The sequence below is a fragment of the Pseudomonas sessilinigenes genome (assembly GCF_003850565.1).
Taxonomy (GTDB): Bacteria; Pseudomonadota; Gammaproteobacteria; order Pseudomonadales; family Pseudomonadaceae; genus Aquipseudomonas; species Aquipseudomonas sessilinigenes.
In genome coordinates this window covers 4,090,514-4,146,603 of sequence record NZ_CP027706.1, presented here as the reverse complement: position 1 = coordinate 4,146,603, position 56,090 = coordinate 4,090,514, and the positions used below count along the sequence as shown (strand labels likewise).

52 protein-coding genes, 1 pseudogene and 1 riboswitch (1 of these 54 cut by a window edge) are annotated in these 56,090 nt (G+C 64.1%); of the genes and pseudogenes, 19 read left to right on the top strand and 34 right to left on the bottom strand.

The genetic code is table 11. The features are described from left to right. Window positions 1-226: 226 nt before the first annotated feature. Window positions 227-679: a GNAT family N-acetyltransferase gene (locus tag C4K39_RS19185; protein ID WP_124347190.1), complete on the top strand. Its 453-nt coding sequence runs from the start codon at window positions 227-229 to the stop codon at window positions 677-679. 4 nt (window positions 680-683) lie between these two features. Here C4K39_RS19185 and C4K39_RS19180 read toward each other — a convergent pair whose 3' ends face one another. The 3 genes from C4K39_RS19180 to C4K39_RS19170 are packed head-to-tail and all read right to left on the bottom strand — an operon-like array spanning window position 684 to window position 3,672. Next, entirely contained in the window at window positions 684-980 is a 297-nt protein-coding gene (locus tag C4K39_RS19180) for a winged helix-turn-helix domain-containing protein (RefSeq protein ID WP_068576761.1), read from the bottom strand. Window positions 981-993: 13 nt separating this feature from the next. Continuing rightward, the gene (locus C4K39_RS19175) at window positions 994-1,506 is read right to left on the bottom strand and encodes a M48 metallopeptidase family protein (protein ID WP_068576759.1); all 513 of its coding nucleotides are present in this window, start codon (window positions 1,504-1,506) and stop codon (window positions 994-996) included. 42 nt (window positions 1,507-1,548) lie between these two features. Beyond that, window positions 1,549-3,672 carry a putative bifunctional diguanylate cyclase/phosphodiesterase gene (locus C4K39_RS19170; RefSeq protein WP_124347189.1) on the bottom strand — a complete coding sequence of 708 codons (2,124 nt, stop codon included), beginning with the start codon at window positions 3,670-3,672 and terminating at the stop codon, window positions 1,549-1,551. Between the two features lie 317 nt (window positions 3,673-3,989). Here C4K39_RS19170 and C4K39_RS19165 point away from each other — a divergent pair, with 317 nt between their 5' ends. Beyond that, window positions 3,990-4,661, top strand: a complete 672-nt coding sequence (locus C4K39_RS19165; RefSeq protein WP_068576754.1) for a polysaccharide lyase family 7 protein — start codon at window positions 3,990-3,992, stop codon at window positions 4,659-4,661. Window positions 4,662-4,722: 61 nt separating this feature from the next. Here the strand turns inward: C4K39_RS19165 and fba are convergent, their stop codons facing one another. The 6 genes and pseudogenes from fba to tkt form a co-directional block, all read right to left on the bottom strand. Continuing rightward, on the bottom strand, window positions 4,723-5,787 hold the full coding sequence (fba, locus tag C4K39_RS19160; protein ID WP_068576753.1) for a class II fructose-bisphosphate aldolase: 1,065 nt from the start codon (window positions 5,785-5,787) through the stop codon (window positions 4,723-4,725). Between the two features lie 252 nt (window positions 5,788-6,039). Next, window positions 6,040-6,369 carry an MliC family protein gene (locus tag C4K39_RS19155; RefSeq protein WP_068576751.1) on the bottom strand — a complete coding sequence of 110 codons (330 nt, stop codon included), beginning with the start codon at window positions 6,367-6,369 and terminating at the stop codon, window positions 6,040-6,042. A gap of 60 nt (window positions 6,370-6,429) precedes the next feature. Further along, window positions 6,430-6,651 carry a hypothetical protein gene (locus C4K39_RS19150; RefSeq protein WP_068576749.1) on the bottom strand — a complete coding sequence of 74 codons (222 nt, stop codon included), beginning with the start codon at window positions 6,649-6,651 and terminating at the stop codon, window positions 6,430-6,432. Between the two features lie 32 nt (window positions 6,652-6,683). Beyond that, window positions 6,684-7,846, bottom strand: a pseudogene (locus C4K39_RS19145) (phosphoglycerate kinase). A 17-nt stretch (window positions 7,847-7,863) separates the two neighbouring features. Continuing rightward, entirely contained in the window at window positions 7,864-8,928 is a 1,065-nt protein-coding gene (gene epd, locus C4K39_RS19140; RefSeq protein ID WP_068576746.1) for an erythrose-4-phosphate dehydrogenase, read from the bottom strand. Between the two features lie 147 nt (window positions 8,929-9,075). Beyond that, on the bottom strand, window positions 9,076-11,073 hold the full coding sequence (gene tkt / locus C4K39_RS19135) for a transketolase (RefSeq protein WP_124347188.1): 1,998 nt from the start codon (window positions 11,071-11,073) through the stop codon (window positions 9,076-9,078). A 260-nt stretch (window positions 11,074-11,333) separates the two neighbouring features. On the opposite strand from tkt, the gene C4K39_RS19130 reads away from it, so the two are divergent. From C4K39_RS19130 to C4K39_RS19115, 4 genes are all read left to right on the top strand, one after another. Then, window positions 11,334-12,329, top strand: coding sequence for an ArsR/SmtB family transcription factor (locus C4K39_RS19130; RefSeq protein ID WP_124347187.1), 996 nt, complete (start codon window positions 11,334-11,336; stop codon window positions 12,327-12,329). Window positions 12,330-12,347: 18 nt separating this feature from the next. Then, on the top strand, window positions 12,348-13,538 hold the full coding sequence (gene metK, locus C4K39_RS19125) for a methionine adenosyltransferase (RefSeq protein ID WP_068576739.1): 1,191 nt from the start codon (window positions 12,348-12,350) through the stop codon (window positions 13,536-13,538). Between the two features lie 220 nt (window positions 13,539-13,758). After that, complete coding sequence (ligB, locus tag C4K39_RS19120; RefSeq protein ID WP_124347186.1) at window positions 13,759-15,426, top strand: NAD-dependent DNA ligase LigB; 1,668 nt, start codon at window positions 13,759-13,761, stop codon at window positions 15,424-15,426. 118 nt (window positions 15,427-15,544) lie between these two features. Continuing rightward, complete coding sequence (locus tag C4K39_RS19115) at window positions 15,545-15,940, top strand: DUF1090 domain-containing protein (protein ID WP_068576736.1); 396 nt, start codon at window positions 15,545-15,547, stop codon at window positions 15,938-15,940. A gap of 70 nt (window positions 15,941-16,010) precedes the next feature. Here C4K39_RS19115 and C4K39_RS19110 read toward each other — a convergent pair whose 3' ends face one another. Further along, window positions 16,011-16,460: a c-type cytochrome gene (locus tag C4K39_RS19110; protein ID WP_068576734.1), complete on the bottom strand. Its 450-nt coding sequence runs from the start codon at window positions 16,458-16,460 to the stop codon at window positions 16,011-16,013. Between the two features lie 130 nt (window positions 16,461-16,590). Between C4K39_RS19110 and mltA the strand changes: the two genes are divergently transcribed. Further along, the gene (gene mltA, locus C4K39_RS19105; protein WP_124347185.1) at window positions 16,591-17,775 is read left to right on the top strand and encodes a murein transglycosylase A; all 1,185 of its coding nucleotides are present in this window, start codon (window positions 16,591-16,593) and stop codon (window positions 17,773-17,775) included. Between the two features lie 50 nt (window positions 17,776-17,825). Here the strand turns inward: mltA and C4K39_RS19100 are convergent, their stop codons facing one another. Both C4K39_RS19100 and C4K39_RS19095 read right to left on the bottom strand, forming a co-directional pair. Further along, window positions 17,826-18,209 (bottom strand): MAPEG family protein, encoded by a 384-nt coding sequence (locus tag C4K39_RS19100; protein ID WP_068576730.1) that lies wholly within the window; start codon window positions 18,207-18,209, stop codon window positions 17,826-17,828. A gap of 35 nt (window positions 18,210-18,244) precedes the next feature. Beyond that, window positions 18,245-19,078, bottom strand: a complete 834-nt coding sequence (locus tag C4K39_RS19095; RefSeq protein WP_068576728.1) for an EamA family transporter — start codon at window positions 19,076-19,078, stop codon at window positions 18,245-18,247. Window positions 19,079-19,394: 316 nt separating this feature from the next. Here C4K39_RS19095 and C4K39_RS19090 point away from each other — a divergent pair, with 316 nt between their 5' ends. Continuing rightward, window positions 19,395-20,654 carry a cation:proton antiporter gene (locus tag C4K39_RS19090; protein WP_068576723.1) on the top strand — a complete coding sequence of 420 codons (1,260 nt, stop codon included), beginning with the start codon at window positions 19,395-19,397 and terminating at the stop codon, window positions 20,652-20,654. Window positions 20,655-20,708: 54 nt separating this feature from the next. On the opposite strand, the gene C4K39_RS19085 is transcribed toward C4K39_RS19090, so the two are convergent. After that, complete coding sequence (locus tag C4K39_RS19085) at window positions 20,709-21,113, bottom strand: acyl-CoA thioesterase (RefSeq protein WP_068576722.1); 405 nt, start codon at window positions 21,111-21,113, stop codon at window positions 20,709-20,711. Between the two features lie 199 nt (window positions 21,114-21,312). Beyond that, a riboswitch (S-adenosyl-L-homocysteine riboswitch) is annotated at window positions 21,313-21,419 on the top strand. A 21-nt stretch (window positions 21,420-21,440) separates the two neighbouring features. On the opposite strand from C4K39_RS19085, the gene ahcY reads away from it, so the two are divergent. From ahcY to rhlE2, 4 genes are all read left to right on the top strand, one after another. Further along, a complete protein-coding gene (ahcY, locus tag C4K39_RS19080) occupies window positions 21,441-22,850 on the top strand; it encodes an adenosylhomocysteinase (protein WP_068576721.1) in 1,410 nt (469 codons plus the stop codon). Window positions 22,851-23,039: 189 nt separating this feature from the next. Next, window positions 23,040-23,885, top strand: coding sequence for a methylenetetrahydrofolate reductase [NAD(P)H] (metF, locus tag C4K39_RS19075; protein ID WP_068576719.1), 846 nt, complete (start codon window positions 23,040-23,042; stop codon window positions 23,883-23,885). Window positions 23,886-24,005: 120 nt separating this feature from the next. Next, window positions 24,006-24,821: a substrate-binding periplasmic protein gene (locus tag C4K39_RS19070; protein ID WP_124347184.1), complete on the top strand. Its 816-nt coding sequence runs from the start codon at window positions 24,006-24,008 to the stop codon at window positions 24,819-24,821. A gap of 224 nt (window positions 24,822-25,045) precedes the next feature. Continuing rightward, window positions 25,046-26,914: an RNA helicase RhlE2 gene (gene rhlE2, locus C4K39_RS19065; RefSeq protein WP_068576716.1), complete on the top strand. Its 1,869-nt coding sequence runs from the start codon at window positions 25,046-25,048 to the stop codon at window positions 26,912-26,914. A gap of 182 nt (window positions 26,915-27,096) precedes the next feature. Here rhlE2 and C4K39_RS19060 read toward each other — a convergent pair whose 3' ends face one another. Next, window positions 27,097-27,693, bottom strand: a complete 597-nt coding sequence (locus tag C4K39_RS19060) for a YceI family protein (RefSeq protein WP_031320659.1) — start codon at window positions 27,691-27,693, stop codon at window positions 27,097-27,099. A gap of 32 nt (window positions 27,694-27,725) precedes the next feature. Then, window positions 27,726-28,277: a cytochrome b gene (locus C4K39_RS19055; protein ID WP_068576713.1), complete on the bottom strand. Its 552-nt coding sequence runs from the start codon at window positions 28,275-28,277 to the stop codon at window positions 27,726-27,728. Window positions 28,278-28,580: 303 nt separating this feature from the next. On the opposite strand from C4K39_RS19055, the gene C4K39_RS19050 reads away from it, so the two are divergent. Continuing rightward, on the top strand, window positions 28,581-29,987 hold the full coding sequence (locus tag C4K39_RS19050) for an adenosylmethionine--8-amino-7-oxononanoate transaminase (protein WP_068576712.1): 1,407 nt from the start codon (window positions 28,581-28,583) through the stop codon (window positions 29,985-29,987). A gap of 73 nt (window positions 29,988-30,060) precedes the next feature. Continuing rightward, window positions 30,061-30,780 (top strand): 16S rRNA (uracil(1498)-N(3))-methyltransferase, encoded by a 720-nt coding sequence (locus tag C4K39_RS19045; protein WP_068576710.1) that lies wholly within the window; start codon window positions 30,061-30,063, stop codon window positions 30,778-30,780. 84 nt (window positions 30,781-30,864) lie between these two features. Here the strand turns inward: C4K39_RS19045 and C4K39_RS19040 are convergent, their stop codons facing one another. From C4K39_RS19040 to C4K39_RS19030, 3 genes are read right to left on the bottom strand one after another with little or no spacing between them, the layout of a single operon-like run. After that, window positions 30,865-31,767, bottom strand: coding sequence for a transporter substrate-binding domain-containing protein (locus C4K39_RS19040; RefSeq protein WP_103325372.1), 903 nt, complete (start codon window positions 31,765-31,767; stop codon window positions 30,865-30,867). Between the two features lie 29 nt (window positions 31,768-31,796). Beyond that, on the bottom strand, window positions 31,797-32,147 hold the full coding sequence (locus C4K39_RS19035; RefSeq protein WP_124347183.1) for a RidA family protein: 351 nt from the start codon (window positions 32,145-32,147) through the stop codon (window positions 31,797-31,799). A gap of 22 nt (window positions 32,148-32,169) precedes the next feature. Continuing rightward, window positions 32,170-33,411, bottom strand: coding sequence for a D-amino acid dehydrogenase (locus tag C4K39_RS19030; protein WP_124347182.1), 1,242 nt, complete (start codon window positions 33,409-33,411; stop codon window positions 32,170-32,172). Window positions 33,412-33,517: 106 nt separating this feature from the next. Between C4K39_RS19030 and C4K39_RS19025 the strand changes: the two genes are divergently transcribed. Further along, on the top strand, window positions 33,518-34,432 hold the full coding sequence (locus C4K39_RS19025; RefSeq protein WP_068576701.1) for a LysR family transcriptional regulator: 915 nt from the start codon (window positions 33,518-33,520) through the stop codon (window positions 34,430-34,432). Window positions 34,433-34,537: 105 nt separating this feature from the next. On the opposite strand, the gene trhA is transcribed toward C4K39_RS19025, so the two are convergent. After that, a complete protein-coding gene (gene trhA / locus C4K39_RS19020) occupies window positions 34,538-35,155 on the bottom strand; it encodes a PAQR family membrane homeostasis protein TrhA (protein WP_031320660.1) in 618 nt (205 codons plus the stop codon). 150 nt (window positions 35,156-35,305) lie between these two features. Here trhA and C4K39_RS19015 point away from each other — a divergent pair, with 150 nt between their 5' ends. Then, window positions 35,306-36,217, top strand: a complete 912-nt coding sequence (locus C4K39_RS19015; RefSeq protein WP_068576699.1) for a LysR family transcriptional regulator — start codon at window positions 35,306-35,308, stop codon at window positions 36,215-36,217. 55 nt (window positions 36,218-36,272) lie between these two features. On the opposite strand, the gene madM is transcribed toward C4K39_RS19015, so the two are convergent. The 9 genes from madM to mdcA all read right to left on the bottom strand — a co-directional run bounded on the left by madM (window position 36,273) and on the right by mdcA (window position 43,557). Then, window positions 36,273-37,037 carry a malonate transporter subunit MadM gene (gene madM / locus C4K39_RS19010; RefSeq protein ID WP_022641596.1) on the bottom strand — a complete coding sequence of 255 codons (765 nt, stop codon included), beginning with the start codon at window positions 37,035-37,037 and terminating at the stop codon, window positions 36,273-36,275. 1 nt (window position 37,038) lies between these two features. Continuing rightward, the gene (gene madL, locus C4K39_RS19005) at window positions 37,039-37,446 is read right to left on the bottom strand and encodes a malonate transporter subunit MadL (RefSeq protein ID WP_022641597.1); all 408 of its coding nucleotides are present in this window, start codon (window positions 37,444-37,446) and stop codon (window positions 37,039-37,041) included. Window positions 37,447-37,513: 67 nt separating this feature from the next. Next, window positions 37,514-38,449, bottom strand: coding sequence for a malonate decarboxylase subunit epsilon (gene mdcH / locus C4K39_RS19000; RefSeq protein WP_124347181.1), 936 nt, complete (start codon window positions 38,447-38,449; stop codon window positions 37,514-37,516). Further along, window positions 38,446-39,072, bottom strand: coding sequence for a malonate decarboxylase holo-ACP synthase (locus C4K39_RS18995; RefSeq protein ID WP_124347180.1), 627 nt, complete (start codon window positions 39,070-39,072; stop codon window positions 38,446-38,448). Before C4K39_RS18995 ends, mdcH begins: the two co-directional genes overlap by 4 nt. Further along, window positions 39,069-39,872, bottom strand: a complete 804-nt coding sequence (gene mdcE / locus C4K39_RS18990; RefSeq protein ID WP_124347179.1) for a biotin-independent malonate decarboxylase subunit gamma — start codon at window positions 39,870-39,872, stop codon at window positions 39,069-39,071. Before mdcE ends, C4K39_RS18995 begins: the two co-directional genes overlap by 4 nt. Then, entirely contained in the window at window positions 39,869-40,720 is an 852-nt protein-coding gene (locus C4K39_RS18985; RefSeq protein WP_068576690.1) for a biotin-independent malonate decarboxylase subunit beta, read from the bottom strand. Before C4K39_RS18985 ends, mdcE begins: the two co-directional genes overlap by 4 nt. Continuing rightward, on the bottom strand, window positions 40,713-41,012 hold the full coding sequence (locus C4K39_RS18980) for a malonate decarboxylase subunit delta (RefSeq protein WP_022641603.1): 300 nt from the start codon (window positions 41,010-41,012) through the stop codon (window positions 40,713-40,715). Before C4K39_RS18980 ends, C4K39_RS18985 begins: the two co-directional genes overlap by 8 nt. Continuing rightward, window positions 41,012-41,881 carry a triphosphoribosyl-dephospho-CoA synthase gene (locus C4K39_RS18975; RefSeq protein ID WP_124347178.1) on the bottom strand — a complete coding sequence of 290 codons (870 nt, stop codon included), beginning with the start codon at window positions 41,879-41,881 and terminating at the stop codon, window positions 41,012-41,014. The genes C4K39_RS18980 and C4K39_RS18975 overlap by 1 nt, the downstream gene beginning before the upstream one ends. After that, window positions 41,881-43,557 (bottom strand): malonate decarboxylase subunit alpha, encoded by a 1,677-nt coding sequence (gene mdcA / locus C4K39_RS18970; protein WP_124347177.1) that lies wholly within the window; start codon window positions 43,555-43,557, stop codon window positions 41,881-41,883. Before mdcA ends, C4K39_RS18975 begins: the two co-directional genes overlap by 1 nt. A 229-nt stretch (window positions 43,558-43,786) precedes the next feature. On the opposite strand from mdcA, the gene ybiA reads away from it, so the two are divergent. Further along, window positions 43,787-44,347, top strand: coding sequence for a riboflavin biosynthesis intermediates N-glycosidase (gene ybiA / locus C4K39_RS18965; RefSeq protein ID WP_124347176.1), 561 nt, complete (start codon window positions 43,787-43,789; stop codon window positions 44,345-44,347). A gap of 3 nt (window positions 44,348-44,350) precedes the next feature. Here ybiA and C4K39_RS18960 read toward each other — a convergent pair whose 3' ends face one another. The 6 genes from C4K39_RS18960 to pilG all read right to left on the bottom strand — a co-directional run bounded on the left by C4K39_RS18960 (window position 44,351) and on the right by pilG (window position 54,303). Further along, a complete protein-coding gene (locus C4K39_RS18960; RefSeq protein ID WP_068576682.1) occupies window positions 44,351-44,809 on the bottom strand; it encodes a chemotaxis protein CheW in 459 nt (152 codons plus the stop codon). Beyond that, window positions 44,802-50,702, bottom strand: a complete 5,901-nt coding sequence (locus C4K39_RS18955) for a hybrid sensor histidine kinase/response regulator (protein ID WP_124347175.1) — start codon at window positions 50,700-50,702, stop codon at window positions 44,802-44,804. Before C4K39_RS18955 ends, C4K39_RS18960 begins: the two co-directional genes overlap by 8 nt. A gap of 28 nt (window positions 50,703-50,730) precedes the next feature. Further along, window positions 50,731-52,794 (bottom strand): methyl-accepting chemotaxis protein, encoded by a 2,064-nt coding sequence (locus tag C4K39_RS18950; RefSeq protein ID WP_068576679.1) that lies wholly within the window; start codon window positions 52,792-52,794, stop codon window positions 50,731-50,733. Window positions 52,795-52,924: 130 nt separating this feature from the next. Beyond that, window positions 52,925-53,464 (bottom strand): chemotaxis protein CheW, encoded by a 540-nt coding sequence (locus C4K39_RS18945; protein ID WP_068576678.1) that lies wholly within the window; start codon window positions 53,462-53,464, stop codon window positions 52,925-52,927. 11 nt (window positions 53,465-53,475) lie between these two features. Further along, the gene (gene pilH / locus C4K39_RS18940) at window positions 53,476-53,841 is read right to left on the bottom strand and encodes a twitching motility response regulator PilH (protein ID WP_068576792.1); all 366 of its coding nucleotides are present in this window, start codon (window positions 53,839-53,841) and stop codon (window positions 53,476-53,478) included. Between the two features lie 57 nt (window positions 53,842-53,898). Next, entirely contained in the window at window positions 53,899-54,303 is a 405-nt protein-coding gene (gene pilG, locus C4K39_RS18935) for a twitching motility response regulator PilG (protein WP_068576676.1), read from the bottom strand. A 237-nt stretch (window positions 54,304-54,540) separates the two neighbouring features. Between pilG and gshB the strand changes: the two genes are divergently transcribed. Beyond that, window positions 54,541-55,512: a glutathione synthase gene (gshB, locus tag C4K39_RS18930; RefSeq protein ID WP_068576674.1), complete on the top strand. Its 972-nt coding sequence runs from the start codon at window positions 54,541-54,543 to the stop codon at window positions 55,510-55,512. A 129-nt stretch (window positions 55,513-55,641) separates the two neighbouring features. Then, on the top strand, window positions 55,642-56,090 hold the start of the coding sequence (locus C4K39_RS18925; RefSeq protein ID WP_068576672.1) for an energy transducer TonB. It continues 451 nt past the right edge of the window; the window shows 449 of its 900 coding nt (coding positions 1-449); it begins with the start codon at window positions 55,642-55,644; the stop codon falls past the right edge of the window.

Below are 56,090 nucleotides of genomic sequence, written 5' to 3'. Positions count from 1 at the left end.
CCTACACTCGAGGGCCCATGCAGCGACCGCCCAGGTCCTAACATTAGCTCATCGCAGCCAATGCACAGGACTTGCAAAACAGATTACACAAAGAAGGGAAAAGCCAGTGAACGGAGTGATGGCATTTTGACCCATCTCACAGAAACAAACTCCATACATCTGCCAGCAAGACATCCGCTGGCGATCTGCTTAGTATTTCGCGCAGCTCTTTTCACAGGATAAGAAAATGACCGTCGAATGGGTCTGCAAACACCACACCGATCTGGGCAAGGAACAGCTCTACGCCATCTTGCAGCTGCGCACCGAGGTCTTCGTCGTGGAACAGAAGTGCCCCTATCAGGAGGTCGATGGCCGTGACCTGGAAGGCGACACCTGCCACCTGATGGCCTGGGACGGCGACCGCCTGGTGGCATACCTGCGCCTGCTGGACCCCATCTCCCAGGGCGGCGACGTGGTCATCGGCCGGGTAGTGATCGCCGAGCAGGCCCGGGGCCAGGGCCTGGGCCACGTACTGATGGAGCAGGCCCTGAAACAGGCGCAACGGCACTGGCCCGAGACACCGATCTACCTCTCGGCCCAGGCCCACCTGCAGGCCTACTATGGTCGTTACGGGTTCAGCGTGGTGGGCGAGCAATACCTGGAAGACGACATCCCGCACATTGGCATGCGCCGCAACTGAAGCCTCAGGGATAGCCCAGCACGGCCTTGATCTGCCGCAAGTTGGGCTCGATCCAGCCCTTGTCGATGGCACCCCAGCTGTGGATCCGATAATGCCCGGCGTGATTGCGCGCACCGTCCTCTTGCTCGAACTGGCAGACGATGTCCAGGTCGGCCAGGGCGGCGATGGTGTCCTGGGCGGTACGTCGAGGCATGCCCGTGAGTTCGGTCAGCGCCGGCACGCTGCTGGCCTGGCCGCTGTCGATCAGGTACGCCACGTACAAGCGGCGGTAGAAACTGCTCTTGGTCTTGCTCACATCCATCGCCCACTCCTTTCTAGGCCGTTGCGCCCGCCTTCGCCTGCAGGTCGCGCCAGGTGAGGTAGACCCGCAGGTCGAATTCCAGTTGGTGATAGCCCGGCAGCATGTGCTCGCAGAGCTTGTAGAACGCCTTGTTGTGGTCCGATTCCTTGAAGTGCGCCAACTCATGGACCACGATCATGCGCAGGAACTCCGGCGCCGCCTCCTTGAACAGCGAGGCGATGCGGATCTCTTTCTTGGCCTTGAGCTTGCCCCCCTGTACCCGCGACACCGTGGTGTGCAGGCCGAGGGCACGATGGGTCAGGTCCAGGCGATTATCGAACAGCACCTTGTCGATGGCTGGTGCGTTGCGCAGGTATTCCTGCTTCAGCTCCAGGGCGTAGCTGTACAGCGCCTTGTCGCTCTGCACACCGTGCTTGCCCGGATAGCGACGCTCCAGATAGTCCCCCAGGCGATCCTCGACAATCAGCTGGCGCACCTGCTCTTGCAGGGCAATGGGATAGGCCTGGAGGTATTTCAGTGCGGTCATGGGGTGGCAACGCCAGATACGAAGGCTGCCAGTGTAGCGAACTCAGGCCTGCAGCGCGCTCCAGTCGAACGGCTGGGCGAACTGGCTGGCGCTGCTGGCGGTCAGCGGTCGGGCCACCAGGAAACCCTGTACATACTCGCAACCGGCGTCCTTGAGCCACTGATACTGCTCGTGGGTTTCCACGCCTTCGGCGATCACCAGGAGGCCAAACTGCCGGCACAGGTCGATCACGCTGCGCGCGATCGCGGCGTCCCGCGGCGAGGTGAGCAACCGCGCGATCAGGTGCCGGTCGAGCTTGAGGGTGTCGAGCTGCAAGTCACGCAGGTAAGCCAGGCAACAGCCGCCCGAGCCGAAATCGTCGAGAGCCACCCGCACCCCCAAATGATGCAACTGCTGCAGTTGCTTGCGGGTCTCGTCCAGGTTCTGGGTCAGTGCTGCCTCGGTGACTTCGACTTCCAGCTGGCGCGGCTGCAGGCCGTTGCGTATCAGGACCTGGCGCAGCTCCGCCGCCAGGTTGGGCATGCTGAACTGGGTAGCGCTCAGACTGATCCCGAGCACCAGGTCAGGGCTGAACACTTGCTCCCAGTCCTTGCGCTGGGCAGCCCCCTGTTGATAGATCCAGCTCCCCAGCAGGCTGATCAACCGCGCCTCTTCGAGCAATGGCAGGAACAAGCCCGGCGGTACGTCGCCGACACTTGGGTGACGCCAGCGCAGCAAGGCCTCGAAACCGCGCAGGCGGCCATCGGCAATGGCCACCTGGGGCTGGTACACCAGGGTGAACTCCTTGCGCTCCACCGCGCTGCGCACGCTTTCCTCGAGCATCAGCCGGGAGCGTGCGCGGCCATTCATTTCATGGTCGTAGTACCGGTACTGCTGGCGGCCGGCGCGCTTGGCCTCGTACATGGCGATATCCGCCGAACGCAACAAGCCATCGAGGTTGGAACCGCAGTCGGGATAGATGGCGATGCCGATGCTGGCCCCCAGCGCCACTTCCAGGCCGTCGATCTGCTGGTTGATGGACAACCGCTCGATCAGCCGTTCGGCCACTTTCGCCGCCTGCTCGGGAAACCCCAGCTCCAATAACGCAGTGAACTCATCGCCCCCCATGCGCCCGATGATGTCGAACGAGTGCAGGCAATCCTTCATCTGCTCGGAGACCCAGCGCAGTACCCGGTCGCCGGCGTCGTGTCCCAGGGAGTCATTGACCCGCTTGAATCCATCCAGGTCCAGGTAGAGCAGGACCAGGGACTTTCCCGGGCGCTCACCACGCACCAGGATGCTGTCCACCGTCTGCTGGAAACCTCGCCGGTTGAGCAACCCGGTCAAGGGATCGGTAACCGCCTGGTACTCCAGTTGCTGGTGCAGGTGCCGCACTTCCGACATATCCAGCAAGGTGACCACCATGGCCTTCTGGTCGCTCGGTAGCGGGGCACAGGACAGCGCCACGCTGATCTGCTGGCCTGGAACAGTGCGCAACAGGGCGTCATGCAGGCGGAAGGTTTCACCGCGCCGGTAACTGGCATACAGCTCGCAGGCGTGCCAGTCGGGAATGTGGGGTTTTTGCAGGTAATCGAGGAATGCCGAGCCTTCCAGTTCCTTCACCTGGGCATTGAGCAGGCGTGAAACCGCGGGGTTGGCGAAACGTATCCGTCCCTCTTCGTCCACGACCAGGATGCCTTCGGCGGCGTTGTCCAGCACCGAGGCATTGAATGCCCGGGCCACTTCCAGGTCATGGCTCAGGTGCTGCAAGGCGCGCCGGTTGCGCTGGTGCTCCAGCAGCGCCTGGACCTTGGGCTTGAGGATCTGCGGGTCGAAGGGCTTGAACAGGTAGTCCACCGCGCCATTGGCATAGCCCTTGATCACGGCATCCTGGGATTGTTCATTGGCGGTCAGGAAGATAATCGGTGTCAGGCGCGTGCGCTGGCTGCCGCGCATCAAGCGGGCCACTTCGAAACCATCCATGCCTGGCATCTGCACATCGAGCAGAACCAGATCGATTTCATGCTGGAGCAACAGGTCCAGGGCCTCGATACCTGAAGCGGCGGTCATTACCCGCCAGTCCTGGCGCTGGAGCAACGCCCGCATGCTCAGGAGATTTTCAGGGTAGTCATCGACGATCAGAAGAGTGGAGTGACCCTCGACTGCCTCCGGTTGCACGCATTCCATGCTGCTTCTCTTGTCTGTAATAAGACTGAACGGGTGAGAAACCCGACAAAACCTGAGGTTTCACTCTAGCCCCGGATCCTGAAAAGCAGAAGCTGTCATCAAGCCATCACTCTGCCAATGCCCCTGCCTCCCGACTAACGGTCACACTTTTCATTCACACGAGGCATAAAGAATGGCACCCAGGCATTTTGCTGGCGCCATATATCCGCCGTACGGTATCCATCCGCAGGATTCCCTGCGCTATAAAGATGCCCGAGAGGTGCAGCCTAAAGCCCTCGGCAGGCTGCACCAGGCACATCCTTGCGGAATTTCCCTACATGATCGACCTGGCAACCTGGAACCTCAGCGTTCCTGTCGGCAGTCCGCCGGCAACCATCGATACCCCGGCCCTGGTCAAGGGCTTCAAGAACCAATACTTCCATTCCGACAGCGGCACCCTGTTCTTCTGGTCGCCGGTCACCGGCTCGAAGACCGAGAACGCCATCTACCCACGCACCGAATTGCGCGAAACCTACGCCAACGGCACCCTGCGCAACTGGACTTATCCCGAAGCCGACAACCTGTTGCAGGCCACCCTGGCGGTCAACCAGGTGCCATCGTCAGGCAAGATCGTCATCGGCCAGATCCATGCCTACAACAGCACCAGGCCGTTGGTGAAACTGGAGTACCAGTACAAGGCCAACCAGGGCCGCGGCAACATCGTGGCCAAGGTGCGCATGCGCCCGGGCGACACTCGGTCCCGGGTCATCGGCATCGCCAAGAACGTGCCCATGGACCGGCGGTTTTCCTACCTGATCCACCTGAGCCCCGGAGGCGTCCTGGGCGTCAGCGCCGCTGGCTATCAGTGGAACACCCAACTGAGCGCCACCTGGCGTGACAAGCCGCTGTACTTCAAGGCTGGCGTCTATGTGCAGGACAACACCGGCTACACCAGCGAAGGTGGCAAGGTGACGTTCTCCAAGCTGGACATCGACCACAACAAGAGCTGAGCCGGCATACAGGCACAAAAAAGCCCGCATCACTGCGGGCTTTTTCATTCACCACCGAGGCTTAGTTGACCTTGGCGTTCAGCTCACCCTTGAGGTAGCGCTGGAACATCGCTTCCAGGGAGATCGGCTTGATCTTCGAAGCATTGCCAGCAGTACCGAAGGCTTCGTAACGAGCGATGCACACATCACGCATTGCAGTCACGGTAGCGCCGAAGAACTTGCGAGGGTCGAATTCGCTCGGGTTCTGTGCCATCAGGCGACGCATGGCACCGGTGGATGCCAGGCGCAGGTCGGTGTCGATATTGACCTTGCGTACACCGTACTTGATGCCTTCGACGATCTCTTCGACCGGCACGCCGTAGGTTTCCTTGATGTCGCCACCGTACTGGTTGATGATCGCCAGCCACTCTTGTGGAACCGAGGACGAACCGTGCATCACCAGGTGGGTGTTGGGGATGCGCTTGTGGATTTCCTTGATGCGGTCGATAGCCAGCACGTCGCCGGTAGGCGGCTTGGTGAACTTGTAGGCACCGTGGCTGGTACCGATGGCGATGGCCAGGGCGTCGACCTGGGTCTTCTTGACGAAGTCGGCGGCCTCTTCCGGATCGGTCAGCATCTGGCTGTGGTCCAGTACGCCTTCGGCACCGATGCCGTCTTCTTCACCGGCCATGCCGGTTTCCAGGGAACCCAGGCAGCCCAGCTCGCCTTCTACCGACACGCCGCAGGCGTGGGCCATGGCTACGGTCTGCTGGGTAACGCGGACGTTGTACTCGTAGTCGGTCGGAGTCTTGCCGTCTTCGCCCAGGGAGCCGTCCATCATGACCGAAGAGAAGCCCAGCTGAATGGAGCGCTGGCAAACGTCGGGGCTGGTGCCGTGGTCCTGGTGCATGCACACCGGGATGTGCGGGAATTCTTCGATCGCGGCCAGGATCAGGTGACGCAGGAACGGCGCACCAGCGTATTTGCGGGCACCGGCCGAAGCCTGGACGATCACCGGGGAGTCAGTCTTGTCAGCGGCTTCCATGATGGCGCGCATCTGCTCAAGGTTGTTGACGTTGAAGGCTGGAACGCCGTAGCCGAACTCGGCTGCGTGGTCCAGCATCTGGCGCATGCTGATGAGTGCCATTGTGTGTGTCTCTCCCGGTCGAGGGTCGTTAATCGTGCAAGCCTGCCGTAGCGGCGACTGCTATTCAAGTGATTGCAGATCGGGGGTCAACCCGGCCTGCGGATTCGTTACTTCATCAATTCCAAGGGCCCTGCGTCCCTGCAGGAGCGAGGCTTGCCCGCGATAGCGATCGGCCTGGCGACATCCATCACCAATGTCCGGGCCGCATCGCGAGCCAGCTTCGCTCCCACAGGTTCAGCATCGGTTCCCGGCCTACGGCGCTTTACAGCCGCGGCCGATCAAGTCATTGGTGGCGACCCAGTAGACCAGGCCTTCCTCACCCTTGACGTGAAACGCCAGCATGTCGTCGCTGTACAGCGTGCCCGAACCGCTAGGCTCGAGCTTCAGGCGGCGAACCTGATCGTCACCCCCCAGGCGTACGTCGACGGCCTTGCGGCTGTCATCGGCGTAGCGCCAGAGCACCTGTGCCTGGCTATCGCATACCCAGGTGGTCCATTCATCGGTGGTCGGTGACTTGAGCAGGTGCAGATCAGCGCACCCGGCAAGCAGCCCCAGCATCGCCGCGGCGATCAAAGCTTTCATCGATGTTCCTCGGCCGGTGACCCAAGGGTCCCGGCCCTTCGCGTTATCCAATCTGACCCGTCAAGGGCAACCCTGTTCCCTGGCCTTTGACGGTGTCTCGTACTTCTCCAGCCCTTCAGGCCCCAGGCGCTTGTTGATCACCGGAGCCGTCTCGGCCTGCCAGTCGGCCTGGTAGCAGCCCTTTCCCGGGGGCCCGTCCTCGTCCGCCGGCTTTACCTGCGAACTGGCCGAACACCCCACGAGCCAGGCCGTGGCGAACAGCAGTGGCAATGTCTTGACCATCAGAACACTCCTTTGCCCGGCCAACGGGAGGCTCAGGCCTTGGCCCGGGCTTCCAGGACTTCGACTGCCGGCAGGACCTTGCCTTCGACGAACTCGAGGAAAGCGCCGCCACCGGTAGAAATGTAGGAAATCTGCTGAGCAACGCCGTACTTGTCGATGGCGGCCAGGGTGTCGCCACCACCTGCGATGGAGAACGCCGAGCTATCGGCGATGGCCTGGGCCAGTACCTTGGTGCCGTTGCCGAACTGATCGAACTCGAACACGCCCACCGGACCGTTCCAGAGGATGGTCCTGGAGGACTTGAGCAACTCGGCGAACTGCGCCGCGGTCTGCGGACCGATGTCCAGGATCATGTCGTCGGCCGCCACGTCGGCGATCGCCTTGACGGTGGCGGCGGCAGTCTCGGCGAACTCCTTGGCCACTACCACGTCCACCGGCAGCGGTACGCTGACCTTGGCGGCAATGGCGCGGGCGGTGTCCAGCAGGTCAGGCTCGTACAGCGACTTGCCCACCGGGTGGCCGGCGGCGGCCAGGAAAGTGTTGGCGATACCCCCCCAACGATCAGCTGGTCGCAGACCTCGCTCAGGCTGTTGAGCACGTCCAGCTTGGTGGACACCTTGGAGCCGGCGACGATCGCCGCCATCGGCTGGGCCGGGGTATCCAGGGCCTTGCCCAGGGCATCCAGTTCGGCAGCCAGCAGCGGGCCCGCGGCCGCTACCTTGGCGAACTTGGCCACGCCGTGGGTCGAACCCTCGGCACGGTGCGCGGTACCGAAGGCATCCATCACGAACACATCGCACAGGGCAGCGTACTGCTGGGCCAGCTCGTCGGCGTTCTTTTTCTCGCCCTTGTTGAAACGCACGTTTTCGAACAGCACGACGTCGCCGGCCTTGACCTCGACACCACCCAGGTAGTCGGCCACCAGCGGCACTTCGCGGCCCAGGGCGCGGCTCAGGTAGTCAGCCACCGGCTTGAGGCTGTTCTCGGCCGAAAACTCACCTTCGGTCGGACGGCCCAGGTGCGAGCAGACCATCACCGCCGCGCCTTTTTCCAGGGCCAGCTTGATGGTCGGCAGCGAAGCCAGGATCCGCGCGTCGCTGGTGACTACACCGTCCTTGACTGGGACGTTGAGGTCTTCGCGGATCAGCACGCGCTTACCTTGCAGATCGAGGTCGGTCATCTTCAACACGGTCATGGGTCGCAATTCCTGGGTTACTGAATATTAGAAGCAGGGAGTGGAGCGGCTATTTGCAGGTAATGTCCGGCAACGTCCAGCATCCGGTTGGCAAAACCCCATTCGTTGTCGAACCAGGCCAGGATGTTCACCAGCCGGGGGCCGGAAACGCGAGTCTGACTGGCATCGACGATCGCCGAATGGGGGTCATGATTGAAGTCGCAGCTGGCGTGCGGCAACTCGGTGTAGGCCAAAAGTCCCTTGAGCGGACCGCTGGTAGCGGCCTCGCGCAAGATCCGGTTGACCTCCGCGGTGTCGGTATCGCTTACCGTCTGCATGGTGATATCCAGGCAGGATACGTTGACCGTCGGCACCCGTACGGCTTTGGCCTGAATCCGCCCGGCAAGTTCCGGCAACAGTCGTTCGATACCACGGGCCAGGCCTGTGGATACCGGGATCACCGACTGGAACGCCGAACGGGTGCGGCGCAGGTCCTCGTGGTGATAGGCATCGATCACTGGCTGGTCGTTCATCGCCGAATGGATGGTGGTGATCGACACGTATTCCAGGCCGATGGCCTGGTCCAGCAGGCGCAACAGCGGGACACCGCAGTTGGTGGTACAGGAGGCATTGGATACCAGCAGCTCGTCGCCGCTCAGGCAATCCTGGTTCACGCCGTAGACGATGGTGGCGTCGACATCCGACTCGCTGGCCATCGGCTGGGAAAACAGCACCCGTGGCGCGCCAGCATCGAGGAAGCGCTGGCCGTCCTCACGGGTGTGATAGGCGCCGGAACACTCCAGCACCAGGTCGATGTCCAGGGCCGCCCAATCGATGCCTTCGGGGGTGGCACTGCGCAGCACTTTCACGCAGTTGCCATTGATATGCAGACAATCGCCATCGACCGTCACCTCGCCGGGAAACCGGCCGTGGGTGGAGTCGAAGCGTGTCAGGTATTCGACGCTGGCCATATCGGCCAGGTCGTTGATGGCCACGATCTCGAACCCTGCCGCGGCCCCTCGCTCGAACAGAGCACGCAAGACGCAACGACCAATACGGCCGTAGCCGTTGAGTGCAACTTTATAGCGACGCGATTGAGGCATGGGGTTCTCGATGACCGGGGTGAATCCATCAGTGCAGCGTTAACTGTTCGATTGTAATCGCGGGCAAGCCCCGCTCCTACAGGATCTCAGTGATCTGTAGGAGCGGGGCTTGCCCGAGAAGAACAGCAGACAACGCAACCAGCGGACTTAGTCTTCCAGCAGCTCTTCAGCCTGGCCCAGGATGTTTTCCAGGGTGAAGCCGAACTCTTCGAACAGCGCAGGCGCAGGGGCCGACTCACCATAGGTGGTCATGCCGATCACGCGGCCTTCCAGGCCCACGTACTTGTACCAGAAGTCGGCATGGGCGGCTTCGATGGCGATCCGCGCACCGACCTGCAACGGCAGTACCGATTGCTTGTAGCCGGCGTCCTGGGCGTCGAACACGCTGGTGCATGGCATGGACACCACGCGCACCTTGCGGCCTTGCTCGGTCAGCTTGTCGAAGGCTTGTACCGCCAGGCCCACTTCCGAACCCGTGGCGATCAGGATCAGTTCAGGCTCGCCTGCGCAGTCCTTCAACACGTAGCCACCGCGGCTGATGGCAGCGATCTGGGCATTGTCACGAGCCTGGTGCTGCAGGTTCTGGCGAGAGAAGATCAGCGCCGATGGGCCGTCCTTGCGCTCCAGTGCGTACTTCCAGGACACCGCCGATTCCACGGCGTCGGCTGGACGCCAGGTATCGAGGTTCGGGGTGCTGCGCAGGCTGGTCAGCTGCTCGATCGGCTGGTGGGTCGGGCCGTCTTCGCCCAGGCCGATGGAGTCGTGGGTGTAGACGTGGATGACGCGTTGCTTCATCAGCGCCGACATGCGCACCGCGTTGCGGGCGTACTCCATGAACATCAGGAAGGTCGCGCCGTAAGGCACCAGGCCACCGTGCAGGGCCACGCCGTTCATGATGGCGGTCATGCCGAATTCGCGCACGCCGTAGTACATGTAGTTGCCGCTGGCGTCTTCGGCGCTGACGCCTTTGCAGCCTTTCCACAGGGTCAGGTTGGAACCGGCCAGGTCAGCCGAACCGCCCAGCACTTCCGGCAGCAGCGGGCCGAACGCGTTCAGGGCGTTCTGGCTGGCTTTACGGCTGGCGATGGTTTCGCCTTTGGCCGCGACTTCAGCGATGTAGGCATCGGCCTTCTCGGAGAAGTCGGCCGGCAGCTCGCCGCTCAGGCGACGGATCAGTTCGTTGGCTTCGGTCGGGAACGCGGCGGAGTAGGCAGCGAAACGCTGGTCCCACTCGGCTTCGACAGCGCGACCGGTTTCCTTGGCGTCCCACTCGGCATAGATGTCGGCAGGGATTTCGAACGGACCGTGGTTCCACTTCAGGGCTTCGCGGGTCAGGGCGATTTCCTCGGCGCCCAGCGGGGCGCCGTGGCAATCTTCCTTGCCTTGCTTGTTCGGCGAGCCGAAACCGATGGTGGTCTTGCAGCAGATCAGGGTCGGCAGCGGGCTCTTGCGAGCGGTCTCGATGGCGGTCTTGATCTCTTCCGGATCGTGGCCATCGACGTTGCGGATCACCTGCCAGTTGTAGGCTTCGAAGCGCTTGGGGGTGTCGTCGGTGAACCAGCCTTCGACTTCGCCGTCGATGGAGATACCGTTGTCATCGTAGAAGGCGATCAGCTTGCCCAGGCCCAGGGTGCCGGCCAGGGAAGCGACTTCGTGGGAAATGCCTTCCATCATGCAGCCATCACCCAGGAACACATAGGTGTGGTGGTCGACGATGTTGTGGCCAGGGCGGTTGAACTGCGCCGCCAGGACTTTTTCCGCCAGGGCGAAGCCCACGGCATTGGCCAGGCCCTGGCCCAGCGGGCCGGTGGTGGTTTCCACACCCGGGGTGTAGCCGAATTCCGGGTGGCCCGGGGTACGGCTGTGCAGTTGGCGGAAATTCTTCAGGTCATCGATCGAAAGATCGTAGCCGGTCAGGTGCAGCAGCGAGTAGATCAACATCGAGCCGTGGCCATTGGACAGTACGAAACGGTCGCGGTCGGCAAAGGATGGATTGCTCGGGTTGTGCTTGAGGTAGTCACGCCAAAGTACTTCGGCGATATCCGCCATGCCCATGGGGGCACCTGGATGGCCGCTGTTGGCTTTTTGCACGGCATCCATGCTGAGGGCACGAATGGCGTTGGCACGCTCACGACGGCTTGGCATCGCTGATCTCCTGGAGATTGAGTGAAAACAAAACGGAAAAAAGGCCTGCATTTTCCCTCAGGCGCCAGGCGGGGGCAATCACAGATAGTCACTCAGCAGCGTTTTTCCCACGGACATTGGCGCCAGCGACCGGCCAAACCCTGACAGCACGGCCTATAAAAGTGTCCCGCTGCTCTGGCATGGGCACCGAGCGCTGCAATATCAAAACTTTTTGATATTGGCCTTGCAGGCTGTTTCGGGCATCACTAGACTGCGTTTCCATGAACCTGCACGCACCCTCCATTGGCCAAGACGATTGCGATGACCTGGCAGCCTTGTGCAAGGCTGGCGGCGATCCCTTACGTCTCAATGTATTGCGTGCCCTGAGCAACGATTCATTCGGCGTGCTGGAACTGGCGCAGATTTTCGCCACCGGCCAGTCGGGCATGAGCCATCACCTGAAGGTCCTGGCCCAGGCCGGCCTGGTGGCCACCCGCCGCGAAGGCAATGCGATTTTCTATCGCCGTGCCCTGCCCCACACCGAACTGCTGGGTGGCAGGCTGCATTCAGCGCTGTTGGATGAAGTCGACCAATTGCCGCTACCGACCGACGTCCAGTCACGGATCGGCCTGGTGCATGGGCAGCGGGCCGCCGCCAGTGAAGATTTCTTTTCCCGGGTAGCGGAGAAATTCCGCGCCCAGCAGGACCTGATCGCGGGACTGCCCCAGTATCGCGAGAGCGTCCTGGCCTTGCTGGACAAACTGGGCTTCAAGCCCTCGGCCACGGCCATCGAGGTCGGCCCCGGCGACGGCGGCTTCCTCCCCGACCTGGCTCGGCGCTTTGCCCAGGTGACTGCCCTGGACAACAGCCCGGCGATGCTGGAACTGGCACGCCAGCTGTGCGAACGCGAAACACTGGCTAACGTCAATCTGCAATTGGCCGATGCATTGAAGGGTGTGCAGCTCAAGGCCGACTGCGTCGTGCTGAACATGGTCCTGCACCACTTCGCCGCGCCAGCCGAAGCCCTCAAGCAGATGGCGCAATTGCTGCAAGCAGGCGGCAGCCTGCTGGTGACAGACTTGTGCAGCCACAATCAGAGTTGGGCCAGAGAGGCCTGTGGTGATCTCTGGCTAGGGTTCGAACAAGATGATCTGGCCCGTTGGGCCACCGCTGCGGGACTGACTCCCGGGGACAGCCTCTATGTGGGCTTACGTAATGGTTTCCAGATCCAGGTCCGTCATTTTCAGCGACCGGCTGGCAACACTCACCATCGGTAAATTTAGGAAACCGTCGAGATGAGCGAATACTCCCTTTTCACCTCCGAGTCCGTGTCCGAAGGGCATCCGGATAAAATCGCCGACCAGATTTCCGATGCGGTACTGGACGCCATCATTGCCCAGGACAAGCACGCCCGTGTAGCGGTCGAGACCCTGGTCAAGACCGGCGTCGCCATCGTCGCGGGTGAAGTCACCACCAGTGCCTGGGTCGACCTGGAGCAGATCGTTCGCGACGTCATCTGCGACATCGGCTACACCAGCTCCGATGTCGGCTTCGACGGCGCCACTTGCGGTGTGATGAACATCATTGGCAAGCAGTCCCCCGACATCAACCAGGGGGTCGATCGCGCCAAGCCTGAAGACCAGGGCGCTGGCGACCAGGGCCTGATGTTCGGCTATGCCAGCAATGAAACCGCGGCGCTGATGCCAGCACCGATCGCTTTCTCCCACCAGCTGGTGCAACGCCAGGCCGACGCTCGCAAGTCGGGCCTGCTGCCATGGCTGCGTCCGGACGCCAAGTCCCAGGTCACCTGCCGCTATGAAAACGGCATCGTGGTGGGCATCGACGCGGTCGTGCTGTCGACCCAGCACAACCCGGAAGTTTCCTATAGCGACCTGCGCGAAGGCGTCATGGAACTGATCGTCAAGCACGTGCTGCCAGCCGAGCTGCTGCACAAGGACACCCAGTTCCACATCAACCCGACCGGCCAGTTCATCATCGGTGGCCCAGTGGGCGACTGCGGCCTGACCGGCCGCAAGATCATCGTCGACAGCTACGGCGGCATGGCCCGTCACGGCGGTGGCGCGTTCTCCGGCAAGGACCCATCCAAGGTCGACCGTTCGGCAGCCTATGCCGGTCGCTACGTGGCCAAGAACATCGTCGCTGCCGGCCTGGCCGAGCGTTGCGAGATCCAGGTGTCCTACGCCATCGGCGTCGCCCAGCCGACTTCGATCTCGCTGAACACCTTCGGCACCGGCAAGATCAGCGATGACAAGATCATCAAGCTGGTACGCGAGCACTTCGACCTGCGCCCTTACGCGATCACCACCATGCTCGACCTGCTGCACCCGATGTACCAGGAGACTGCAGCCTACGGTCACTTCGGCCGCGCTCCGCAGACCAAGACCGTGGGCGAAGACACCTTCACCACCTTCACCTGGGAAAAGACCGACCGCGCCGAGGCCCTGCGCGCCGCAGCCGGCCTGTAATCTCCCAACGCGACACCCAAGCCCCGCCCGGCTCGCCCGGCGGGGCTTTTTGTTGCCACAGATTTCCCTATCGGCTTTGAAACCCCGGCCAATACGGGACCACCTGGGCAAAACCCTCTCGCACCAGAGTGATGAAACACCCCGCAAACACCTGCTGGCGATGCCCTTTGCGCAGCCACCTAACCTTCAGGCATGACCACTCCGGGCAAGGACGCTCGCCATGCCGACCATACTCCTGCTGCTGATCTTCCTATCGACACTGGCCCAGGCCCGCTGCCCTGATTGGCCAGTACCGCAGGCTGAGCGGGAAATAGCGGCCCTGCGCCAACAGCTCCAGCATTGGGATATCAGCTATCACCGTGATGGCCTGTCGTTGGTAGCCGACGAGCTGTACGACCAATCACGCCAGCGCCTGGAGGCCTTGCGGCGCTGCTTCCCTGGCGTGCCCCTGGCCCAGGGGTCGCCCCTGGCCAGCGCCCGGGGCAGCATGGCCCATCCCATTGCCCATACCGGGGTGGAAAAGCTACCCGACGCCAATGCCGTCCAGCTCTGGCTCAAGCCACGCAAGGATGTCTGGGTACAACCGAAGATCGACGGTGTCGCCGTGACCCTGATCTACCGCCAAGGCCGGCTCCAGCAGATGCTGAGCCGGGGCGATGGCCTCTACGGCCACGACTGGAGCACTGCGGCACGACGGATCCCGGCCATTCCCCAACGCTTGCCCGCCCCCCGGGACCTGGTCCTGCAGGCAGAGCTGTATCAGCGCCTGGATGATCATGTGCAAGAACGCAGCGGGAGCCGCAACGCACGCAGCCAGATAGCGGGCTGGATGGCACGCAAGCACCTGTCGAGCGCGGAGGCGGCACAAGTCGGCCTGTTCGTCTGGGATTGGCCACAAGGCCCCGATACCCAGGAAGAGCGCCTGGAACGCCTGGCAAGCCTGGGGTTTCCCGAAGGGCGCGAGTACAGCCGGCCCATCGACGGATTCGGCGAGGCCCGACAGTGGCGCGAGCATTGGTACCGCTCCCCCCTTCCCTTCGCCAGCGACGGCATCATCCTGCGCCAGAGCCGGCGCCCGCCAGCCGAACGCTGGCAGCCTCGGGCACCTCATTGGATCGCCGCCTGGAAATACCCCTATGCCCAAGCGCTGGCCAGCGTGCGCCAGGTGCAATTCAGGATTGGCCGTACCGGGCGCATTACCCCGGTACTGGAGATCGAACCGGTGACCCTGGATGACCGGCAGATCCGCCGGGTCAGCGTAGGCTCGCTGCAACGCTGGCGCACCCTGGACATCGCGCCTGGCGATCAGGTCGCGATCAGTCTCGCTGGGCTGACCATCCCGCGACTGGACGCCGTGATGCTCAGGAGCACGCAGCGCCAGGCGGTCCAGGTCCCCGCCCAGGAAGACTTCCATGCCTTGAGCTGCTGGCATCCCTCTGCCGGCTGCGAGAGCCAGTTCCTGGCGCGCCTAGGCTGGCTCAGCGGCAAGCATGGCCTTGATTTGCCCAATATCAGCGAACAGACCTGGGCCAGGCTCGTGGAAACAGGACGTATCAAGGGCCTGCTGGATTGGTTGACCCTCGATCAGGCAGAGCTTGTTAACATGGCCGGCTTCGGTGAACGCAGTGGCACTCGCCTGCTCGAAAGCCTGGCCAGCGCAAGACAAAGACCCTTCGCCCGCTGGTTGAAGGCCCTGGGCCTACCGCCCAGCGGCTCCGCCGACCTGAGTCGCCCATGGTCGGAACTGGCGCTCAAGAGTCGCCAGGATTGGCAAGGCGAAGCCATGGTTGGCGCACATCGGGCCGCACAACTGGAGGCGTTCTTTCGCGCCCCTCAAGTGCTGGCCTTGCGTGCCGTACTGAACACTGCAGGAGTCGAAGGTTTTTAACCTGTCATCCCGGGCCTGTTGAACCGCCCAGCCAGGAATGAGCTCCAACAACTCATTCCGGCATGAACCCAGTATTTTCAATTGGTTATTTTTTGATCATCTTTACCTGGAGCCTTCAATGAAAGTTTTCTCATCGCTTGCCGCCTTGAGCTTGTTCTGCCTGATGAGCGCCCCCTTGCTGGCTGCGGAGCAAACCCCGGAGTTGACCGGCTGCGCGGCCAAGCGCCAGGCCATTTCGGCCCAGATCGAACAGGCCAAGGCCCACGGCAATAGCGAGCAGCAGGCTGGCCTGGAGCGTGCCCTGGACGAGGTCACGACCCACTGCACCGATGCCTCGCTGAAAAAAGAACGGGAAAACAAGGTCCTGGATGCCAAGCACGAAGTCAGCCGACGTCAGGCAGACCTGGAAAAGGCCATGAAGAAAGGCGACTCGGAGAAGATCAACAAGCGCAAGGACAAGCTCGCCGAGTCACGCAAGGAACTGCAGCAAGCCCTGGAGGAACTGGACAAGTAATCGAGTTGATCGTGGCCACGCAGGCTGCCAGTGCAAGGCCCCATCGCGGCCCTTGCACCGAGACCTGCGGTCAGTGATTGCGGAACTCCTTATGACAGGCACTGCAGGCATCCTCGACCTTCTGTACTGCCGGCCCCAGGTTGCTGGCCTTGTAGGGCTGGACCTGGCTGACCGTCACCAGCTCACCGGTGGCCGCCTCCAGGGTGCGGGCCAATTCCTGGAACCGTGCCTGCCGACGCCAGACATCATCAGTGGCGCTGGTGTGGTCCTCTTCCTTGACCGCAGGGAAATGCTTCCAGGGCTCATGGGACAGGCTGTCCAGCTTCACGGCACCCTCGGCGAAACGCGCACCATCGAATGCAATGCGCCCGCGGAGCATGCCTCCCAGGTCCTCGCCGGTCTTGAGCATCTGCTTGAAGATTGCCTTGCGCTGACCCAAGGGGGAGTTGGGATCGACACCGCCACAGGCGGAAAGCGTCAGGCAGGCCAGCAATACAACAGAGAGTCTTTTTAACGTCATGGTGGCTTCAGGTCAGGTCACGGGAACGGCGGCCAGTATCCTCGCCTCCCGGATAAAGACCAATAGCCCTATTAACAATATGGTTTGTCCCCCGCCACAGGCGTGGGCCTTTCCCCGAAGGAAACACAGCATGAACCCGAGCTTTTCCCACTGGCGCCGCCACTGGCTCTTGACCATTCCGGCCCTGGCGCTGCTTGCCGGGTGCAATGGTGGCGGCAGCGACCAGCCACCGGCGCAACCGCAGACCCATGCACTGGCAACCTATAACAGCGCGCCCTGGGAATCACTGCCGGAGGTTGCCGACAACGACCTGCTGGCCGGCTTCGGTTCCTGGCGCAGCGCCTGCACCCGGCTCAAGGCCGATCAGGTCTGGGGCGCGACCTGCGCCGCAGCGACCAACGTAGCGCAGACCCCAGAAGCGATCCGTGGCTTTCTCAAGGAGCACCTGCAGGTCTACGGCCTGCGCTCCGGAAGCGGGAGCACCACAGGCTTGATCACCGGCTACTACGAGCCGGTGTATCCCGGCAGCCTGACCCAGACCCAGGTGGCCAACGTGCCGGTCTATGGCGTGCCGGACGACATGATCGTCGTTGCCCTGGACAGCATCTACCCCGAACTCAAGGGCAAGCGCCTGCGCGGTCGTCTCGAAGGTCGGGTACTCAAGCCCTATGACGATGCCGCGAGCATCGAGAGCAAGGGCGTCAAGGCACCGGTCATCGCTTGGCTGACCGACCCCATGGACCTGCAGTTCCTGCAAGTCCAGGGCTCCGGGCGCATCCAGCTGGCTGACGGTCGCCAGCTGCGGATCGGCTATGCCGACCAGAACGGCCACCCCTACCGCCCGATCGGTCGCTGGCTGGTGGACCAGGGCGAGCTGAAGAAAGAAGACGTGACCATGGGTACCATCGCCGCCTGGGCCAAGGCCCATCCGGCGCGGATTCCCGAGTTGCTGGGGAGCAACCCGAGCTATGTGTTCTTCAACCGCAACCCGGACAGCAACGAGGGGCCACGGGGGTCGCTGAACGTCCCCCTGACCTCGGGCTACAGCGTCGCCGTGGACCGCAAGGTGATTCCCCTGGGCAGCCTGTTGTGGTTGTCCACCACCCGCCCCGACGGCAGTAGCCTGGTACGCCCGGTAGCCGCCCAGGACACCGGCGGTGCGATCACCGGCGAGGTGCGCGCCGACCTGTTCTGGGGCACCGGCGATGCGGCCGGGCAACTGGCCGGCGACATGAAGCAGCCAGGCCAGATCTGGATGCTCTGGCCCAAGGGCATGCCGCTGCCCCAGGTACCGGAAGTCGCCAACGCTCCATGACGCCAGGATAACCGGCCTGCCGACAACGCGATCGGCAGGCCGGGCCTGACTCACACCGAGACGAAGAAGAAGCTGGCGATCAGCCCCATGCCCACGAACCACACCAGGGAACGCAGCACGGCCCAGTCTGCCAGGTAGCAGATGATGTACAGCAGGCGACTGGTGATGAACAGCACCGCCAGCACGTTGATCGTCACCAGCTGGGCATTGCCCGCCACATGGGCCACGAGTACTGCGGCAGCAAACGCCGGAGTCACCTCGAAGCTGTTGAGCTGCGCGGCATTCGCACGCCTTGCGACGCCTTCCAGGCCGTCCAGGAAGTCACGGGGGTCATGGTTGTCCCGCAGTCCATAACGGCCAGTACCCTTGGCGACGGCCGTCCCCAGGTAAGGCAGGAAAATGGCGATCAATACACACCAGAACGCGACAGTCATTGCGCAAATCCTTTTTTAGAGTTTTTAGGAAGTGTCTACAGCTTCATCACCAACATGCCGATCAGCACCAGGCCACAAGCCAATAGCCTGGGCCGGCCGAAGGGTTCCTTCAGGTAGCGCATGCCGAACAGCACCACCAAAATCACACTGACCTCACGCAACGCAGCGGCTTCGGCAATGGAGCCCAACTGCATGGCCCAAAGCACCAGAGCGTAGCTCAATAGCACACAGAGGCCGACGCTCAGCCCCAGCCGCCATTGCTCACGCCAGAACAGGACAAAGGCCGGACGCTTCCAGACCACCGCCACCAGGGGAAAAGGCCAGGCACTGAGCAGCGTGACCCAGGCCAGGTAATCCAGCGGACGGGACCAGCGACGCAGGGCCTGGCCGTCGATATAGGTGTAGCAACCGATACACAGGCCAATCAGCGCCACCACCGGCAACATGCTCCAGGGCAAGCGTGCACCGCCACCACCCTGCCAGAGCAGGCAAAGCATGCCGAAGGGAATCAACAGGATGCCGAGTATCTGCTGGGTACTCAGTTCCTCGCCGGCAAAAACCAGGGTCAGCGCCAGCACCACCAAGGGTGAAAGCCCGCGCATCAGCGGATAGACCAGGCCCAGGTCGCCTACTCGGTACGCCTGGATCAACAGATAGCGATACAGGAGCTCGAAGGCTGCGGAAGCCAGGATCCAGGGCCAGATCTCCATGGGCGGCCACTGCATGAACAGCACCATGACCGCCACGAACAGCAGCGCCACGCAATCCATGCAGGCCACCACCAGCACACGTTCACCACTGAACTTGATCAGGGTGTTCCATGTGGCATGCAGCAATGCTGCTATCAAGACCAGAGTCGTCGCCAACACCCCACTCCCTCTCTGTCCTGGGCGCGATCACCGAAAGCCTGGGATCCTCGCATGCCCCCGGACCCGGGTGCACGGACTATTGTTCTTTTGGCAACGCTACTGCCAGGTTCGTCAGCATGGCCTTGTGCCGCGACTTTTCTTGACGCACCTGCAACGTCGCGGCCTGGCTGCGGTCAATGTGTCGATTGAACGCCAATGCCTTGTAGCGAGGCCTTCTCGCCGCAGCCAACTGTGCCCCTCTCAGGCACCGGGACATCAAACCCTTGGCCTGAAAGACTTCAGGCTGTTTTTCCTGTGATCATCCAAAGGAGTCCGGATGCTTGAACTTGTCGCTGCCTTCATCTGCCTGACGACGCTGCTGACGTACGTCAATTTCCGCTTTATCGGCCTGCCGCCGACCATCGGCGTAATGGTCACCGCACTACTTTTTTCCCTGCTATTGCAGGGCCTGACCTTCCTTGGCTATCCCGGCCTCGAGGAACACATCGAGGAGTTGATCGGCAAGATCGACTTCGGCGACCTGCTGATGAACTGGATGCTGTCGTTCCTGCTGTTCGCCGGCGCCTTGCACGTCAACCTCAACGACCTGCGCAGCTATCGCTGGCCCATCGGCCTGCTGGCGACTGTCGGGGTGCTGATCGCCACGTTCGTCATCGGCAGCCTGGCCTACTGGGTCTTCGGCCTGTTCGGCTGGCACGTGAGTTTCCTCTACTGCCTGCTGTTCGGCGCGCTGATTTCCCCCACCGACCCGATCGCGGTCCTTGGGGTACTGCGTACCGCTAACGCTTCCAAGCCGCTGAAGACCACCATCGTTGGCGAATCGCTGTTCAACGACGGTACGGCGGTGGTGGTCTTCACCGTGCTGCTGGGCATCGCGCAACTGGGCGAAACCCCCACCGTAGGCGCCACCGCCTGGTTGTTCGTGCATGAAGCCATTGGCGGCGTACTGTTCGGCGGCCTGATCGGCTACCTGGTGTACCTGATGATCAAGAGCATCGAGCAGCACCAGATCGAGGTGATGCTGACCCTGGCCCTGGTGATCGGTGGGTCGGCCATGGCCAGCGAGATCCATGTCTCGGCGCCCATCGCGATGGTGGTAGCCGGCCTGATCATCGGCAACCTGGGACGCAACCTGGCAATGAACGACATGACCCGGCGCTACCTGGATGGTTTCTGGGAATTGCTGGACGACATGCTCAATGCGCTGTTGTTCGCACTGATCGGCCTTGAGCTGTTGCTGCTGCCATTCAACTGGCTGCACCTGGCGGCTGCCAGCCTGCTGGCAGTGGCCATCATCGCCTCGCGCCTGCTTACCGTGGCCCCGGCGATCCTGCTGTTGCGCCGCTGGCGCAGCGTACCCCGCGGCACCATCCGCGTGCTGACCTGGGGTGGCCTGCGCGGCGGCGTCTCGGTGGCCCTGGCCCTGGCATTGCCTGCCGGCCCGGAGCGCGATTTGGTGCTGAGCATCACCTACATCGTGGTGCTGTCGTCGATCCTGCTGCAGGGCCTGACCATCGGCAAGCTGGTACGCCATGTCACCAGCGACGCGCCGAAGGCACAGGCCGAAACCCACTGACCGATGGTCCATGCGTAGCGGGCGAGCGGGCCCGCCGCGCATGGGCAAGAGGCGTCAGGCGACGGGGGCGTCGTCCTTGAACTGGTCCTTGACGTACTTGATCTCGGTACGACCATGGGGCGCCGGCAAACCATCTTCCCCCAGGTTGACGAAGACCATCTTCTCCACCGTGAGGATCGACTTGCGGGTGATCTTGTTGCGCACTTCGCACGTCAGGGTGATGGAGGTCCGACCGAACTCGGTGGCGGTGATGCCCAGTTCGATGATGTCGCCCTGGCGCGAGGCGCTGACGAAGTTGATTTCCGAAATGTACTTGGTGACCACGCGCTGGTTGCCCAGCTGGACGATGGCGTAGATCGCCGCCTCTTCGTCGATCCAGCGCAGCAGGCTGCCGCCGAACAGCGTGCCGTTGGGGTTGAGGTCTTCGGGTTTTACCCACTTGCGGGTGTGGAAATTCATGTTCACTCCTGACCGTCCTGCCATTTGATGCCCGGCATGATGGCAGACCGGGCAGCCGTGCTCTATGCAACCTCGACTATGGTCTCGATTGAGGAACTTCATCCAGGCCGCAGAAACACTTTGGGAAGTCTGGCCCAGCCAGCTATAATCGCCACCGTTTCGAAACGGTCATCTACCCTTGATACCGTTTTCCCGCCACCTGTCCGAGGGGCGCTGCAGCAGGCTCGGCCTGTCAGGCTCGGATGGGGCGTTGTCGGCACGGGACTTCCCGTACGGACACTAAACGCACAACGGCGCCCATTCGCACATTACGAATGGAGGCTCTTCATGAGCGCTGTCAACACGCCTGCAGATTTTACCGATTACAAAGTCGCCGACATTTCCCTGGCTGCCTGGGGCCGCCGCGAAACCATCATCGCCGAGTCGGAAATGCCGGCCCTGATGGGTCTGCGTCGCAAGTACCTGGCTGAACAGCCGCTCAAGGGTGCGAAAATCCTCGGCTGCATCCACATGACTATCCAGACCGCCGTGCTGATCGAGACCCTGGTTGCCCTGGGTGCCGAGGTTCGCTGGTCGTCCTGCAACATCTTCTCGACCCAGGACCAGGCCGCTGCCTCCATCGCCGCCGCCGGTATCCCGGTCTTCGCCTGGAAAGGCGAGACCGAGCAAGAGTACGAGTGGTGCCTGGAGCAGACCATCCTCAAGGACGGCAAGCCTTGGGACGCCAACATGATCCTCGACGACGGCGGCGACCTGACCGAGCTGCTGCACAAGAAATACCCTGCCGTCCTGGAACGCGTCCACGGCGTGACCGAAGAAACCACCACCGGCGTGCACCGCCTGCTGGACATGCTGGCCAAGGGCGAGCTGAAGGTTCCTGCGATCAACGTCAACGACTCGGTGACCAAGAGCAAGAACGACAACAAGTACGGCTGCCGTCACAGCCTGAACGACGCCATCAAGCGTGGTACCGACCACCTGCTGTCCGGCAAGCAAGCCCTGGTGATCGGCTACGGTGACGTGGGCAAGGGCTCGGCCCAGTCCCTGCGCCAGGAAGGCATGATCGTCAAGGTCACCGAAGTCGACCCGATCTGCGCCATGCAAGCCTGTATGGACGGTTTCGAGCTGGTCTCGCCGTTCATCGACGGTATCAACAACGGTACCGAAGCGAGCATCAACAAAGACCTGCTGGGCAAGATCGACCTGATCGTGACCACCACCGGTAACGTCAATGTTTGCGACGCGAACATGCTCAAGGCCCTGAAGAAGCGCGCCGTTGTCTGCAACATCGGTCACTTCGACAACGAGATCGACACCGCTTTCATGCGCAAGAACTGGGCATGGGAAGAAGTGAAGCCGCAGGTACACAAGATCCACCGTACCGGCCACGGCGATTTCGACCCACAGAACGATGACTATCTGATCCTGCTGGCCGAAGGCCGCCTGGTGAACCTGGGTAACGCCACCGGCCACCCAAGCCGCATCATGGACGGTTCGTTCGCCAACCAGGTCCTGGCCCAGATCTTCCTGTTCGGCCAGAAGTACGCCGACCTGTCGCCAGCCCAGAAAGCCGAGCGCCTGACTGTTGAAGTGCTGCCCAAGAAGCTCGACGAAGAAGTGGCCCTGGAAATGGTCCGCGGCTTCGGTGGCGTGGTCACTCAGCTGACCAAGCAACAGGCCGACTACATCGGCGTAACCGTCGAAGGCCCGTTCAAGCCGCACGCTTACCGGTACTAAGAGCAGCTGCAAGCTTTGAGCTTCAAGCGGCAAGTAAAGGCCAAAAGCCGACCTTGCCGCACGAAGCCCGCGGCTTCGCCCCAATTTGCCAAAACAGTGTCAGGCTCCAGGCTCCAGGCACAAGAGACGAGCGCACCTCCGCTTCTCTTGCCGCTCGCAGCTTGCAGCTTGTAGCTGGAGGTTCCCTCCATGTCCCAAGACCGTCGCTACAGCTTCGAGTTCTTCCCCACCAAGACCGATGCTGGACATGAAAAACTGCTCGCCACTGCCCGCCAGCTGGCCAGCTGCAATCCTGACTTCTTCTCCTGCACCTACGGTGCCGGCGGCTCGACTCGCGATCGTACGGTCAATACCGTGCTGCAGCTGGAGAGCGAAGTAAAAGTCCCCTCGGCACCACACCTGTCCTGTGTCGGCGACAGCAAGGACGACCTGCGCGGCCTGCTGCAGCAATACCAGGCGGCCGGCATCAAGCGCATCGTAGCCCTGCGCGGCGACCTGCCTTCGGGCATGGGCATGGCCAGCGGCGAGCTGCGCCACGCCAACGACCTGGTGGCGTTCATTCGCGAAGAGACCGGCAGTCACTTCCATATCGAAGTCGCGGCCTACCCGGAAATGCACCCGCAGGCCCGCAATTTCGAGGACGACCTGCAAAATTTCGTGCGCAAGGCCAACGCCGGTGCCGACAGCGCGATCACCCAGTACTTCTTCAACGCCGACAGCTACTTCTACTTCGTCGATCGTGTACAGAAGATGGGGGTTAACATCCCGATCGTGCCGGGCATCATGCCGATCACCAACTACAGCAAGCTGGCGCGTTTCTCCGACGCCTGCGGCGCCGAGATCCCCCGCTGGATCCGCAAGCAACTGGAGGCCTACGGTGACGACAGCGCCAGCATCCAGGCGTTTGGCGAGCAAGCCATCAGCGAAATGTGCGAGCGCCTGCTGCAAGGTGGCGCACCAGGGTTGCACTTCTACACCCTGAACCAGGCTGATCCGAGCCTGGCGATCTGGAACAACCTGAAGCTGCCACGCTGACCCGCAATACCCGATGAGGCCCCAGTGTGAACAGGGGCCTTTTCATTGGTGCCAGGCCTGCTCTAGAGCGCCTGGAACCGCCCCTAGCATTTGCATGATCTCTCGGCGTACTCTCCAGCAATGTCCGTTATCGCCCAATTGCTGACAGCCCTACTCTGCGCTTGCCTGAGCCTTACCGCCCATGGCGAGAAGCTGCGCATCGTCACCGAACCCTGGGCCCCTTATGTCTATGAGGAAAACGGCAAGACCCTGGGGCTGGACTACGAAACCACCGCCATTGTCTTCCAGCGCCTGGGCATCGAGGTGGAATGGCAGTTCCTGCCCTGGAAACGCTGCCTGGCGATGCTGGAGACCGGCCAGGCCGACGGCGCCCTGGACATTTTCCACAGCGACCAGCGCGACAGCACCCTGCTCTACCCCAGCGAAGCGCTGTCCGAAGTCGAATTCGTGATGTTCTACGCCAACCGGTATCCGCATCCGTTCAAGCAACTCAAGGAACTCAAAGGCCTGACCATCGGCACCTCGCCCGGCTACCTGTACAGCGACGACTTCAGCAACTCCACCCTGTTCAATCGTGAACCTGCACCAACCCACGAGGCCAACTTCGGCAAGTTGCTGCTGGGGCGGATCGACCTGCTGATCACCGACCGGCGGGTTGGCCAACACCTATTGGACACCCTGGGCATCCGCGACCAGATCAGCCAGAATCCGCTGGTCATCAGCCGTCAGAACCAATACCTGGCTGTACGCCGCAACGCTGGCATGGATCTGCTGGTGCAACGCTTTGGCGCCGAACTCAAGCGGTTCAAGCGCGAACCGGCCTACGCTGAATTGAGTGCCAAGTACGGGGCGGAACCCGTATTGCCACCGGTCAGATCGTCTTCGACTCGCGAGTCGGGAAAAACCGTTGAGCAGCAGGAAAGCAGCGGACACTAAATGCTCTGCTATACTCCGGCCTCCCGCCAGGCTCACGCCCGGACGCTGGACCCTGTTCAAGGCATCTCCACCACGCTACGGCGCAGCCAGCCGGCCCCGCGCGAGCCTTTGGTGGATGGCTCTTCAGGCCAGCAGGACCGGACGGGATTGCGTCCTCTTGAACGCCATTCGCGCCAGGCAAGATTATCCCTTTGGGCCAAGCCCTCACTAAAACAGGATTACTCATGTCCTTTGCTTCCCTCGGTCTCTCCGAGGCTTTAGTCGGCGCTATCGAAGCAGCCGGCTATACCCAGCCTACTCCGGTGCAACAGCGGGCCATTCCCGCCGTGTTGCAAGGTCGCGATCTGATGGTTGCGGCACAGACAGGTACTGGTAAAACCGGCGGTTTCGCCCTCCCGATCCTGGAGCGGCTGTTTCCCAACGGTCATCCGGACAAATCCCAGCGCCATGGCCCACGCCAACCCCGCGTCCTGGTCCTGACCCCGACCCGCGAACTGGCCGCGCAGGTGCATGACAGCTTCAAGCTGTACGCCCGCGACCTGAAGTTCGTCAGTGCCTGCATCTTTGGTGGTGTCGGCATGAACCCGCAGGTCCAGGCCATGGCCCGTGGCGTCGACGTGCTGGTGGCGTGCCCCGGCCGCCTGCTGGACCTGGCAGGCCAGGGCAGCATCGACCTGTCCCACGTGGAAATCCTGGTCCTGGACGAAGCCGACCGCATGCTCGACATGGGCTTCGTCCATGACGTCAAGAAGGTCCTTGCCCGCCTCCCGGCCAAGCGCCAGAACCTGCTGTTCTCCGCGACCTTCTCCAAGGACATCACGGACCTGGCCAGCAAGCTGCTGCATGACCCGGAGCGGATCGAAGTCACGCCGCCGAACACCACGGTAGAGCGGATCGAGCAGCGGGTCTTCCGCTTGCCGGCCAGCCACAAGCGGGCACTGCTGGCACACCTGATCACCGCTGGTGCCTGGGAACAGGTCCTGGTGTTCACCCGTACCAAGCACGGCGCCAACCGCCTGGCCGAGTACCTGGACAAGCATGGCCTGAGCGCCATGGCGATCCACGGCAACAAGAGCCAGAACGCCCGCACCAAGGCCCTGGCCGACTTCAAGGCTGGCGAAGTGCGGATCCTGGTGGCCACCGATATCGCCGCCCGCGGCCTGGATATCGACCAACTGCCCCACGTGGTCAACTTCGAACTGCCCAACGTCGATGAAGACTACGTCCACCGTATCGGCCGTACTGGCCGGGCCGGTCGTTCGGGCGAAGCCATCTCGCTGGTGGCCCCGGACGAAGAGAAGCTGCTCAAGAGCATCGAGCGCATGACCAAGCAGAAGATCGCCGACGGCGACCTGATGGGCTTCGATGCCAGCGCGGTGGAAGCCGAGAAGCCGGAAGTGCGCGAGCGTCCGGACACCCGTAATTCGCGCAGCGCCCGCGCCCCTCGTGGCGATAACCCGAACGGTGGCGGCGGTGGCCGCAAGGACAAGGGCAAGGACAAGGGCGGTAAAGACAAACCAGCCCGCGGCGAACGCCAGCCCCGCGAGCAGAAGCCTCGCGAGAATGCCGCTTCGCGCGAGCAGCGCCAGCCGACTCCTCGCCCTGACCGGGCACCGGACGAATTCCTCGACGACGACGTGGACAACTTCGGCAACCGCGCCGACTACGTCAGCCCCTACCAGAACAAGGGCAACCAGCAAGGCCGCGGCCGTCGTCCCGGTGCCCCGAGCCAGGGCCAGGGCGCCGGAGGCAATGCCCCCCGTGGTGGTGGCCAGGGTCGCAGTGGCAACCCGCGCAATGGTGGTGGCGGTGGTAGTGCCAGCAACAGCAACGGCGGCACGCCGGCCAAACGCAACGGCCCGCGCAGTGGCGCTTCCCGTGATGGCCAAGGCCGTCGCGACGAATCGCGTAACCGTCGTGGCCGTGACGACCAGGGCCGCCAGGAGCCAGCGGTGCAGAACCCTCGGAGCGTCCAGCCGAAGATCATGCACAAGGAGTCCAAGGTCGATCGCTTCCCGACGCCTGAACAGCTCGACCAGCTGCCAAGCCGCCCACGGGGCGAAAAACCAGCGCTGCTGACGCGTAACCGCTAAGCGAGCTGCAATGCAAAACGCCCCGGATCGTGAGATCCGGGGCGTTTTTGCTGGTGTACGGGAAACTACGGCCAGGCGATAAAAAACGCCCCCGGTTTTGGGCCGGGGGCGTTTTCTTGTGCGTGCCATGGGTGCGAGCGCGCCAATGGCAACAGCCTGCAGCAGCGGCTACAGGCGAAGCATTACTTGGCTTTCACACCTTCGAAGGTGATGTACAGGTCGACGTTGTTGGACGCCGGGCCCAGGTCCATCATCTTGCCGAAGTCCTGGCGATTGATGCTGGTGGTGCCTTCGAAGCCAGCGCGGTAGCCGCCCCATGGATCCTTGCCTTCACCCAGGAAGGTGGCCTTGACCACTACAGGCTTGGTCACGCCGTGCAGGGTCAGGTCGCCGGCTACGTCAGCGGTCAGCTTGCCATCGGCGTTCTTGCCGGTTGGCTTGACGCTGGTGGAGACGAACTTGGCGTCGGCAAACTTGCCAGCGTCCAGGAAGTCCTTGCTGGTGATGTGCTTGTCGCGCTCGGCGTGGTTGGTGAACACGCTGGCGGTGCGCACGTTGACTTCGATCTTGGCGTCTTCAGGCTTGGCCGCGTCGAAGCTGAACTTGCCGTCCAGGTCCTTGAAGGTACCGGTGATGAAGCTGTAGCCCAGGTGGCTGATCTTGAAGTCGACGAAGGCGTGCTGGCCTTCCTTGTCGATTACGTAGTCCGCTGCCATCACTTGACCGGCCGCCAATACAGCAGATCCGATTGCCAGAGCGGCGAGAGTCTTTTTCAACATGCTTTCTATTCCTTTCGAGTCAAGGTTGAACATCAGGCTTTGCGGCCCAGCATACGAGTCAGGGTCGCATCACGATCGATAAAGTGGTGCTTCAAGGCAGCCAGTCCATGGATGCCGGCAAAGACTACCAGCACCCAGGCCAGGTACAAATGCACCACACCTGCTACATCTGCCTGGTCCGGTAGTCCGGATACCAGGGCAGGAATTTCGAACAAGCCGAACACCGGGATACCCACGCCGTCGGCAGTGGAGATCAGGTAGCCGGCGATCATCACCGCGAACAGGCCCAGGTACAGGAACGCATGTCCCAGCTTGGCCCCCAGGCGCGTCAGAGGTCCATGATTGGCCGGTGCCGGTGGCGGTGGGCTGACCAACCGCCACAACACCCGCAACAACATGATTGCAAACAGTGTCAGGCCAATGCTCTTGTGCAGGTCCGGTGCGTCTTTGCGCCAGGTGCTGTAGTAGTCGAGGCCGACCATCCACAGGCCCAGGGCAAACAACCCGAACACCGCCAGGGCAACGCCCCAGTGCAGCACAATGCTGACCCAGCCGTAGCGCGAAGAAGAATTACGTAACTGCATTGACTTGCATCCTGTAAGAAACGCTGACCAAGACTAGCGATTTACCTATCGAATTAAAGCGGAAATTTTCGCTTTGAAATATCGAGAAAAACGATCGATAGTCTGGACTGAGCGAGTTAAGTAAAGATTAAGCCCCCCACGTGCCTTGCCGGCCACCTCCTCTTCCAGTGCCTTGTCCCCTTTTGCCTGCGTCTTTGCTCGAGTGCACCACCTCGCACAACAGGTTGTCCCACGGCCATGCATTGCATAGGCTTGCCCGATCGTTTGCCCGCGTTTTTCGCGAGCGCCTCCAGGAGACTGTACATGGGCCTGAATAACCAGTGGATGCAACGCGACCTCGCGGTGTTGTGGCATCCCTGCACCCAGATGAAAGACCACGAACAACTGCCGTTGATCCCGATCCGGCGTGGCGAAGGCGTCTGGCTGGAAGATTTCGAGGGCAAACGCTACCTGGACGCCGTCAGCTCCTGGTGGGTCAACGTGTTCGGCCACGCCAACCCGCGCATCAACCAACGCATCAAGGACCAGGTCGACCAACTCGAACACGTGATCCTGGCGGGCTTCAGCCATCAGCCGGCGATCGAGCTGTCCGAGCGCCTGGTGGCCATGACCCCTGCCGGACTGGACCGGGTGTTCTATGCCGACAACGGCTCGTCGTGCATCGAAGTGGCGCTGAAGATGAGCTTCCACTACTGGCAGAACACCGGCAAACCGGCGAAGAAGCGCTTCGTCACCCTGACCAACAGCTACCACGGCGAGACTATCGCCGCCATGTCGGTGGGCGACGTGCCGCTGTTCACCGAGACCTACAAGGCCCTGCTGCTGGACACCATCAAGGTGCCCAGCCCCGACTGCTACCACCGCCCCGAAGGCATGGGCTGGGAAGAACACTCACGCAACATGTTCGCCGCCATGGAACAGACCCTGGCCGAACACCACGAGACGATCTCGGCAGTGATCGTCGAGCCGCTGATCCAGGGCGCCGGCGGCATGCGCATGTACCACCCGGTGTACCTCAAGCTGCTGCGCGAGGCCTGCGATCGCTACGACGTGCACCTGATCCATGACGAGATCGCCGTGGGCTTCGGCCGCACCGGCACGATGTTCGCCTGCGAGCAGGCCGGCATCCGTCCGGACTTCCTGTGCCTGTCCAAGGCCCTGACCGGCGGCTACCTGCCCCTGGCCGCCTGCCTGACCACCAACAAGGTGTACCAGGCGTTCTACGACGACTACCCGACCCTGCGGGCCTTCCTCCACTCCCACAGCTACACCGGCAACCCGCTGGCCTGTGCTGCGGCGCTGGCGACCCTGGATATCTTCGAACAGGACAACGTGATCCAGGCCAACCAGGCCCTGGCTGCGCGCATGGCCAGCGCCACCGCGCACCTGGCCGACCACGCCCACGTCGCCGAGATCCGCCAGACCGGCATGGCGCTGGCCATCGAGATGGTCCAGGACAAGGCCAGCAAGGCCGCCTACCCCTGGCAGGAACGCCGTGGCCTGAAGGTCTTCGAACACGCCCTGAGCCGTGGTGCCCTGCTGCGCCCGCTGGGCAGCGTGGTGTACTTCCTGCCGCCCTATGTGATCACCCCGGAGCAGATCGACTTCCTCGCCGAAGTAGCCAGCGAAGGCATCGACATCGCCACCCGGGACAGCGTCAGCATGGCGGTGCCCAAGGACTTCCACCCGGGCTTTCGCGACCCGGGCTGAGGCCCGCCCGAGCGTGGTCGCACAGGCCACGCACCCGCACACCCCATCGATCCGACTTCAACAGAGACCGCAGATGAGATTGTCCCGCTTCTTTATCGACACCCCCCTGAGCCTTGGCGAGCACGAGCTGCCCGAAGCCCAGGCCCACTACATCGCACGGGTGCTGCGCATGGCCGAGGGCGATGCGTTGCAGGTGTTCGACGGTTCGGGGCAGGAATTTCGCGGCACCCTGGTGGAGGTGGGCAAGAAGCGCGTGCGGATCAGCCTCGACGAGAGCTTCGCCGGCCAGCCCGAGTCGCCGCTGCATATCCACCTGGGCCAGGGCCTGTCCCGTGGCGAACGCATGGATTGGGCGATCCAGAAAGCCACCGAGCTGGGTGTCGACCAGATCACCCCGATCTTCAGCGAACGCTGCGAGGTGCGCCTCAAGGATGAACGGGCCGACAAGCGCCTGCTGCATTGGCGCCAGGTGGCCATCAGCGCTTGCGAGCAATGCGGGCGTTCCAAGGTCCCGGTGATCCACCCGCCACTGTTGCTGGCGGACTGGCTCAAGCAGACCGCCGCCGACCTCAAGCTGGTACTGCACCCGGTGGCCCAGCCACTGGAAAGCCACGCCCGCCCAGGGACCCTGGCCTTCCTGATCGGCCCCGAGGGCGGCCTGTCCGACGCCGAAGTCGAACAGGCCCAGGGCACCGGTTTCCTGCCGGCGCGCCTGGGTCCACGGGTACTGCGTACGGAAACCGCGCCTGTGGTAGCCCTGGCCGTGGCCCAGCAGCTCTGGGGCGACTTCTAACCCCACCGCCTTTGCCTGACACACCGTGGCGCCCATCGCCGGCAAGCCTGGCTCCTACAACAGCCGGCAGGCCGCGGGACGGCGTTACTGCACCGGATCGCTGGTGGGCTTGGCGATGATCGCCTTCAGCTCGCTGGTCATGGGGAACTCCAGGTTCAGCCCCTTGGGCGGGATCGGCTGCTCGAACCAGCGCTGGTAGATCCCGTTGATCTCGCCGGAGCGATACAGGTCCGCCAGGGCGGTGTTGACCAGGGCCAGGAACTGCGGGTCGTCCTTGCGCACCATGCAGCTGTAGATCTCCCGCGACTGCTCCTCGCCCACCACGATCCAATTGTGCGGATCACGGGCCTTGGCCCGCTCGCCATAAAGCAGCGCATCGTCCATGTAGAACGCCGCCGCCCGCCCCGACTGGAGCATCTGGAAGGCTTCGCCGTGGTCCTTGGCGCTGATCACGAACATGTCGATCTTGTGCTCGACGTTGTAGCTCTTGAGAAAGCGCTCGTTGGTGGTGCCGGCTGTGGTCACCACGTTCTTGCCCCGCAGGTCGGCAAAGCTCTTGATCCCGCTGTCCTTGGCGGTCAGCAACTGGCCCTTGACGTAGATGAAGCCATAGGAGAAGGCCACCTGCTTCTGGCGCTCGGCCGTCACCCCGGTGGAGCCGCACTCCAGGTCCACGGTGCCGTTCTGCACCAGCGGGATGCGGGTCTGGGAGGTCACCAGGTTGTACTTCACCGCCAGCTTGGGCAGCTGCAGCTGCTGCTGGATGCGCTCCACCACCTTGCCCGCCAGCTCCACGGAATAACCCATGGGCTTGCCGCTGTTGTCCCCCACGTAGGAGAACGGCACCGAGGCATCGCGATAACCCAGGGTAATACTGGCGCTGTTGGCGATCTTGGCCAGGGTCCCCTCCAGGGGTGCCTCGTTGGCCTGGGCCATGGCGCTGAACAGCAGGCCCAGGGTGCAGCCGAGCAACGTGATCTTGTGCATTGTTATTCTCCGTTGGGGTTGAAGGTGCTTCAGCGACGGGTGGCGATGATACTGATTTCGACGAGGATTTCCGGGCGCGCCAGGGCCGCCTGCAAAGTCGTGCGCGCCGGTGCCAGGCCGGGGGACAGCCAGGCCGACCACACCTCGTTCATGCCGGCGAAATCCGCCTGGATGTCCTTGAGGTAGATGGTGGCGTTGAGCACGTGGTCCTTGTCGCTGCCGACCTCGGCCAGCAGCGCATCGATCTTCTCCAGGACCTCGCGAGTCTGCCCGGCGATGTCCTGGCTGGCCCCCGGCACCTGGCCGGAAAGGAACACCAGTTCGGCGAAGGTCACGGCGCCACTCAGGCGGTTGTTGCTATGCAGACGCTGGATACTCATTGGAAACACTCCTGGTGATGACTCAGGCGGCGCGTGGCGCCAGGCCCTGCATGTCGATACTGGTGGGACGCTGGCCGATCAGTTCGCCCAGCAACTGGCCACTGCCACAGGCCAGGGTGAACCCCAGCGCGCCATGGCCGAGGTTGAGCCACAGGTTGCGGTAGGCGGTGCCCCCCACCAGTGGCACGCCGCTGGGGGTCGCCGGGCGCATGCCGGCCCATTCCACGGCGGCCTGGTAATCGCCGGCATGGGCGAAGGTCTGCGCCGCCTGGTGCCGCAGCAGGGCCAGGCGCCCGGGGTCCGGGGCCGGGTCGAAGCCGACGATATCGACCATGGCCGCCACCCGTAGCTGCTGGCCGATCCGCGCGTAGACGATCTTGCGGTTGTAGTCGGTGATGCTGATTTCCGGCGCCCGGTGCTGCGGGCCGATGGGCGCACTGAGGCTGTAGCCCTTGAGCGGGTACAGCGGCAACTTGAGCCCGGGCAGGTGCAGCTCGGGGCTGCGGTGCCCGGCGGCCAGCACCAGGTGGTCCACCGCCAGCTGGCGCTCGCCCAGGTCGATGGCCTGCACCCGGTCGCCCTGGTGCCGGATACCGCGGACCCGCTGCCCGAGGAGGATCTCGCAACGTCCGGACGCCCGCAGGCGCGCCGCCAGCTGCTGGCAGAAGGCGTGACAGTCGGCCACCTCTTCGTCCGGGGTATAGATGCCACCGATGAAGGGCGCATCGCCCAGGGCCGGCTCCAGGCTGGCGCACTCGGCTCCCGTCAGCACCTGCTGCTGGCGCGGGTCGGACAGGTTGTGCCGGGCGTGCTCGAAACTGCCGGCCTCGCGGAAGGTCACCAGCTTGCCGTTGCGCCGCCAGTCGAAATCCGTCAGGCCGTCGGCTTCGCGCCAGGTCTTGAGGGTCTCCTGGCTGAGCAGCGCCAGGCGCAGTAAATGGGCGCCATTGCGCTGGTTCACCGAGTGCCGGCAAGCCCCCAGGAACCCCGCCAGCCAGCGCCACTGCGCCGGGTCCAGGCGTGGCCGCAGGCGCAGCGGCGAATCGCCCTTGAGCATCCAGCCCAGGGCCTGCCAGGGCACACCGGCATCGGCCAGCGGTGCCACGTAGCGATAGGACAGCTGGCCGCCGTTGGCGAAGCTGGTCTGGCTGCCCAGGCTGTCCTGGGCTTCCACCAGGGTCACCTCCAGGCCTTGGCGGACCAGGGCATAGGCGCTGGCCAGGCCGATGACGCCACCACCGATGATGCAAACCCGCTGACTCATGACTGCCCCTGAGCTGATGTTCGATGGCCCAAGGTTAGGGGCAGGTGACAGGCGCCGGACAATGAATAAAGATGGACCACCCATAAACAAAGGTTATGGACTTGCCATGCGCCTTCGTCATATCGAGATCTTCCAGGCCATCCGCCAGACCGGCTCCATCAGCGGTGCCGCGCAACTGCTGCACGTCTCGCAACCGGCAGTGACCAAAGTGCTGCAGCACGCCGAGCTGCAGCTGGGTTTCCCGCTGTTCCTGCGGGTGCGCGGCAAGCTGCAACCGACCCCGGAAGCCCTGGAGCTGGAGCGGGAAGTGGACAAGGTCAGCGAGAGCCTGCAGGGCGTGCGCCGCCTGGCCCAGAACCTGCGCCGGGCGCCGGGCCACAGCCTGCGCATCGGCGCCACCCCGGCCCTGGCCCTGGCCTTGCTGCCGCCGGCCATCAGCGAGTGGACCCGGCGCTACCCGGACAGCCTCTGCGAGCTGTCCAGCGCCCACAGCCGCGAACTGGTGCAGAACCTGTTGATGCGCGAAATCGATGTAGCCCTGACCCTGCAACGCCCGGATCACCCCGGCCTGAACGGCCAGCCCCTGGCCCAGGGTGTGCTGGTGGCCCTGGCCCCACGCGGCTATTGGCCCGATGGCAGCCTGGGCCAGCCCCTGGCGCTGCAAGAACTGGCGGACGCACCGCTGATCGGCCTAAGCAGCGCCGACCCGCTGTCGGCCCGGCTCGACGGTTATCTCAAGGCCGTGGAGCCACCGCCACGGGTAAGCATCGCAGTGCAGACCTACTCCCTGGCCCGGGCCATGGTGGAGTCCGGCGCCGGCCTGGCGCTGATCGATCCGTTCACCGCCCTGGGCGCCTCCTCGGCCAGCACCGCGATCCGCCCCCTGAGCCCGTCGCTGCCCATCACCCTGTATGCCGTGACCCGGGCCGCCGAACCGCCGCCCCACACCTTGAGCAGCTTGCTGGAGATCTTTGGCGGGCAGGCCCAGGAACAACTGGATCGGTTGATGGCCGCCGATTGAGGCGGCCGGTCAGGACCTCATCGCGAGCAAGCTTCGCTCCTACACAGAGATCGCCGTACCTGTATGAGCGAGGCTACCCGCGCTGAACGATGAGGCGCGCGCCGATCACAACACATAGAACAGGATGGCGACGAAGTGCAGCAGGCTGCCGGCGATGACGAACAGGTGCCAGATGCCGTGGGCGTGGCGCAGGCGGTTGTCGAGGGCGAAGAAGATGATCCCCACGGTGTACAGCACCCCGCCCGCCGCCAGCCAGGTGAAGCCCGCCGGCCCCAATGCCGCCAGCAGCGGCTTGACCGCCACCAGCACGATCCAGCCCATCACCGCGTAGATCACGATGGACAGGACCCGCGCTTCGGAACGCGGCTTGATCTCCTGCAGGATGCCGATCAAGGCCAGGCCCCAGACGATGCCGAACAGGGTCCAGCCCCAGGGCCCGCGCAAGGTCACCAGGCAGAACGGCGTATAGCTGCCAGCGATCAGCAGGTAGATCGAGAAGTGATCGACCTTCTGCATGATGTTTTTCGCCCGCCCGCGCACACTGTGGTAGACCGTGGACACGCTGTAGAGCACCAGCAAGGTGAAGGCGTAGATCGCCACTCCGACGATCTTCCACGGGCTGCCGTCGAGGCTGGCCAGCACCACCAGCCAGATACCGCCGATAAACGCCGCGACCGCACCCAAGAGGTGGGTCCAGGCGTTGAGTCTTTCTCCGTGATACATCGGTCACTCACCCTGAAAACATAAAAGTACGCAGGCTCGGCCTGCAGCTTGAACACGCTATATGTCCATTGGGGCAGCGCTGTAAAAAAACCAGCGGCCACATTCTGACTCATCGGGCATCATCACTTCCTCGCCAACAGAGTCCGGACCATGCTCATCGACGAAGAGTTGACCCTCAAGAAGCTCGAAGTGTTTCTGGCTTTCATGCGCACCGGCAACCTGGCTCGCGCCGCCAGCGAACTGCAGACCAGCAATGTCAGCGTGCACCGGGCCATCCATTCCCTGGAAAACGCCCTGCGCTGCCCGCTGTTCAAGCACGAAGGACGCAACCTGACTCCGCTGGAAAGCGCCTACGTGCTGGAAGAGCGGGCGCAGAAGCTGGTGCAGGACGTGGTCGAGAGCGTGCGCCTGACCCGGGAAGCCGCTGGCTTCTCGGCAGAACGTTTCAAGCTCGGCGCGCTTTACTCCCTGACCGTGAAAACCGTGCCGCAACTGATCATGGGCCTGAAGCTGCGGCGCAGCGAGCTGAATATCGACCTGATCCTGGGCTCCAACATCGACCTGTTGTACAAGCTCAAGAACATGGAAGTGGATGCGATCCTGGTGTCCCTGGACGACAGCGTCAGCGATCCGGACTGCGAACAGCTGCCGTTGTTCTCCGACGATATCTTCCTCGCCACCCCGGCCGACTCGCCCTTCGCCCAAGAGCGCGAAGTGGACCTGGCGGCTGTGCGCGACGCCACGTTCATCACCCTGACCCAGGGTTTCGCCACCCACCAGGACGGCGTGCGGGTGTTCAAGCAAGCGGGGTTCGAGCCGAAGGTGGCGATGCAGGTCAACGATATCTTCACCCTGCTGAGCATGGTCAGCTCGGGGGTGGGTTATGCGCTGCTGCCGGGCAGGATCGCCGCAGTCTACGAGAACCGCGTGAAGCTGATACCGCTGCAGGCACGCTATCGCCTGCAACAGCATATCGGCGTGGTGTTCCTCAAGGCCAAGGAGCGCGACCCGAACCTGCTGGCGCTGCTGGCCGAATGCCGGATGTATTCGCGGGGGTCATAAGACGCAATCGCGGGCAAGCGGAGATCCAGCTTGCCCGCGATGACCTCAGGTCGGATCAGCCCACCAGCCCGCGCACGATGAAAAACAGCAACGACGGCCCCAGCAGGCACCCCAATCCAGTATGGAAGGTCGCCGTCAGCGCACCGTAAGGCACCAGGCGCCGATCGGTCGCCGCAAGCCCGGCGGTGACCCCGCTGACGGTCCCGGCCAAGCCACCGAACACCATGGCCGAACGCGGGTTGTCCAGGCCCATCCAGCGGGCCGCCATGGGCGTGCCCACCATCACCAGGATCGCCTTGATCAGGCCGGTGGCGATCGACAGCGCCACCACATCGGAGCTGGCGCCGATGGCTGCGCCGGTCACCGGGCCAACGATGTAGGTCACGGCACCAGCACCGATGGTGGTCATGCTCACCGCATCGCGATAGCCAAAGCTCCAGGCGATGCTCGCCCCGACGATGAACGGCAGCACCGTACCCAGCAGCAGCGCCACGGCGCCGATCAACCCGGCCTTGCGGGCTTCGGTGGCCTGGACTTCGAAAGCCGTGGCGACGATGGCGAAATCCCGCAGCATGGCGCCGCCCATCAGGCCGATGCCGGAAAACAGCGCCAGGTCCGCCAGGCCTTTCTGGCCGCCGGTCAGGGTGCCGCCGACCCAGGCCAGGGCCAGGCCTATGACGATGGCGATCGCCGATCCATGCACGCGACCGAAAGTCAGGTGCCGGGACAGCAGCACCGAGACCCACATGATCACGCCAACGAAGGCGAAGGCGGTGACCAGGCCATTGTGCTCCAAGCCTTTCTCGATCAAGTCCCACATCTCAGCGCCCTCCCGCCGGTGCGGCTTCGATGCCCGGCTCCTGCGGTAGCGGATCGCCCTTGTGGGTCCGGCTGATCAGGGCGATGGTGCAGCCGCACACCAGCACCGAGCCGATGGCCGCCAGCACCGCCACCGGTCCGCCATGCAGCGCGGTGACCACGTTCTGCTGGGCAGCCATGGCCACCACCACCGGGATGTACAGGGCGCCCCAGAAACCGACGCCCATCTCACAGTCCTTGGTCATGCCGCCATGGCGCTGCATCCACAAGCGCGCGCAAATCAGCAGGATCATGGCGATGCCGACCCCGCCGACGTTGGATTTCACCCCCAGCAACACGCCGAGCATGTCGCCGATAATCACTCCCGCCAGCGTGCAGATCGCCAGCAATGCCACACCATAGATAATCATTGTCGTTGTCCTCGCAGTGCATCGTCGAAGTTGTTGTTCTTGTGCTTCGCCAGCCTGGGTCGCGGTTCTATCGGTCGCGGCGGCCCTCCTCGCGCAATAGCGCCTGCAAGGTGTCCGGGCGGGCGCCATCGAAGGCGATCACCGAACCCTGCTCGAACACCCGGCGCGCCAAGCCGCTGAGCACCGCCCCGGGCGGCAGTTCGATCTGCAACCGTACGCCGCGCTCATAGGCGCCCTGCACGGTGCCGCGCCAATCCACCAGCCGGCACATGTTGAACGCCAGGTCGTCGCGCAATTGCTCCACCGTGCGCAACGGCCGCGCGCGGCTACCGCTCAGGTACCCCAGCCGGGGCGGCCCCATCGGTACCCTGGCGAACGCCTCGGCCAGACGTTGGGCCGGCTGCTCCAGTAACGGGCAATGGGACGGCACGCTGACCGCCAGGCGCCTGGCCACCCCGGCGCCACGGGCACGGGCCAGTTCGGCCACGACCTGCATCGCCGCCTCGCTGCCGGCGATCACCACCTGGGTGTCGGCGTTGATATTGGCCAGGTACACCGGCGATTCGGGGCCATGGACCCGGGCCAGCAACGCCTCCACCGTGCCCAGGTCCAGGCCCATCAGCGCGGTCATGCCGTAGCCCTGTGGATAAGCCTGCTGCATCAGCTCCCCGCGCAAACTCACCAGGCGCAGGGCATCGGCGAAATCCAGGGCCCCGGCCACCACCGCCGCCGGATAGGCGCCGATGGACAGGCCCGCTACGTAGTCCACCGGACAATCCGCGTGCAGCAGGGTCCGGGCACAGGCCACCCCGGCAATCAGCAGGCACAGCTGCACCGCCCGGGTCCCGGCCAGGGCCTGGGGCGAATCCAGGGCCAGTGCGTCCTGCCCCAGCACATCACTGGCCTCGCGCAGGCAGGCCGTGACCTCCGGCCGCTCGGGCAGCCGCCGGAGCATCCCCGGCTGCTGCGCCCCCTGGCCCGGGAACACCAGCAAGCTGCTCATGCCGCCAACTCCCCAGGGCACCAGGGATCGCGTACCAACCGCGCTCCGCTGGCGCTCTTGAGCAATACCCGCGAGGCGCTCCCGGCCCACTCACGCAGGGCCAGGCCCCCGGCCGGCAGTTGCAATTGCAGGTCGACCCGGCACACGGCGCCATCGAGCAGTGCCAGCAGCTCCCGGGCCTGGGCCCGAGGCAGCGGCTCAGGTACCCGGAGAATCAGGTCCAGGTCGCTGCCTTGGTGCAATGCACCAACTCCGCTGGCCAGCTCGAAGCCAGCGCTGCCGCCCACGCCCCAGGCCATCCCCAGGGCATCCAACGGGCCACGCAACTGGCCCAGGGCCTGGAGTGCTGGCCAGGCACGGCTGGACGGCACGTGGCGCAACGCCTCCGGGCAGACTCCACGCTGCACCGCGTCCAGCGCCAGCAACGCCGGGTAGCGCTGCTCCCGGGACGGGCCACGCAGCCCCACGGCGATCGAGCCGGCAGCGCTCACTGCCCGGCGCACCACCACCGGCTGCCCCTGCTCCAGCACCTGCCGCGCCCACTCCGGCGCATCGGCTGCCAGTTGTCCGGGCTCCAGGCCCCACAGCAGGTCATGGGGCAGCCAGGGGGAGCAAGCGCTCACCATTGCTCCCGCAGCAGTTGGCGGACCCGGCTCGAGGCCTCGCGGTTCGCCGCCCCCAGGCGTCCTTCGAGCCCAACGCCACCGGCCCGTACATCGGCAATGGCTTGCAGCAGGCACCCGCTGACGAGGTCCAGGTCTTGGGGGGTCGGCTGTTCGATGCACTCCACCGGTAGGGTTTTCCACAAGAGGCCCAGGCCGGCATAGCTGTCGATGTCGTAGGCCATGGGCGGCACGCTGGCAGCCAGGGCTTCCAGTTCCTCGACGCTGCGCAGTGTGACCCGCGCCGCCGAGGCCTTGCCCATGGCGTGCACCATCACACCCGGGTCGCGCAGGGCGATCAGCCGGTTGGCCTGGTAGCCGTGGGCCAGGAACGCCCCGGACATGGCCTTGCCCACCAGCAAGCCGATCACCGGATGCCCCGCCAGGCGGGCCCGGGCGTAGCTATCGGCAGCGCCGGCCAGGGCCTGGTGGATGCCCAGGGCTTCTTCGCGCCGGCCATAGGCCTGGCTCGGCACATCGACAATGGCAATCAGTGCTCGCTTGTGGGGCTGATCGCGGTCGGCGTCGATCACTTCATCCACCGCTTTGGCCAGGCCCCAGCCCTCCAGCAGGCCGACCTCGCCCTGGCGGGCGCGGGGAAAACGATTCTCCGGGTCGGCCACCACAGCGATAAAACGAGCCGACTGCCCCGCCAGTTCACCATCGGCCACCCGCAGCGACGGCGGCAGGCCGGCCACCGAAGCGGCGCCGTCCCTCAGGGCGTTGAACCAGTTCAGGCCCCGCAAAGAACTTGCACTCATGAGCGGTCTCCTTGATACAGATCGCGAACCGTCGCCGCATCGATTTGCGGCGTCGCGTCCAGGCGGGCCAGGCATTGCAGATAGTGTTCGGCCTGATGGCTGCGTTGCCGCTCGGGCAGGCCGAGGGCCAGCAATTCGCGAACCTGGGCCTGGATCTGCGCCACGTCATCGGTCACATAGCGATCCACCAGGCCGCTGGCGAAACGCTGCTCGCCGCCGGTCAGGCTCCAGATGAAAGGCCGGTCGCGGGCGTCGTACTCCTCGATCCCGGCTTCCTGCTCGATCACCTGCGGGCCGTTCAGGCCCAGCCGCGCTTCTTGGGTCACCAGCAGGTAGCTGCACAGGCCGGCGGCGATCGACATGCCACCGAAGCAGCCAACGCTGCCAGCCACTACGCCGATCACCGGCTGGTATTGGCGCAGGTCGACGATCGCGGCATGGATATCGGCAATCGCCGCCAACCCCAGGTTGGCCTCCTGCAACCGCACGCCGCCGGTTTCCAGCAGCAGCACGGCACGGGTGGCGATGCCCTGGCGGTTGTCCTCGGCCGCCAGCTCAAGGGCGCCGGCGATCTTCGCCCCGCCCACCTCGCCAAGGCTGCCGCCCTGGAATGCGCCTTCGATGGCAGCGATCACCACCGGCAACCCGGCGATGCTGCCCTTGGCGATCACCACCCCATCATCGGCCTGGGGCACCACGCCCTGGCGCGGCAGCCAGGGCGACATGACGCGCTGGAAAGGGTCAAGCAGTTCGCGAAAGGTGCCGGCGTCCAGCAACGCCCGGGCCCGCTGCCGGGCCCCCAGTTCGACGAAGCTGTGCTGGTCGAGCAAGCGTGCGCTGTCAGTCATGGGCGATTTCCTCCAGGCCCTGTTCAAGGCGTAGGCGCACCACCCCCGGGGTGGCGCCGAAGTCATGGATGTCGATCAGCAGCGCCGGTGGCGTCTGCCCGGCGAACATGCGTTGGAACAAGTGCTGCCAGCGTGCGGCGCTGCCGTTGACCGAGGTCTGGACCTGGATCTTCAAGGTGCCGGCCGGCGCCGGTTCCAGCAGTACTTCCAGGTCACCGGAGCCGACACAGCCCACCAGCGCACGGCCGCGGCCGGAAGGGCCGGCAGGAAATTCAAAGGACAAGGTTTCCATCAGTTCGCTCCCTGGTCGGCGGCGGCCTCGATCCGGTCGAGCAGCAAGCAGGCGGCCAGCAGGTCGGCGGCGCCACCGGGCGAGGCATTCAAGGTCAGAAGTTGCAGGTCCAGCTGGTGCAGGCGCCGGCGTCCGGCCAGGCTGGCGCTGCCACCGGCCTCCAGCACCGCCCGGGCGCCATCCTGCATGGCCCGCAGGCCCGCTTCGCCCGCGCGGTAGAGCACGCAGGTGTCGGCCAGCCGGGTCATGATCGCCAGCAGCGCATCGAGCCGGGCATTCTGTTCGCCATGGCCCCGGGCACGACTGCGCCGCAGCTGCGGCAGGCCCCATTGCAGCACCGCGGGAAAGCCCTGCTGGGCCTCCTCCCGGGCGCCGCCTACGCCGTAGCGCTGCGCCACCTGGGCACCATGGCTCAAGGGTCGTGGCGCATGCCGGTCTTCCAGCAGCGCCAGGCGCGCGGCGCGCCAGGCGACGCTGCCGGCCGCCCTGGAGTCGGGCTCCAGGGCAGCGGCGGCCACCAGCAGGCCCAGGGCCCAGATCGCCCCACGATGGGTGTTCACCCCGCCGGTGGTGGCCAGCATCGCCCGCTCGCCTTCGCGACCGCTGCGCCCCAAGGCTTCGCGCAGCGGCAAGTCGATACGGGCGAGTTGTTGCGCGGCCTCGGCCATGTCCTTGAAGGCCGGCCACAGGCTCAGGGCCGAGGCGTGCATCAGGCCCAGGTGCAAGTCACTGTGAGCACCATTGCCACGGCGATCCACCAGGGCCGGCTTGGGCGAGAGGTCGGCCTCGTCGATCAGCGCGTCCACCGCCAGGTCCGCCAGGCGCTCGGCCAGCCCCAGGGGCCGGGATTGCAGGTTGAATGCGTGCATTACCAGCTCCTGAACTTGGCAGGTGGGTGATACAGGCCGCCGGACCACTGCACCAGGTCGGCGATGCTCTTGGCCGCCAGCAACTCGCGGCTGGCGTCGGTGCGGCGAATGCCCAGGTCCTCGGGCAAGGCGACCAGGCCCTCGCGGCGCATGCGCTGGGTGTCCTTGGGGTCATGCCGCAGGCCGATGGCGGTGACTCCGGCCACGGCGGCGATCATCGCCCGGCGCTCCTCCAGGGTACGGGCCTTGTACAGGTAGGCGATGCCTTCTTCGGTGAGCAGGTGGGTGACGTCGTCGCCATAGATCATGATCGGCGCCAGGGGCATGCCGCTTTTCTTCGCCACGTCCACCGCGTCCAGGGTGTCGACGAAGGTCGGTTTGCCGCCCTCCTGGAAGGTCTCGACCATCTGCACCACCAGCTTCTTGCCCCGCTCCAGCAGGGCCTGCGGCGCCGCGCCCTGGTCCAGGCGCATGTCCAGCCAGGCCGGGGTGCCATGGCGCCGGCCGCGGGGATCGTGGCCCATGTTCGGCGCTCCGCCGAAACCGGCCAGGCGGCCGCGGGTCACGGTGGAAGAATGGCCGTCGCCATCCACCTGCAAGGTGGCGCCGATGAACAGGTCCACCGCGTATTGCCCGGCCAGCTGGCAGAACATCCGGTTGGAGCGCAGGGAGCCGTCGCGACCGGTGAAGAACACATCGGGACGGGCGGCGATGTAGTTTTCCATGCCCAGTTCGGTGCCGAAGCAGTGCACGCTGTCCACCCAGCCGCTTTCGATGGCCGGGATCAGGGTCGGATGGGGATTGAGGGTCCAGTTGCGGCAGATCTTGCCCTTGAGCCCCAGGGACTCGCCGTAGGTGGGCAGGATCAGCTCGATGGCTGCGGTATTGAAGCCGATGCCGTGGTTCAGCGATTGCACGTTGTGCTTCTCGTAGATGCCACGGATCGCCATCATCGCCATCAGCACGTGCACCGGCTTGATGTGCCGGGGATCGCGGGTGAACAGCGGCTCGATGTAGAACGGCTGGTCGGCCACCACCACGAAATCCACCCAGGAGGCCGGGATATCCACCCGGGGCAACTCGCTGACGTCGTCCACCAGCTGGTTGACCTGGACGATGACAATGCCATCGCTGAAGGCCGCCGGCTCCACCAGCGCTGGGGTGTCCTCGGTACTGGGGCCGGTGTAGATGTTGCCGGCGCGGTCGGCCATGAAACCAGCGCACAGCACCACGTTGGGCTTCAGGTCCACCACCAGCCGGGCATAGAGTTCGATATAGGTATGGATGGCACCGATCTCCAGCAACCCGTCTTCGAGCAACTGGCTGATGCGCAGGCTCTGGGTCCCGGCGAAGGAGAAGTCGAGCTTGCGGGCGATGCCGCGTTCGAACAGGTCCAGGTGCTCGGCGCGGCCGACGCTGGGCATGATCATGTGCAGGTCGTGGAGCCTGGCCGGATCGACCTTGGCCAGGGAGCGGGAGAGGAAGTCCGCCTGCTTCTGGTTGTTGCCCTCCAGCACCACCCGGTCGCCGGGCAGGATCAAGGCTTCCAGCGCCGCGACGATCTTGTCGGTCGGCAACACCACGCCATCGGCGATGGCCCGCACCTGCTCGAGGCGCCGCTGCTTCTCGCTGCGCCGCCGCGACCAGCGCGGGTCGGGAGATAGTGTCGTTGTCATGCTCGCTCCACAGGTTCGCTGTCGTGGCAGCCACCTTAGGAGTGAAACCTGAGGGCATCAATCAAGCCCGGCGTTGGATAGTTACGCTCAGCGTAATGATCCTGCAGCGTCCTTCCTGGGGCTTAACAATCTTCATACCAGCGGGCAATGGCATCCCCTTCGCGCCCGATACACAATGCGCGCCGGATTGGCCAATGAATGGCCTGCACACGTAATGATGAGACTTCGCATGGACACACCGATTCGCTCCAACCGGGATTTGCTGGAGCAACTACAACGCGGCCGCAAGCCCGACTACCTGATGTTCTGGGGCCACCAGCCGCCCCGCGACGGGCGCGTTTCCTCGAGCTGCTTCAGCCAGTGGTTCGCCGCCGGCTTCGAGGTCGAGGGCATCCACTACCCCACCGCCGAACACTTCATGATGGCTGGCAAGGCGCTGCTGTTCGACGATCACGAGACCCACGCACGCATTCTCAAGGCCGGCCCAGCCGCCTATGCCAAGCGCCTGGGCCGTGAAGTTCGTGGCTTCGATGATGCCCGCTGGCAGGCGGCCCGCTTCGATATCGTGGTCCAGGGCAACCTGGCCAAGTTCGGCCAGAACCCGGAGCTGGGCCATTTCCTGCAATGCACCCGCAAGAAGATCCTCGTGGAAGCCAGCCCGGTGGACCGCATCTGGGGTATCGGCCTGGCCGCTGACGATGCCATGGCTACTCGCCCGGATCGCTGGCGCGGGCTCAACCTGCTGGGCTACGCCCTGATGGAAGTGCGCGATCGCCTGCACGAGGTGTGAAGCCTAGAAAGCTAGCCCGGCACCGACCAGCAACTCCTCCAGGGCCAGCAGGTCGGGCACCCGGGCCACCTGCTCGACAACCTGTACCGCGGCCATCTCCAGGGGCGCCAGGGGCACATCGACATAGCTCAGCTGGCTGTCGAGCTTGCAGGAGCGCGGAATGCCTTGCACCAGCAAGGCGATGAACTTCAGCTCCGGGCGCCCGCCCAGGGCGTTGAGCACGACGATCCGCGCCCGCTCGCCGATCACCGTGGGGTTGCCACAGGCTGATTCGAAGCTGACCAGCGCAATCTGCCGGTCGCGCCATTGCACCCGCCCCAGGTACCAGGGCGGCGAGTCGAGGTCGAAGCGCCCCTGCTGGTAGTCGATCAGCTCGGCCACCGCGACATTGGGTAGGATCAGGGTGCGATCGGCCAGGGGCAGCAGCAGTCCGGTCAGGCTGCTGGCGCGGTGGTCAAGCATGGTTCTTGCTCCACAGGGCGATGCTTTCCAGCAGCACCGACTCTTGATAAGGCTTGCCGAGGTAGTCGTTGACGCCGATGGCCATGGCTCGGTCGCGGTGCTTCTGGCCGGTACGCGAGGTGATCATGATGATCGGCAGGCTGTGCAGGCGCGGATCGTTGCGCACCTGGATCGCCACCTCGAAACCGTCCATGCGCGGCATCTCGATATCCAGCAGCATCAGGTCCGGGGTGTGCTCGGCCAGCAAGGCCATGGCATCGACTCCATCCTTGGCGGTGAGCACGTTCATGCCATGGCGCTCCAGCAAACGGCTGGTGACTTTGCGCACGGTGACCGAGTCGTCCACCACCAGCACCAGCATCGGCCGTACCGGCTGCACCTCGACGGATGCTTCTTCCCCGGCAGCCCGGGGCAGCGGTGCCAAGGCCTGCAGGGCACGAATATGCGCCAGCAGGTCGAGGATCAACACCACCCGGCCATCGCCGAGGATCGTCGCCCCCGACAACCCCTGGACCGCGGCGAACTGCGGCCCCAGGCTCTTGACCACGATTTCCCGGGTGCCGAAGGTGGCGTCCACCTGCACCGCGATCCGCTGTTCGTTGCAGTGCACCAGCAACACCGGCAGCGCGACGACCTGGCCCAGCAACTTGGGTCGCGGCACGGTGTGCAGCAGCTCCCCGAGGTAGCACAGGTCATAGCACTGGCCGGCGTATTCGTAGCGTGGCGGGTCGAGTTGATAGTAGGTGTCCAGCTCTCCCGGCAGCACCCGGACAATGCCCTCCACGGTATTGAGCGGGATTGCATACTGTTCGTCGGCGCACTGCACCATCAGCGCCCGGTTGACCGAAACGGTGAAGGGCAGGCGGATGCGAAAGTGCACGCCCAGCCCGGCTACCGAATCGATGCTCATGCTCCCGCCCAGCTGGCGTACCTCCTCATGCACCACATCCATACCCACTCCGCGCCCGGAGATCTGGGTGATCTTTTCGGCAGTGGAGAAGCCCGGCTGCATGATGAACTGCAACACTTCGCGATCGCTGAGCTGCGCCTGCGGGTCCAGCAGGCCGCGCTTGATGGCCTTCTTGCGCACCGCCTCCAAGGGCACCCCGGCACCGTCATCGCGCATGTCGAAGATGATGTCACCGCCCTCGCGGGACAGGTCCAGGGTAATTCGCCCCTGCTCCGGCTTGCCCGCGGCTCGACGGGCCTCGGCAGACTCCAGGCCATGGTCGACGGCATTGCGCAACATGTGCTCCAGGGGCGCGACCATGCGCTCCAGGACGTTGCGGTCCATCTCACCTTCGGCGTTGCCAACCACGAACGCCACATCCTTGCCCAACTCTTCGGCCACCTGGCGAACAATGCGGCGCAACCTCGGCACCATGCGCTCGAAGGGCACCATGCGCGTGCGCATCAGGCCTTCCTGCAATTCGGTATTGATCCGCCCCTGTTGCTGCAGCAGGTTCTCGGCGTCATGGTTGCGCCGATCGAGGGTGTCCTTCAGGTCCAGCAGGTCGGAGGCCGATTCGAACAGGGCCCGCGACAACTGCTGCAACTGCGAGTGGCGGTCCATTTCCAGGGGGTCGAACTCTTCGTAGCCCAGGCGTTCGGCCTCCACCTGCTGGCGGCTGAGAATCCGCCCCTGGGTCTCGGTGTCCAGGCGACGCAACTGGTCGCGAATACGCTCGATGGTGGTTTCCATCTCGCTCAAGGCGATCCGTGCATCGTTGACCTGCTGCTCGATACGGCCTCGGAAGATCGAGGTTTCCCCGGCCAGGTTCACCAGGTCGTCCAGCAGCTCCGCCGAAACCTTGACCATGTCCGCCCCGACCGCGACTTCCGCTTGCGGTGCAGGCTCGGGCTTGCCGGAAAGCAACGGTAGATCCGCCACCGGGGCGCCCGAGACTCGGGGATGGCTCAGGTCGTGGATGGCATCGATGAGCTTCTGCGCCGGTTCGATGGCTTGCCCGGCCCGGGCGGCATCGAGCATCTGGGCCAGGCGGTCGTGGCTTTTCTGCAACAGGGTGAACAGCGCCGGGCTGGGCTGCAGCAGGCCGGCAGACAGGCCCTCGAAGAGAAACTCCAGCTCATGGGCCAGATCGCCGATGGCGGCGATTTCCACCATCCGCGCCCCGCCCTTGAGGGTGTGCAGGTCACGTAGCAGGGTCTCCACTTCCTGGCGGGCCTGAGGATCGGCCTGCCAGCGACTCAAGGCGGCAGCGGAGCTGTCGATGATGTCGAAACCTTCCTCCAGGAAAATCTCCAGCAGTTCCGGGTCCTGGGTCGCAGGATCGTCAGGCTCGGCGCCGGGGACAACGTCCACAGGGCTGGAGGTCTGTTGCCGGTAGGCCCGTACCGCCTCGACCTGGGCCCGGGAGTCATCCAGTGGGCGCTGCCCCTGGATTTGCTGGAGCAGCAGCGCCAGTTGCTCATGACTGCTGCGCAACAGCAGTCCCAGGTGCTGGCCGTAGCTATAGCGCCGGTCCACCAGGCCCTCATACAGCGACTCCAGCTCCTGGGCCAGTTCCGCCACCGACGCCACCTCGGCCATCCGCGCTCCGCCCTTGAGGGTGTGCATGTCCCGCTGCAGGGATGACAGCGGTGCAGCGTTCTCGGGGTCCGATAACCAGCGTTGCAGGGCCTGGCCGGCGCTGTCGAGGATATCCACCGCTTCCTCGAGGAAGATCTCCACCAGCTCATCGTCTGCCTGCGGTGGCAGCTGTCGCTCAAGGCTCGCCGTCGCCGCGCTCAACTCGCTGATGCTCAAGGTCCGGCTGCCATCGCTCCTGATCAGGCCGGCGACGGATGGATCGAGGCCTTCGTCCAGCAGCTCGCGCAAGGCCTGGATTCGCTCCGGCCGCGGGCTGACTTCCTGGCCCGCGGCGAGTTCGTCGAGCATGTTGATCAAGGCGTCGTGGGCCGCCTGGGCTTCATGGAAGAACCGCTCGCTGACCGCCAGGCTGCTTTCCTCCACTGCGCCATACAAGTCGAGCAGGGCCTCGCACAGCGCGTCCATCGGATGCAGGTCCGCCAAATGCGCACCTTCGCCCAGGGTGGTCAGCTCATCCAGCAGGTCGCTGAGTTCCTGGCGCTCGCCGGGATGCTGCTGCCAACGCAACAGCAGGCTCTCGGCATCCAGGAGGATGTCCATGCCCTGGGCCAGGAAGTTGTTGATCAGTTGCGGATCACGCTTGGCCCGAGGCGCACTGTCCGGGGCATCGAGCAAGGCCTCCAGGCGCTCGCCCAGTAGGGCCAGGGCTCGCCCGGCCAACGCGCGCGCGCCGTCGATCGGCGCCAGGGGCGTGCTGTCCAGCTGCCGCAAGCCCTTGCGCAGCAGGCCTTCGGCTTCCAGCAGCAGTTCGACTTCGTCCAGGTCCAGGGGAATCAAGTGTGCCCGGTACTCCCGCGCCAGCTGATCGAGAGGCCCGGCCAACTCCGCGATGGGCAGCACTCCTGCCATCGAGGCGCTGCCCTTGAGCGTATGCAAGGCCCGTTGCAAGGCATCGCTGGCTTGCAATGGCACATGCTCGGCCGCCTGGTCGAGAAAGTGGTTGATGCTGTCCAGGTGGGTCTGGGCCTCGGTCCGGAAGATCTCCAGCAACTGCGGGTCCAGGGCCTCGCTACGCGGTGTGGCGACGGCCGCTACCGTGACGCCATTGGCCAGGGCGTGGGCCCGCGCGGCCAGGCGATCGACATCGTCGCGCTGGCGCTGGGCCTGGGCGGCGTACTCAGCAATCAGCTCCGGCAGCAGTTGCAGGGTATCGCCCAGCAGTTGGCGCACTTCGACACTGGGCGCCACACTGCGCTCCAGCACCCGGTTGAGCAGGTTTTCCACGGCCCAGGCCAGCTCCCCCAGCACCAGGGCACGCACCATGCGGCCGCTGCCCTTGAGCGTGTGAAACGCACGACGCAACTCACTCAGCGCAGATTTGCCCTCGGGGTCCGCGGCCCAACGCGGCAGATATTCGCGAAGCATCTGCAGCACTTCCTCGGTTTCTTCGAGAAAGACCTCGCGCAACTCGTCGTCCACCGGTTCCTCGCCCTCCGGGGGCGGCAGCAGGCTGCCAGGAGTGATCAACGCGGGCGGGTTGAGAACCGAGACCGGCGTGGCCAGGGCCTCGGCCAGGGCCCCCGTTGCCTGGGGCGCATCCGCTCCAGTCTGGGCCTGGGCATTTTCCGGGAGGGGGTGACGTTCCAGCGGCGGTATTGGCTCCACCACCGCATAACCCAGCGCAGCCAGCCCCTGCTGGGCAACGTCGAGAATCTTTTCCCCGGGCGCCTGTGGGTCTTCGCTCAGGCGTTCCAGGTAGTACTCCAGGCTGGTGATCACATCCGCCAGATGATCCAGCTGCTGCCAGCCCGGCCGGGAAGACGCCAGCAGCAATCGCTCGCCGATGTACCGATTGCAGGCCTCCAGCAGGTTCGCCGCCCGGGCCAGCGGGATCATCGCCAGGGCGCCACGCACCTGGGTCAGCAACTCCGGCAACGCCAGCAGCGGTTCATGTTCCCAGTCGGCCTCGATGGATTCGGCGATCAGGTCCTTGGCCTGCTGCAGGCAGATCCGCGCCTCCTTGATCACCAATTGGTGGATCTGGGTCAGGTCGGTGGTGGGCAGGCGGCTTTCCTCGCGATTCTCCGGCTCCACGGTACCGGCCATGCCGGCCAGGGTCGCCTCGACGTACAGCAAGGCGCCGGCCACATCCATCAATACCGCATCATCCGGTGCGCGCTGGCCCTGGGCCAGGCTCTGGACCACGGCCAACTGATCGATGATCACCTTGCGTGGCTGGCCAAAGCCCAGTACTGCCAGGGTGTCGGCGATCTGCCGCAGGGGCGCCAGCAGGCCATCCAGGTCGCTGGCGTGCTGGCGGTCACTGCGCACGAACAGGTCCAGGCGTTCCTTGACCCGCACCAACCCATCGCACACCGCCGTCAGCACCGAACGCAAGGCATCGCGGTCGGGGCCGGCCAGGCGCGCGCGCTCTTCATCGACCACTGCACTGTCGGGCAATGCGTCATCCAGTCCGTAACGTTCTTTCATGGTCAGCATCAGTGGGGTGGGATGGCGCGCCTTGGCGATATAGAACAGCAGGCTCTTGAGCAACTCGGCGGGAGCCGCCTGGTTGATCCCCCGCATGCCCTGTTCCTGCAGGCGCTTGAGTTCCTTGTCAGCGTCCTTGAGCAGGCTGCGTACCGCCGGGCTGTTGGCAATCGCGTCCTGGCGCATGCCTTCCACCAAGGCAGAAGCGACATGCCACAAGGGCGCCAGCGGTGCATCCTGGCACAAGGCTTCCAGGCGCTCGAAGACCTTGGCCATATGGCCGAGGCTGGCTTCATCGTCCTGCTCGCGCAGCAGATCCACCAAGGCGGTCTGCAACATGTGCCGCAGCTTGCGCAATTGAGTCGGGAATTCCAGCGGCTCGAGGGCGGCCAGGGCCTTGTCGGCAAGAGGCGGCAAGCTGGGGAGCTGGGGGCTGAACAGGCTGGTTTCCGAAAGCAGGCTTTCACCGCGGGCGCTGCGCAGGTCGTTGAGCAGTGGCAGCACCACCAGCGGCAGGTCGCGGCGCGCGCTCTGCACCCGGTCCAGGTATTGCGGCAGTTGGCCGATGGCCTGGCGTAGCAGGCGCAGGGCCTCGTCGCGATGGGCTACGCGATCCTGCTGCAGGGCCATGGCGAGTTGTTCCATCTCTTCGGCCAGCAAGGCCGCGCCGTAGAACTCCACCATCTGCAAGCTGCCATGGACCTGATGAATGCCTTCCAGGCAGTGGTCCAGCGCCTCCAGGGCCTGGGGCTCATCCGCCAGGTGCTCCAGCGCCTGATAGGCCTGGCGCAAGGTTTCGGCAATTTCGCCCTTGACCCATTCCAGGGCCACATAGTCATGCCGATCAACCATAACCACTCCAGTCAAAGCCTTGTTTCAGTCAGCGGTTGTCATTGGTGGCAGGCGCCCGGGTCGCCGGCAAGGTGAACCCGGACACCGAGCGTCGCAGCTGGCTGGCCATCTTCGCCAGGTTGCCGATGCTCTCGGCGGTGGCCGTGGAGCCGGAGGAAGTCTGCGAGGTGATCTGCTGGATCACGTTCATGGTCAGGGAAATCTGCCCGGCCGAGGACGTCTGCTGCTGGGCGGCGTTGGAAATACTCTGGATCAGCGCCGCCAGGGTCTTGGATACCCCTTCGATCTCTTCCAGGGCGACCCCGGCATCCTGCGCCAGGCGTGCCCCACGCACCACCTCGGTGGTGGTCTGCTCCATGGAGATCACCGCTTCGTTGGTGTCGGTCTGGATCGCCCGCACCAGGGTCTCGATCTGCCGGGTAGCGGCCGAGGAGCGTTCCGCCAGCCGTTGTACTTCATCGGCGACCACGGCAAAACCGCGACCGGCGTCGCCCGCCATGGAGGCCTGGATGGCCGCGTTCAAGGCCAGGATGTTGGTCTGGTCGGCAATGTCGTCGATCAGGCTGACGATGTCGCCGATTTCCTGGGAGGACTCGCCCAGGCGCTTGATTCGCTTGGCGGTGTCCTGGATTTGCTCGCGGATGTTGTCCATGCCATGGATGGTGTTGTGCACCACCTCGTTGCCCTTGTTGGCGATCTCCACCGAACGCTCGGCCACCGCCGAGGATTCCGCGGCGTTGGCCGATACCTGGTCGATGGACTGGGCCATGTCGTTGATCGCCGTGGAGGCTTCGGAAATCTGCTGCGCCTGGTGCTCCGAGGCCTCGGCCAGCTGCATGGCGGTGGTCTGGGTTTCCTGTACCGCGCCCGCCACCTGGCCGGCGGTGAGGTTGATGGTGGCCACCAGATCGCGCAGCTGGTCGACCGAGTAGTTGATGGAGTCGGCGATGGTCCCGGTGAAGTCCTCGGTCACCGAGGCGGTCACTGTCAGGTCACCGTCCGCCAGGTCTTCGATCTCGTCCAGCAGGCGCATGATCGCGTTCTGGTTGCGCTCGTTCTTCTCCGCCGTCTCGCGCAGCTGGCGATTGGTCTCGCGCACCATCACCAGGCCGATGAGGATGATCGAGGCCAGGGCCAGCAGGCCCAGGACATAACCGCCGATGGTGTCCAGGTGACGGCTGCCGGCCAGGTTTTCGAAACCGATGGCCAGCAACGAGGCTTCGTCCAGCAGGGTCTGGGACAGGCTGAAGATGTTGCTCGCCGATTCGCGCACCTGGAACAGTTCGGGGGATGTCTCGAGGATCTCATCCACCGAGCCTGAGACGAACTCGAACAGTTCGGAAATCTCCGCCAGGCGCGCACGGGCATCGGGGTCCTCGACCTGGCTGATCTTCAACCCCGGATTGCCCTGCAGCATGCCGTTGAGCACCTGGCCGAAGCGCGCGGCGTCACGGCCAAAGGCGTCGGCCGCCTGCACGGCATTTTCATCGCCAGCCAGCACGGTATTGACCGCGCCGAGGATCCGCTCGGCCAGCAACGACTGGCGCTGGGCCATGGCCACCTGGCTGGCGGGGGCGCCGCGCTGCAGCAGGATCTCCACGACCTTTTCGTATTCCACCTGCAATTGCGGCACGGTCTCGGCCAGGGTCGCGGCCACCTGGTGCAACGACAGCACCGTCTGCTCGCTGGCGAGGATCGCGTCGGCATTCTTCAGCAGTTTTTCCCAGTCCAGCTGCACCGCGCGCATTTCCTGGCGCAGCGTTACCGGGGCTCCAGGCAGGCCGGTGGCCGGGTCGCCCTTCTTCAGGTAGCCCCAGCGCTGGGCGAAATCATTGCGCGAATCGGCCAGCAACTTGAACGCCGCGGCCTTGCCCGCCGCCGCCTCGGTGGCGTTCTTGGCAATGCGCTGGGACAGCACCCGCAGTTCGCCGGCGTGACCGATGTACTGCTTGTCGTAGGTAGCCTGGGTGTTGAGGTAGGCGAAGTTGGCGAACAGCAGCATGATGAACACGATCAGTGCAATGAACAGCACGATGATCTGCGAGCGGCTGCGAGAGCCCTCCAGGGGCTTGCCGGGTTTGGCTTTGGTCATCGATCAGGCCTGTGGCGCGCGGGCAATCCCGCATTCAGCCGTCCGGGGCGCCGGGGCGGCATGGGTTTATCCAGGAAAAAGCAGCCTTGCCAGGTGCAACCAGCGGCCAGCACCGGGCGCTGGGCGCCGTTCACGCCGCCACCTCCAGAAACCCCGGCGAGCGTGCCAGGGCGAAGGGGCTGAAGACCTGCCAGATCCGTTCGCCGCGAAACTGCCCCTGCAGGTAGGGGTTGATCGCGGCATCGGCAAAGTCGGTAGGGCCCGGCTCCAGGGTGTCCTGGGAAAAGTGCTGCAGACCCGCCACTTCATCCACCAGCAAGCCGGCGAACAGTTCCTTGTACTCCAGCACCAACACGCGGCGCTGCTTGCGCAGGGGCGACAGTTCATGCCCGAAGAACGCACACAGGTCCATGATCGGCAGTAACCGCCCTCGCAGGTTGGCCACGCCCTTGACCCAGGGCTTGACCCCTGGCAGCAGGGTATAGCGCGGTTCGTGCAGGACTTCGCTGATCTCGCCCATGGCCGCGACGTACCAATACGCTCCCAGGCGAAAACCGATGCCGCTCCAGCTGTGCTGGCGGGTTTCCTGGGACGGCAGGTCGGCAGCCAGCAGGCGGCAGCGCTGGTCGATCTCCAGCAGCAGTTCGAAGGCGGTCCTGGATTCGCTCATGGCCCGGGCGGTCAGCCGGCCAGGACGTTGTTCAGCGTCTTGATCAGGGTCTCTTCGTCCACCGGCTTGGTCAGGTAGTCCCTGGCGCCTTGGCGAGTTCCCCAGACCTTGTCGGTTTCCTGGTCCTTGGTGGTGATGATGATCACCGGGATATGGCTGGTCTCGGCGTCCTTGGTCAGCTGGCGGGTGGCCTGGAAGCCATTGAGGCCGGGCATGACGATGTCCATCAGCACCGCATCGGGCTTCTCTTCCCGGGCCAGGGCCACGCCATCGGCACCGTTCTCGGCCTTGAGCACTTCATGGCCGTGCTTTTCCAGCATGCCGGTAAGTTTGTACATTTCGGTCGGCGAGTCGTCGACGATCAGGATACGAGCCATGGTCTTCCCCATACGATATGGATGCCCGGTCCATTGGCCGGGCACCGCTGTACTTGTCTACTGTGGCGCCTGCGCGACGAAATCCGGGACATGGGCCCTGATCGCGCTCAGCAGTTCTTCCTTGCTGAAGGGTTTGGTCAGAAACTGGTCGGAACCGACGATACGCCCCTTGGCCTTGTCGAACAGCCCGTCCTTGGAGGACAGCATGATCACTGGAGTGGACTTGAACGCGCTGTTGTTCTTGACCAGCGCACAGGTCTGATAGCCGTCGAGCCGCGGCATCATGATGTCGACGAAGATGATGCCGGGGTGATGGTCGACGATCTTTGCCAGGGCCTCGAACCCATCGACTGCGGTAATGACTTCGCAACCGACGTTCTTCAACAGCATTTCGGCCGTCCGACGAATCGTCTTCGAATCGTCGATCACCATGACCTTCAAGGCGTTGGATTGCTGTTCCATATCTGCTCTACCGTCGCCCCAGCGAATCGATTTAATCCGGTACTGCGGGCCAACGCTCCAAACCCTTGAACTTCAAGGCCCCGGCCCGGCATGCGAGCCTTTTTAGCACACTCTCCCCCCTGCAATCTATGGACCATGCAGGGCAGTGGTTTTTCCTTGACCCAGGTCTCTGTCAGCGCCACTCTGACGCCACTTTTTTTGCCTGCGCCCACTAATTTTCTTGAAGGAATCCACCCCATGAGCGTTCGCGTCGGGATTGTCATGGACCCTATCGCCAGCATCTCCTATAAAAAGGACAGCTCGCTGGCCATGCTGCTGGCCGCCCAGGAACGCGGCTGGACCCTCTTCTATATGGAGCAGCGCGATCTCTACCAGAGCGCCGGCGTGGCCCGGGCCCGCATGCGCCCGTTGCAGGTCTTCGCCGATCCGCAGAAATGGTTCGAGCTGGAAGACGAAGTCGATAGCCCGCTGAGCGACCTGGACGTGATCCTGATGCGCAAGGACCCGCCCTTCGACATGGAGTTCGTCTACTCCACCTACCTGCTGGAACAGGCCGAAAGTGCCGGCGTGCTGGTGGTCAACAAGCCCCAGAGCCTGCGCGACTGCAATGAAAAGCTGTTCGCCACGCTGTTCCCGCAGTGCACCCCGCCCACGGTGGTCAGCCGCCGCGCCGACGTGCTGCGCGAGTTCGCCGCCCAGCATGGCGACGTGATCCTCAAGCCCCTGGACGGCATGGGTGGCACCTCGATCTTCCGCCATCGCGCGGGCGACCCGAACCTGTCGGTGATCCTAGAGACCCTGACCGTGCTGGGCAGCCAGCAGATCATGGCCCAGGCCTACCTGCCGGCGATCAAGGACGGCGACAAGCGCATCCTGATGATCGATGGCGAACCGGTGCCCTACTGCCTGGCACGCATTCCCGCCGCCGGCGAGACCCGCGGCAACCTGGCCGCCGGTGGTCGTGGCGAGGCCCGCCCGCTGAGCGACAAGGACCGCTGGATCGCCGCCCAGGTCGGCCCTACCCTGCGCGCCAAGGGCCTGCTGTTCGTCGGCCTCGACGTGATCGGCGAGCACCTGACGGAAATCAACGTCACCAGCCCGACCTGCATCCGCGAAATCGACAATGCCTTCGGCACTCATATCGGCGCCATGCTGATGGATGCCATCGAAAGCAAGCTGCAAGCCGCAAGCAACAAGCCGCAAGCTTGACCTGCATCACATACAGCTTGTCGCTTGAAGCTTGAGGCTTACAGCTTGAAACCAACATTGCGTTATCATGCGCCGCCTGTGAAACCGTGATGTTGGTTGTGCAATGCCTGCTGTGATGTCGAAACGCCAATGAGCCTTCCGTCCGACCTGCCACCCGAACTGGCCCACGGTGGCGTACGCGCGGCCGATCGCCTGGGATTTACCCTGTTCCTCGCCGCGCTCCTGCACTTGGCGCTGATCCTCGGCCTGGGCTTCTCCTTTGCCGAGCCCAAGCAGATCAGCAAGACCCTGGAAATCACCCTGGCGACCTTCAAGAGCGAGACTCAGCCGAAGAAGGCCGATTTCCTGGCCCAGGACAACCAGCAAGGCAGTGGCACCCTGGACAAAAAAGCCATTCCCAAGACCACTGAAGTCGCGCCATTCCAGGACAACTCGGTCAAAAAGGTCGTGCCACCGCCCTCGGTCAAGCCCGAACCCCGGGAGGTCGCGCCCAAGGCAGCCGTCGCCACCACCGCGCCCAAGCCGAAAAAGACCGTGACCCAGCGCGAAGAGGTCAAGAAAGAGCCTACTCCCAAGGC

Coding starts and splice junctions, on each gene's coding strand:
- C4K39_RS19185 (WP_124347190.1), top strand. CDS start 227: ATGACCGTCGAATGGGTCTGCAAACACCACACCGATCTGGGCAAGGAA.
- C4K39_RS19180 (WP_068576761.1), bottom strand. CDS start 980: ATGGATGTGAGCAAGACCAAGAGCAGTTTCTACCGCCGCTTGTACGTG.
- C4K39_RS19175 (WP_068576759.1), bottom strand. CDS start 1,506: ATGACCGCACTGAAATACCTCCAGGCCTATCCCATTGCCCTGCAAGAG.
- C4K39_RS19170 (WP_124347189.1), bottom strand. CDS start 3,672: ATGGAATGCGTGCAACCGGAGGCAGTCGAGGGTCACTCCACTCTTCTG.
- C4K39_RS19165 (WP_068576754.1), top strand. CDS start 3,990: ATGATCGACCTGGCAACCTGGAACCTCAGCGTTCCTGTCGGCAGTCCG.
- fba (WP_068576753.1), bottom strand. CDS start 5,787: ATGGCACTCATCAGCATGCGCCAGATGCTGGACCACGCAGCCGAGTTC.
- C4K39_RS19155 (WP_068576751.1), bottom strand. CDS start 6,369: ATGAAAGCTTTGATCGCCGCGGCGATGCTGGGGCTGCTTGCCGGGTGC.
- C4K39_RS19150 (WP_068576749.1), bottom strand. CDS start 6,651: ATGGTCAAGACATTGCCACTGCTGTTCGCCACGGCCTGGCTCGTGGGG.
- epd (WP_068576746.1), bottom strand. CDS start 8,928: ATGCCTCAATCGCGTCGCTATAAAGTTGCACTCAACGGCTACGGCCGT.
- tkt (WP_124347188.1), bottom strand. CDS start 11,073: ATGCCAAGCCGTCGTGAGCGTGCCAACGCCATTCGTGCCCTCAGCATG.
- C4K39_RS19130 (WP_124347187.1), top strand. CDS start 11,334: ATGAACCTGCACGCACCCTCCATTGGCCAAGACGATTGCGATGACCTG.
- metK (WP_068576739.1), top strand. CDS start 12,348: ATGAGCGAATACTCCCTTTTCACCTCCGAGTCCGTGTCCGAAGGGCAT.
- ligB (WP_124347186.1), top strand. CDS start 13,759: ATGCCGACCATACTCCTGCTGCTGATCTTCCTATCGACACTGGCCCAG.
- C4K39_RS19115 (WP_068576736.1), top strand. CDS start 15,545: ATGAAAGTTTTCTCATCGCTTGCCGCCTTGAGCTTGTTCTGCCTGATG.
- C4K39_RS19110 (WP_068576734.1), bottom strand. CDS start 16,460: ATGACGTTAAAAAGACTCTCTGTTGTATTGCTGGCCTGCCTGACGCTT.
- mltA (WP_124347185.1), top strand. CDS start 16,591: ATGAACCCGAGCTTTTCCCACTGGCGCCGCCACTGGCTCTTGACCATT.
- C4K39_RS19100 (WP_068576730.1), bottom strand. CDS start 18,209: ATGACTGTCGCGTTCTGGTGTGTATTGATCGCCATTTTCCTGCCTTAC.
- C4K39_RS19090 (WP_068576723.1), top strand. CDS start 19,395: ATGCTTGAACTTGTCGCTGCCTTCATCTGCCTGACGACGCTGCTGACG.
- C4K39_RS19085 (WP_068576722.1), bottom strand. CDS start 21,113: ATGAATTTCCACACCCGCAAGTGGGTAAAACCCGAAGACCTCAACCCC.
- ahcY (WP_068576721.1), top strand. CDS start 21,441: ATGAGCGCTGTCAACACGCCTGCAGATTTTACCGATTACAAAGTCGCC.
- metF (WP_068576719.1), top strand. CDS start 23,040: ATGTCCCAAGACCGTCGCTACAGCTTCGAGTTCTTCCCCACCAAGACC.
- C4K39_RS19070 (WP_124347184.1), top strand. CDS start 24,006: ATGTCCGTTATCGCCCAATTGCTGACAGCCCTACTCTGCGCTTGCCTG.
- rhlE2 (WP_068576716.1), top strand. CDS start 25,046: ATGTCCTTTGCTTCCCTCGGTCTCTCCGAGGCTTTAGTCGGCGCTATC.
- C4K39_RS19060 (WP_031320659.1), bottom strand. CDS start 27,693: ATGTTGAAAAAGACTCTCGCCGCTCTGGCAATCGGATCTGCTGTATTG.
- C4K39_RS19055 (WP_068576713.1), bottom strand. CDS start 28,277: ATGCAGTTACGTAATTCTTCTTCGCGCTACGGCTGGGTCAGCATTGTG.
- C4K39_RS19050 (WP_068576712.1), top strand. CDS start 28,581: ATGGGCCTGAATAACCAGTGGATGCAACGCGACCTCGCGGTGTTGTGG.
- C4K39_RS19045 (WP_068576710.1), top strand. CDS start 30,061: ATGAGATTGTCCCGCTTCTTTATCGACACCCCCCTGAGCCTTGGCGAG.
- C4K39_RS19040 (WP_103325372.1), bottom strand. CDS start 31,767: ATGCACAAGATCACGTTGCTCGGCTGCACCCTGGGCCTGCTGTTCAGC.
- C4K39_RS19035 (WP_124347183.1), bottom strand. CDS start 32,147: ATGAGTATCCAGCGTCTGCATAGCAACAACCGCCTGAGTGGCGCCGTG.
- C4K39_RS19030 (WP_124347182.1), bottom strand. CDS start 33,411: ATGAGTCAGCGGGTTTGCATCATCGGTGGTGGCGTCATCGGCCTGGCC.
- C4K39_RS19025 (WP_068576701.1), top strand. CDS start 33,518: ATGCGCCTTCGTCATATCGAGATCTTCCAGGCCATCCGCCAGACCGGC.
- trhA (WP_031320660.1), bottom strand. CDS start 35,155: ATGTATCACGGAGAAAGACTCAACGCCTGGACCCACCTCTTGGGTGCG.
- C4K39_RS19015 (WP_068576699.1), top strand. CDS start 35,306: ATGCTCATCGACGAAGAGTTGACCCTCAAGAAGCTCGAAGTGTTTCTG.
- madM (WP_022641596.1), bottom strand. CDS start 37,037: ATGTGGGACTTGATCGAGAAAGGCTTGGAGCACAATGGCCTGGTCACC.
- madL (WP_022641597.1), bottom strand. CDS start 37,446: ATGATTATCTATGGTGTGGCATTGCTGGCGATCTGCACGCTGGCGGGA.
- mdcH (WP_124347181.1), bottom strand. CDS start 38,449: ATGAGCAGCTTGCTGGTGTTCCCGGGCCAGGGGGCGCAGCAGCCGGGG.
- mdcE (WP_124347179.1), bottom strand. CDS start 39,872: ATGAGTGCAAGTTCTTTGCGGGGCCTGAACTGGTTCAACGCCCTGAGG.
- C4K39_RS18985 (WP_068576690.1), bottom strand. CDS start 40,720: ATGACTGACAGCGCACGCTTGCTCGACCAGCACAGCTTCGTCGAACTG.
- C4K39_RS18980 (WP_022641603.1), bottom strand. CDS start 41,012: ATGGAAACCTTGTCCTTTGAATTTCCTGCCGGCCCTTCCGGCCGCGGC.
- C4K39_RS18975 (WP_124347178.1), bottom strand. CDS start 41,881: ATGCACGCATTCAACCTGCAATCCCGGCCCCTGGGGCTGGCCGAGCGC.
- mdcA (WP_124347177.1), bottom strand. CDS start 43,557: ATGACAACGACACTATCTCCCGACCCGCGCTGGTCGCGGCGGCGCAGC.
- ybiA (WP_124347176.1), top strand. CDS start 43,787: ATGGACACACCGATTCGCTCCAACCGGGATTTGCTGGAGCAACTACAA.
- C4K39_RS18960 (WP_068576682.1), bottom strand. CDS start 44,809: ATGCTTGACCACCGCGCCAGCAGCCTGACCGGACTGCTGCTGCCCCTG.
- C4K39_RS18955 (WP_124347175.1), bottom strand. CDS start 50,702: ATGGTTGATCGGCATGACTATGTGGCCCTGGAATGGGTCAAGGGCGAA.
- C4K39_RS18950 (WP_068576679.1), bottom strand. CDS start 52,794: ATGACCAAAGCCAAACCCGGCAAGCCCCTGGAGGGCTCTCGCAGCCGC.
- C4K39_RS18945 (WP_068576678.1), bottom strand. CDS start 53,464: ATGAGCGAATCCAGGACCGCCTTCGAACTGCTGCTGGAGATCGACCAG.
- pilH (WP_068576792.1), bottom strand. CDS start 53,841: ATGGCTCGTATCCTGATCGTCGACGACTCGCCGACCGAAATGTACAAA.
- pilG (WP_068576676.1), bottom strand. CDS start 54,303: ATGGAACAGCAATCCAACGCCTTGAAGGTCATGGTGATCGACGATTCG.
- gshB (WP_068576674.1), top strand. CDS start 54,541: ATGAGCGTTCGCGTCGGGATTGTCATGGACCCTATCGCCAGCATCTCC.